Raw genomic sequence first — 56,288 nt, 5'->3', positions numbered from 1 at the left:
ACGAACCCACCACCGGCCTTGATCCACAGTCGCGCAACACCCTCTGGGACCGGCTGCTGGACCTCAAGCGCCAGGGCATGACGATCCTGCTCACCACCCACGCCATGGAAGAGGCCGAGCGGTTTTGCGACCGGCTGTGCATCATCGATCACGGCCGGGTGGTCACCGAAGGCGACCCGACCGGGCTGGTGGCCGCCCATGCCGGACGCCACGCCCTGGAAGTGGAATCCCCGGAACCGGCCATGGCCGACCATCTCGCCGCCGCCGGGGCGCGCTTTGACCGCTCGGGCCGCCGGCTCATTGTCTACGGCGACGACAAGGCGGCGCTTTTGGCCCTTCGCGAGCGCTTTTGCGCCGAGTCGGGCTTTCTGCGGCCGGCCACCCTGGAAGACGTTTTCCTGCGCGCAACCGGCCGGGAGCTTCGCGAATGAACGCCGATCCCCGCTTTACCTGGCTTTTTTGGACCGTGTGGCGGCGCAACCTGCTGGTCTACCGCCGCATCTGGACGGTCAACTTCCTGCCGCCCATGCTGGAGCCGGTCTTTTACCTGCTGGCCTTCGGCCTGGGGTTTTCCGGGCTGGTGCGAGAGGTCCACTGGAACGGACAGACCCTGTCCTACACCGAGTTCTTCGCCCCCTCCATGCTGGCGGCCACCGTCATGTGGCAGGCCTTTCTGGAGACCTCCTACGCCTCGTTCGTGCGCATGTTCTACCAGAAAACCTACGACGCCCTGCTGGCCACGCCGCTGACCGTCGAAGAAATCATCATCGCCGAGATCGTCTGGGGCGCGACCCGGGCAGTCATCGCCGCCGTGCTCATGCTCGTGGTCATCGCGCTTCTCGGCTACGTCCCAAGCCTGCACGCCCTGGCCATCCTGCCCATCGCCTTCCTCGGCGGGCTGGCCTTCGGAGCCATGGGCATGGCCACCACCAGCGTCACCTCGTCCATCGACATGTTCAACCTGCCGATCTTCCTGGTCATCACGCCCATGTTCCTGTTTTCCGGCACGTTTTTCCCCTTGACCGGCCTGCCGGCCTGGGCTTCGGGCCTGGCCCAGGGCCTGCCGCTCTACTATCTGGCCGAACTCACCCGTTCGGCCTGCCTGGGGCTGCTCGACGCCTCTTCCCTCTGGCACCTGCTGGCCCTGGCCGCCTGCGCCGCCATCTTCATTCCCCTGTCCCTGGCCGGCATGCGGCGGCGGCTGGTAAAGTAGGCTACTGGAGGCTGGAAGATGCCTTGCCGCCTGGAAACCGCGCAAACAGTGCCCTTCCCCATGCTCCGACCACCGACGGCTCGCGGTCGTCCCGAAACCGTCTTGCCCGTGAGGCAGAAACCCGTTGACAATGTCACTTGTCGGTGACTATCAAGCAGCCATGAACGCTCCAGCCCGCAAAACCTCCGCCGCCACGGCCAAGGACCGGGAAGCCACCAAGCGCCGGCTCATCGAAGCCGTGGGCCGGGTGCTGGCCCGGCAGGGCTTCCAGGCCGTGGGCGTCAACACCGTGGCCCGGGAGGCCGGGGTGGATAAGGTGCTCATCTACCGCTACTTCGACGGGTTGCCCGGGTTGGTGGCGGCCTTTGCCCGGGAGGGCGGCTTCTGGCCCGACCTCGACGAGCTGTGCGGCGGCGACCGCCAGGCCTTTTTGGCCCTGCCCTTTGCCCAGCGAATGTCCCTGGCCGTGCGCAACTACCTGCGGGCCGTGCGCTCCCGGCCGCTGACCCGGGAAATCCTGGCCTGGCGGTTTCTGGAGAGAAACGAGCTCACCGACGCCCTGGACACGGCCCGGGCCGAAGCCGGCGCGGCCATCCTGGCCCTGGCCGGCGAGGGCGTGCAGCGGCCGGACATCGATCTGCCAGCCTTGCACGTGCTGATCGGCGCGGCCATCAACCACTTGGCCGTGCGCCAAGACCGCGAACCGATCTTCGCCGGTCTGCCCCTGGACGACCCCGCCACCTGGGAACGCGTTGAAGCCATGCTCGACCGCATGGTGCTCGCCGTGCTGGGATGAAGGGGAGGCCTCCGGCGGCCGGGGGCCTGAGGCCCCCGGACCCCCCATATGGGAAATGTGTTCAAGGGGACGACGCGAGTGAGTCTTTTGGTCGGTCGGTTGGGAAGATAGCGCGCCGCTGTTCTTGACGGAAACGACGGTTGTTTAGGCCACCTACGGCAATGCGGCCGGCGCAGCCGGCCAAAGCCGCCGCAGCGGCCAGCGGGCGCAGCCTGCGCCCTTTTTGGGGGAATTAATGTCACCGCAAGGTGACAAAATCCGCGCCAGACCCGGCCAGCCCGGATCCGGCCGGCAAGGAGAAGGGCCATGACGGACGAACTGACGCGGGAAAACGTGACGCCGACCGGGCAGCGCGGGCAGGTATTTGGGCCGTGGTTGTTGGGGCTGGGGCTGCTCTTGGCCGCCTTGCTGCTGGCCGTTCTGGGCGAGGCCAGGGCCGCCGACGAAGCCGGCACGGGGCTTGCGCGCGATCTGGAAGACATGAACGCGGCCAAAAACGAGCAAGGGAAGATTCGCATCGAGGCCGGCGGCGGCTGGACCGCGCCGCAAACCGTGTCCAAGGCGCGGTTTTCCATGGCCCGGGAAGAGGCGCGAGCCTATTACGAAACCGACCTTCTGGCCCTGGATATGGGTTTCGAGACCGGCCAGTACGACTTCACCCGGACCGGGCGGTTGCCCTTTGGCGGGCGCGCCCCGTTTAAAAACCTCTCCCGCTTCGAGGGCGGGCTGGCCGTCCAGGGCGGCCTGTGGTCCGACGTGTCGGGATTTCTGGGGTTGCGGGGCGATCTCGGCTACGAAGACTCCCCCGACCTACGAGGGCTTGGCGGCACGGCCATGGCCGGTCTGGTCGTGCCCATGGGGCGAAGCTGGCTGCTGACCCTGGGCGGCGGCGCGTCGCTCACGCCGGTGGATGTCCAGCCCGTGCCCATAGTTGCCCTGCGCTACGAAGCCCCTGCCGACACCGGCATCATCGTGAACCTGGGCCTGCCGCGCACCGAGGCGAGCTGGCGGGGCGGCTCCTGGTGGACCCTGCGCCTGACCGGGGAACTCGACGGCGCCCACTACCACCTGGCCGACGACAATCCGGCCGCGCCCCAGGGCACGGCGGCGTTTTTCGCTCCCCGGGCCGGGCTTTTCGTGGACCTCACGCCCATGGCGGGCCTGAAGGCCAGCCTGGGCGCGCATTACGCCCTGCCCGGGACCATGACGTTTTACCGGGAGAGCGGTTCCCAGCTCAAGCGCTACGACACGGGCGGCGCGCCCGGCGCGTCCCTGCGCCTGGGCTGGTCGTTCTAGCGAACGCCTCCACGTCGAAAACCCTTTGACTTTTCTTCATTCGGGAGGTCTGGGGGCCTCAGGCCCCCAGCCGCCGGAGGCCTCCCCCTCCCCCATTCCTTCCCCACCTGCCCCCCTCACGCGGCATTGACTTCCCGGCGGCAAAACGGGAACAAGGGCACGGACGCGAGCGTTTTGCCGCGCCGTGTAGATGTTGCCAGGGAGATCGATTTTTTATGGATGCCGTGAGTTTCGCCGTCCTGCGCCGGGCCGTGGATTGTCTGGCCCTTGCCGAGGACACAGGCCGCAGCCTGGACGCCGTGCTGGCCGGGTTGTTGGCTGTTTTGGCCGAGACGCCGGCCTTGACCCATGCCGCCGTGGTGCTGCTCGACGCCGACGAACGGCCGGCCATACGGGCCAGCCTGGGGTCGCCGGACATGGGACTTATCCTGTCGGCGACGCTGGAGCGCGGCCAGGACGCGGCCCGGGCGCGGGTGCTGCGGCGCGGCGCGGCGGCGGTTGCGGCTGACAAGAGCGGCGAGGTGGCGGTGGCCCGTGACGAGGCGGCCATGCTGGCCGCGCCGGTGGTGGTGGGCGGCGTGGGCGCGGGCGTTTTTTTTGCCGACGCGCTCCTTGGCGGCCAGGCCTCCCTGGCCGACGAACTGCGCGCGGCGGAGCTTATCGCCGGGCTTATCAGCCGGCTGGCGGACATGGCCGGAGTGGCCGTGTCGCGCGGAACGGCCCTCACCCGGGAACTGACGTTTTTGCGCTCCAAGGTGTCGCTGCGCTACCGCCATGTGTTTTCCGACGGCCAAAGCCCGGTGATGCGGCAGTTGCGCGCCGAGGCCGACCGGGCGGCCCTGTCCGACGCGCCGCTGGCCCTGGTCGGCGAGGACGGCTCGGGCCGGGCGGTGCTGGCCCGGCTCATCCATGAGCTTTCGCCCCGGGCGGTGCACCCGTTTACGGTGTTCGCGGCCGGGGAGGAATCCGACCCGGCCAAAGCCGGCCGCCGGCTTTTCGGCGGCGCGCGGGGCTATGCCGGGGGCAGCGGCCCGGGGCTTCTGGAAGAGGCCGAGGGCGGCATGGTGCTCATCGAGGACGCCCACCGTCTGCCTCCCGAGCTGGCCCAGCGTCTGGCGGCCTACCTGGCCGCCGGGACATACACCCGCCTGGGCGGCGGCCGGGAGCGCCGAGGCACGGCGCGGCTGGCCTTCCAGGCCCCAAGCGAACAGGCGCTGTCCCCGGCACTGACTGCCGTGGCCACCCTGGCCGCCATCCGCGTGCCGAGCCTGCGGGAGCGGCCCGAGGACATTCCCGCGCTGCTGGACCATCTCTTTTCGGTGGAAGCCGCGCGCGGCGGCCGGCGCATGACGCTCACGTCCAAGGCGCTGCGGGCACTGGAGACCTACGACTGGCCGGGCAACATCCGCGAGATGGAGCTGATGGCCTCGCGGCTGGCCGTGACCGCCCCGGAAGAGCGCATCGACATCGCCGACATCCCGCCCGAGGTGCTGGCCGAGGGCGAACGCCCGCCGGTTCTGCCCGAAGACGCGGCCGAACTGCGCGACATGGAGCGCCAGCAGGTCTTAAACGCCCTGGAGCGCCACGGCTGGGTGCAGTCGCGGGCCGCCCGGGAGCTGGGGCTGACCCTGCGCCAGATCGGCTATCGCATCCGCAAATACGGCCTGGCCCGCGAGGGCGAGGAAGACGTCTGATCGGAGACCGGCCATGCCCCAGGGACTCAGAGACTTTATCGACATCGCCTTCAAACTGGCCGTGCTGGCCGCCTTGGCCTGCTTCCTGTTCTTCTACGGCGAGGGGCGAAACGTCGGGCGTTTCCAATATATCGCCAACGGTGAGCAGGAATACGTCATGGATACGGCCACGGGCGTGATCTACCAAAACGGCTTTTCCATGAACCACGTCACGGGCAAGGAAACCCTGCCGCCGGGCGGGGGCAAGGGGCGCTAGCCATTTGTGCTAAAAATAATACAAGTTATTTTTAGCAGTTAGCATTGCCCGACCCAACGGCCCATGGTAAAAGGCCCTCCAATCGGCGAGCGCGGCGGCTCGCCCCAAGGAGCAGCCATGACCACCCGCGAGGACGTGTTCACTTTCTACCTGGGCTTTGACGACACCGACACCAAGACGTCGCCCAAGGGCACCGGCCGCACCATCCGCGATTTCTGCGACACCCTGCCCGAAACCTACCGGCTGCGCGCCGTGCTGCGCCACCAACTGCCCAAACGGCCGGAAATCCCCTTCACCAGCAACAACAGCTCGGCCTGCGCCGTCATCGAAACCGACGATGCGTCCCTGGGCCGGATTCTTTTCGACCGCGCCGCCGCCTATCTGACCGAATGCGCCCCGGAGGGCAGCGATCCGGGTGTGTGCCTGGCCGAACGCCGGGCCGTATCCGACGCCCTGGTCGGCTTCGCCCTGGCCTGCAACGGCGGCGTCATGCGCCAGGACCAGGCCATGGCCGCCGCCTCGGGGGTGTTCCTGGCCGGCCTTGGCGGCACCAATGACGGCATCATCGGCGCGGCCGCCGCCATCGGCCTCACTCGCCACGGCTGGTGCGGCCGGTTCATCGAACTGGGCGACATGCGCTCCCTGCCAAACACCGTGACCGTGGGCGACCTGCTGGCGCGCGGCATCCAGGTGGCCAGCGTGGACCGCGACCCCCTCACGCCGCTGCCCGGCCATACCGTGGCCACCGGCGGCTGGCTGCGGCCCTCGCTCATGGCCGGCCAGGCCGTGCTGCAAGTGCGCGCCGACGGCGACGGCCGCTGGGTCGCCGCCCTGGCCAAACGCCGGGACAAGGCGGCTTAAGGGAAGGAAAACAGCACGACCAGAGCGGGCTCTGCCCGCGCCCGCCGGGGGGCTGAGCCCCCGGACCCCTCGGCGGGAAGAGGCCTTACCGTTTTTTGTAGCGCTCCACGAAAGCCAGCAGGCTGGCGGCGTGGCGCTCCATGTAGCCCACCCAGGCGTCCAAAACCTCCCGCCCCTCGTCCGTGATCGCGTACACCCGCTTGGCCGGACCAGACCCGGACGCGTCCCACTGGGACGCCACCAACCCCTCGTCCTCCATCTGGCGCAAGTGCCGGTAAATCATCCCCGGCGGCGCGTCGCCCTTCAAAAATCCATACTCGCCAATCTGTTGCAACAGCTCATAGCCGTGCGACCGGCCGTCCAGCAACGCCATCAGGATCGACGGCTGCATGTAGCGGTCCTGTTTACCCGGCCCCGCTTTTTCCGACATGGCTTCACACCCCTTGACATATATACGTCAAGCACATAGGTTAATCTTAACATCAACCGAGGGCGCGTGCCCCCAGGAGGACGCCATGGCCAAGATCTTTGCCCGCGAACGCCGCAAAATCGAAAAAGGCGAGAAAAAGCCCCGCTTCCGCGTAGTCGCCGCCCAGGGCGACATCAAGTTTTTCGCCGAACATATCCGCAAGCGTGAACTCGAAGCCATTGCCAAGGAAATCGGCGCAGAAGTGGTCTACCTGCCCACCGACCCCGCCGGCGTCGGCGGCGAGAAGGTGGAAGAGTAGAGAAAGAATAGAAGACAAGAGAAGAGAAGAGGAAGATGCCTCCGGCGGCCGGGGGGATAATCCCCCCCGGACCCCCTTGATTTGGGGGGCGTTTTGGCGGCGAGGGAAGCCCTCGCCGCCAAAACGCCCCCCAAGCCAATGGGAGCCAGGAGAGAGCCTTTCATCGGCAAGCCATCCTGTCGCTCTTTCTCTATCCATTCGGCCCCGTCTTCGGGGCCGAGAGCCCGGGTGGGGTCGGGATTTTGGCTGGGAATAACGGCGCTTTTGCGCCGAGATTCCCAGCCAAAATCCCGACCCCATCTTCGCGCGCAGCGCCACGGCGCAGCCTGCCCGCCGCCGTCCGCCCTTCCACCCGCCTGCCGCCCAGGCCAGGGGTCCGGGGGGCTGAGCCCCCCGGCGGGTGCGGGCAGAGCCCGCTCTTCGTCTTCTCTTCTCTACTCGTCTTTATAAACGATGGTACCGACGTGTTCGCCGTTGAGGGCCGCGAGGATGTGCTCAGGATGGCGCAGGGCGTCGATGACCTGGAATTGTTTGATGACCTTGCTGTGTTTGAGGAAGCGCAGCACGGGCCGTTCCACGATGAGGTCGTCGAGGTTGAGCGCGGTCAGTTCGCTGACGGAGATGCGGCCGTAGAATTCGAGTTTTTCGCGGTCTTTGGCCTTTTTGGGATCGTCGCTGTAGAGGCCCTTTTCGTCTTTGAGGTAAATGAGCGATTTCGCGCCGATATTTTCGGCCAGAAGGAACGCGCCGGAGTCGGTGCGGTGCGGCGGGATCATGCCTTCCTCGGCCGGGTGTTCGAAGAAGCCGTAGGGCGGGATGCCCGGGGTGATGGGCAGGTAGCCGAGCTGGCAGAACATGGTGAGCTGTTCGAGGTGGTCGCCGTGGCCGATGCGCACGCCGCCGTGCTTGGCCAGGAGCACGGAGAGGATTTCGGCGTTCTGGGAGGCCACCTTGTCGCCGAGCTTGGACAGCACGCCCGTGGGCATGCCGAGTTCCAGGCCGATGTTGTAGATGTGGCGCGCCCGGGTGCCGCCGCCGGTCATGAGGATGATCTTGTGCTGTTCCTTGGCCTTGAGCAGTTCGTCGAGGATTGGCAGCAGGGCCTTGGCTCCCCGGTCCATGATGGACTGGCCGCCGATTTTGAGCACGTTCACGTCGGGGTGCATACGGAAGACTTCGCGCTGGCCCTGGGTGGCCAAAAGCGCCCGGCTGACCAGGGATTCGCCCATGAGCGGCGAGTCGATATGCAGGCGGCCGCCTTCGGCCTGTTCACGGATGAGTTTGCTCATTGCGCCCTCTCTCTTCGATTTGTTTGAATATAGGACAATTGTCGGTATATCCTTGGAGAGCATAGCGCGCAAGAGGCAACGTCGGCAGGAGCAAACCGTGACACCCGCCGCCGCGCTCGATAAGGGGGAAGACGCCTTGGCATTTAACTTTGCCCACCGGCTTGGCAAACGTCACTGACACGTATATTATAAAACCGGTGTGAGTTAAATTCAGGAGGCTCCCGTGTACTTCCCGACCGCCGGAATCGAGACCGCGCTCTGGCTTCCTCCCGTCGTCGCCTTTGCCATCTCCTTTTTCACCTCCATGGGAGGCGTATCCGGGGCCTTTCTCCTGCTGCCCTTTCAAATGTCGTTTTTGGGTTATACCCACCCGTCCGTCAGCGCCACCAACCAACTTTTCAATATCGTGGCCATCCCCAGCGGCGTTTACCGCTATGTGAAAGAGGGGCGCATGGTCTGGCCGCTAACCTGGATGGTTATCGTCGGCACGCTGCCTGGGGTGCTTATCGGCGCGGTGGTGCGCGTGACCTGGTTGCCCGACCCGCGCGACTTCAAGCTGTTTGTGGGTCTGGTCATGCTCTATATCGGCACGCGGATGGTCAAAAGCTTGTTTTTCTCCAGCGCCGACAAGGGCGCGGCGGCGGCCAACGAAAAGAAGTTCCAGGCCCAGGCCGTGGCCCGACGCCAAGGACGCCAGGACGCCGACGGCCCCGCCTCCTCTGTCCGCGTGTTGTCTTTCACCGCAAAGCAGCTATCTTACTCGTTTTACGAAGAAACTTATACAGTCTCGACCATGGGCGTCTTCAGCCTCTGCTTCATCGTGGGCATCGTGGGAGGAATTTACGGCATTGGCGGCGGCTCCATCGTGGCCCCTTTCTTCATCTCCTTCTGGAAGTTGCCCGTTTATACCGTAGCCGGAGCAGCCCTTATGGGCACGTTTGTCACCTCTGTCGCCGGCGTCGCTTTCTATCAAATACTGGCGTTCTCTTATCCGACAATGTCGGTTGCCCCGGACTGGATGCTGGGCTTGCTTTTCGGCCTTGGCGGCATGGGCGGGATGTATCTGGGCGCTCGCTGCCAAAAGTTCGTTCCCTCGAAATACATCAAGCTCTTTCTCGTGGCCGTGCTCTTGTACACGGGCATCAAGTACACGGTCGACTTTCTGCGCTAACCGGCATTTCACCCGGGCAAACGGCCGGGATTTCAGGCCATGCCCGAGCGGAATAGACAGGAGGCCAGCGGAGGACCAACAAATCCGCCTTGTGGATGCGACGGCCCCCACGGTGTGCCTGAAGCGTCAGCCGCCCAGGGCCATGGCGTAGAGCCGGGCCAGCATGTTCGGCGGCAGAGCGTTTTGCCACAGGCCCAAGGCGTTGGCCGCGATATAGACCAGGGCGAAGACGCCGGCCGAGCCGGCGGCCGTCAGCCACCAGGGCGCGGGCAGGCCGGCGAAGGCAAAGCGCACGGCCGAGGTCCGGCGCGGGCAGGCAACCACGCAGGAGCCGCAGCCCGAGCAGGTCATGGGGCGCGGACCGGCCGTTATGGGCAGATCCACCGGACAGGCGGCGCGGCAGCGGCCGCAGCCGGTGCAGCCATCGGCGTCGCGAGTGAGCGTCGTGGGGCCAAGACGGGCGAGCAGCCCGAGCAGCGCGCCGTAGGGGCACAGCCAACGGCAAAACGAGCCGCGATAGACGAGCCCGAGCAGGGCCAGGACGGTCAGGACCACGACGGCGGTGAGGCTGGGGTGGGCGAAAAACAGCAGCATCCGGGCATCGGCCGTGATGTTGTAGGGCGAGCGCAGGAAGGCTTCGATGCCGGCCAAGTCCATGCCGAAGAACGTGGTGAAGAGGAAAAAGGCCAGCAGCAGGTATTTGGGCAGGCCCAGGACGGCGTCCAGGCGCGGGGACAGGCTTCGGGCCAGGCCCAGGCGCTGGCCCAGACGGCCCAGGCGCGCGGCCAGGAAGCCGACGGGGCAGACATGGCCGCAAAAGCCTTTGCGAAAGACCAGCCCCATGGCCAGGGCGGCCAGAAGAATCCACAACCCGGCCGGATGCACCGGATCAAAAGAGCCGGTGGCCAGCAGCCGGCGCAGCCCAAGCAGGGCGCTTATGGGCAAAAAGCCTTCCACGCCGGCCGGGCGGGCCACCGTGCCGGCCTGGCCGGCGGTCACGGACAGACAGAAGCGGGCGAACTCCACCCCGATATAGACCGTTGCCAAGAAGAAAAACCACTGCGGCAGGCGCAGCAGCGCCTTGGGCGAAATACGGTACGACATGGGTGAGACCTTGGTTGGCTGACGGTGCGGCAGGAAAGAATAGGTTTGGCGGCGGGCGGTCCTGGGTTTTCAAAAAATACGACGGTATTTTTGAGAAGAGCTCCCGGCTTTCACCTGTTGGCAGGAAACGGCATGGATTTCTCGCCAGGGGCGACACGAGCCTGCGCCGGGGCAAGCTCGGGCGGGGCGTCAAGCCGACGCGGCCCCCGGCAGGATGCCGCGCAGGGTGGTCCAGAGGTCCTCGGCGGTGAAGGGCTTGGTGAGGTAGGCGCTGACACTGGCGGCGTCGGCCTCGGCCACGTTCTGGGCCATGGCCTCGGCCGTGACCATGACAAAGGGCAGGTGGGCCAGGGCGGCGTCCTGCCGGACCTGGCGCAACAGATCGATGCCCTTCATGCGCGGCATGTTCCAGTCGGAGATGACGCAGTCCACCGGCTCGACGGCCAGCACTTCCAGGGCGTGCTTGCCGTCGTGGGCTTCCAGCACTTCGGTTCCGTCACAACCGAGCATCTTGCGCAGCACCCCGCGCATGACCTTGGAGTCGTCAACGACGAGAATACGAAGCGTCTTATTCATGCTTTCGCCCCAACCGGTACAGGATCAGCAACAAAACAGCACCGACCAATGTTGGTTGTTTTGCCCGAAAAGGCAAGCCAAACCCACACTGCAACAGCAAAAAACCGCCCTGTCGCGTCGATGCGCGCGACCGATCCTATCCGTGCCGGACGCGGGCCGGGGCAGCCTTATCCGGCCGCCGCCACGGAAACCTTGCATTTTTTGAGATACATGCAGGGGTTGTAGGAGAGTTTGGCCTTGCGCAATCCCTCGTCGCCCAGATCCTGCTCCCGGTTGACCAGGGCGTAGGGCGTTCCGGCATCGGCCAGAAACATTTGATTGATGGCCTGATACACGCCCTTGAAGCCCGGCCGGCCTTTTTCGAAGTGGATCACCAGCATTTCCGGGGTCAGCGCTTCGGCCACGGTATAAGCGATCATCTCGCCGTCCACCCGGATGGCCCCGCCCATAAGGCCCGGGAAACGGTCCCAGCTCTGGAGCACCCGCACGATTGCTTGATTTTCAGCCAAAAGCGCCCCGGAATCCTCGGGATCACGCCAGGCGAACCACTGACGCTGCAGTTCCAGGGTCTCTTCCACGCAATCCGGGGTCAGCGGCTTGTATTCGTAGTCGTAGGTCCGCTGAAACTGGCTGAGCAGATTTTTCTTCTTGTGGAACTTGTTGCCGCGAAGCTCCACCAGTTCGGGCACGCTGTAGACGTAGTCGTCGTGGTCCCGGGCCTCCTGGGTGGTCACCCGGTCGGGCATGGCGTCGGAGAGGATGCCGCACAACATCTCGGGCACCCGGATGAAGTCCAGCCCCTGGGCCAGACACGGGCAGGCGCTCCAATCGACGTTGGTCCACGGCCCCACCGGCGCCCAAAAGACTTCATAGGGCTTAGTCTGCAAGATCCAGACATGGCTTTCGCCAAACCGCCAGGACAGGCCGTATTCCTCGGCCCAGCCCCAGAGGTTGCCGAAGCTGTAGTCCGAAACCTTCTCGGGGCACTTTGCCAGGCGCTCCAGGTATTCGTCGCGCCGCTCCAGGGAAATGGCCTCAAAACCTTCTCGCATCGTTACTTCCTCGTCTTGCCGCCGCCCATGCCGAAACGCGTCCAATCCGCGTAGCGGTACACCCCCAGGCAGGCCAGCGACTGCACGGCCTGGGACACGAACATGGAAATCCACACCCCCTCGGCCCGGCCAAGGAGGCTATGCCCCAATAAAAACGCCAAGGGCAACCGCACAAGCCAGACGGAACCGCCGGTGACGAACATGGTTAAAAGCGTCGCCCCGGCCCCGGTCATGGCCCCGATGAGAATAAGACCGGCCACGGTAAAGGGAATGGCCGCGACGTTGTATCGCAAATACGAAACCGCCTGGGCCGCCGCCTCGGGGTCCGGGGAGACAAACGCGGCCGCCGCCGGCAGAAACGGCCACAGGCAAAGCCCCATGAGGCTGATGGCGGCCACGCCCGCCCAGGCGATGCGGTAGCCCACCCGCCGGGCCTCGTCGGGCCGGCCGGCTCCGATCAAATTGCCGACCAGGATGGAGGCCGTGAAATTAAAGGCCATGGGCGGCAAAAAGAGTATCGATTCCAGCCGCATCCCGGCCGACATGCCGGCCAGGGCGGCCACGCTGCCCGTGGGCAGCGAGCCGACCACGGAAAAAAGGAGCAAATAGCCGGTGTGCCACACGATCTGCATGAGCCCCGACGGCCAGGCGACCCGCAGCAGATAGCGGCTGGCGCAGCGCGCCCAGCGCCAGCAGGGGAACTGGTCGCGCCGCAGCATGCCGACGTGGATGAGCGCGGCCAGGTTGAAGGCCATGCCGGCCGTGACCGAAATAAACGTGCTCCAGGCCACGCCGGCATAGCCGAAGTCCGGCAGGCCGAAGCGTCCCAGGCCAAAGCCGAAATCACCCAGGGTATTGAGCACGGCGGCCAGGCCCCAGGCAAAAAGCGGCGTCATGACCAGCCGACGCGCCCGGAACAGGGCGTTGGCGATGATGAAAAACGACTGGATGGGCAGCAGCAGCAACAACACGGTCAGGAAATAGCGGGCCGTGTCCCAGATGGGGGCCGGCATCTGGAGCAAGCCGAGAAAGGCGTCACGAAAGACCAGCCCCAGGGCCATGACGGCCACCGAGGCGGCCACCCCGGCCAGCAGGCACAGCCAGACATAGCGCCCGGCCCTGGCCAGACGCCCCGCGCCCTCGGACTGGCTGACGGCGGCCACGGCTCCGTTGGCCACGGCGGCGGCAACAACCTGGAAAAAAAACATGGCCTGGGCCAAAACGCCCACCGCCGCCTGGGTTTCCCGGTCGATGCGCCCGCCCACGTAGACGTCGACGAAACCGATGCAAAACGTCAAAAACATCATGAGGATCTGCGGCCAGGCCAGGGACCAGATGGTCCCAAAGCCGACACCGGCGGCCAGCAGTCCGCTTTTTTTCTCCATGCAACCTCCGCCGTCGCGCACAAGGCGTCTGGCGATACGGGAGCCGGCCTTCGCGGTCAACTCCCCCTTGGCAACAGCGGCCGGCTAAGGATAAGACAGCTTTGACATAACGCCAGAGCGGACTCGTGAGGAAAGCGGATGCACACGATCAAGGCCGTGCAGCGGCTGCATTTATGGCTCGAAACCGGAGACGGCATGCTGCTTGGGCTGGGCCGGATTCAACTTCTCGAACTTGTGGAGGAACTGGGGTCGCTCAACAAGGCGGCCTCGGCCATGGGCATGTCCTACCGCGCCGCCTGGGGCCGCATGAAGCAGACGGAAACCGTCATCGGCGAACCGCTGGTGGAGCGTTCGGGCCCCAAAAAAGGCTTTCGCTTGACCCCCCTTGGCCATGACTTGGTGCAGCTTTTTCGCGTCTGGCACAAGGATGTGGAAGCCTTTGCCGTGGCCCGGGCCAAGGAGCTTTTCCCCTGGCCAACCGAACCGTACAACGAAGAACACCCCAAAGCCCCCTCTTCTTCCTGAGGCCTGCCGGTGCTTTTTAGCCTGCGTATCGCGCTGAAGTCCCTGGCGACCCACAAGATGCGCACGGTCCTGGCCATGCTCGGGGTCTTTCTCGGTGCGTTCGCGCTCACGGGCGTGCTGCACGTGACCCTGGCCATGGAGCGTAAGGCCGTCATCGAGACGGAAAAGCTCGGGCCCAACCTGCTGATGGCCATGACCGGCAACATCCGTTTCCGCCGGGGCGACATCCGGCCCGACGCCGGCAACACCAACTTGAAGCTCCCCGACGCCGTGGCCCTGCTGCGCGGGCTGCCCTCGGCCGTGGACGGCGTGCCGTTTCTCAGCTTCCCCATGCCCATCCGGGCCGGCGACAAAAAGGTCATGTGCCAGCTCGTGGCCACCTGGCCGGCCTATCCGTCCATACGCGGCGCCACGCCCCAGTACGGCCGCTTTTTCGACCAAGCCGAGGAAGACGACAAGGAGCTGGTCTGCGCCCTGGGGCCGGCCATCGCCCGGCGGCTTTTCGGCACGGCCGAGGCGGCCGTGGGCCAGTCGGTCTTCATCTTCCGGGCCCGGCTCACCGTTGTCGGTGTCATGGAGGAAAAAGGCTCGGACGTGTCCGGGGCCAACCAGGACGAACAGATTTTCGTGCCGCTTTCCACCTTCATGCGGCGCATGTCCAACAAGACCTACATCCACGGGGTGTACGTGCGCCTGGCCGACGGGGCGGATTTCGACGCTGCCCGGGAAGCCGCCGTGCACATCCTGCGCAAGCGCCACGACATCAAGACCGACAAGGGGCAGCCCGACGATTTCAAGGTGTTGACCGCCAAGGACACCATGGAGGTCAAGCAGCAGGCGCTCGACTTGGTGCAGACCCTGGGGTTCATCAGCTCGTCGCTGTCCTTTGGCATCGGCGGCCTGGGCATCCTCTCCATCATGATCCTGCTCGTGCGGGCCAGGCGTCTGGAGATCGGCATCCGGCGGGCGGTGGGAGCGCGTAAAAAAGACATCGTGCGCCAGTTTCTCATCGAATCCGGCATGATGGCCTCGGCCGGCGGCGCGGCAGGGACGGTGGTGGCCCTTGGCGTGCTGGCCGTGGTCTACCGGGTGGGGGATTTCCCGAGCGTCTACCATCCGGCGCTGATCGGCGGCACGCTTATCGGCTCGGCGGCCCTGGGCATCCTGGCCGGGGCCTATCCGGCCTGGCAGGCCTCCAACGTCGAGGTGCTGGCGGTGCTGCGGGACGAATGATGGCTGGGAGGGACAAATCTTCTGGACAAAACAAAGGACATGAATAATTTTATAAGTACGATTTCATTACTTTTAAGCTGGACAAAATCATGCCCACGACAGCCCAGGAAATCCACAAGGTCCTGACGTTCAAGTCCGGCAATTTCGTCTTCTCCCGCCGCTTCGATCAAGACAACATCGCTACCGAACTCAAGGTCTTCCACGCCTGCTACGACATCATCGCCTCATTGCCGACACCGCCGCATCTGGCGGCGTTTCTCGACGCCGACCTGATCCGCAAGTCCATCTTCAGCACGGCGGCGCTGGAAGGCAATCCCCTGGACGAAAAGGCTGTGGGCGCTTTGCTGGAAAAAGAAGGTTCGACAACGGCCGCCAACGATTTCGAGCGGGAAATCCTCAATCTCAAGGCTACCCACGACAAGTTCATCCTCGCTACCAATAAAGCCAAGAATGCCAAACCCTTTCTGCTCAGCGAGGGTATTATCAAGGCAGTCCACGCCGCCATCACTATCGGCGTCAACGACGCGTCCATCTCACCGGGACTGTATCGCAACACGCCCGTGCAAGTCGGCAACCCGGAACATGGCGGCACCTATGTGCCCCCGAAAATTCTGGAAGACATCAAGACGCTCATGGCGGCGTTCGTGGATTGGATAAACGGCGAGGCGCTCTTGCTGACCGATCCGGTCATTCGGGCGGCCCTGGCGCATTACCATCTGGCGAAAATCCATCCCTTCCGGGACGGCAATGGGCGCACGGCCCGCATGATCGAGGCCATGATCCTGGCGGCGGCCGGCTATCGGCATATACCGAGCATACTTTGGAACGCCTATTACCGCGACATCCACGACTATTACATCGCGTTCTCGAAATCGGAACACAGCACGGACGACAGCGTGCAGCCGTTCCTGGATTTCTATTGCCGTTCCCTGCGCGCCGGCCTGGAAGAACTCCGGGAGCGCCTCGTGGCGGGGGTCAAACCGCTGCTCTATCGCGACTATGTCGCGTATCTCAAGAACCAGACCCGAGAGATTTCCCCGCGCCAGCATCAGCTCATCGAACTGCTCCTGGCCGCCGGCGACACGGCGTTTGACAGCCACGATCTCAGGCAGACAAGTCCGTTTACGCTGCTCTATCGACAGGTCAGCGACAAAACGATCCGGCGCGACATCAAGAATCTGGAACGCCTCGGGCTGATCTGTAAAACGGGCACCCGCTACCGGCTCATCGACGACGCCCGTTAGTGTCGCATCCGCGAAAAGCGCTTAGGGCTTTTCCCAGGCAAAGAATTTAACACACCAATTTTCTTAAAAAATCACGCATCCCTGAAACGCGAGTCGTGACCGGTCGCCAATCGCCCTACCGCTGCGTCACAAACCCCATTTCGCGCTCGGCGATGGCCGCCCAGTCGAAGACGGCGGCGCGGGCCCGGGCCTGCGCCACGGCGGCCTCGCGGCGGGCCGGGTCAGCCAGCAGGGACAACACCTCGGCGGCAAACGACGCCTCGTCCTCCAGGGCCGTCTTGATCATGCCGGTGGGGAAAATCTCTCGATAAATCGGCAGATCGTAGGCCACCACCGGCAGACCGCTGGCCATGGCCTCCACGGCCACCTGGCCGAAGCTCTCGTAGTGGCTGGGCATGAGGAACACGCCGGCGGCCTTTAACAGCCGCACCTTGTCCTCACCCTGACGAAACCCGAGCAAATCGACCTGGCCGGTCAGCCCGGCCGCCGCGATCTCCTGCTTGAGCTTGCCAAACCACCAATCGCTGCCGCCGCCGATGACCCCAAGGCGGCTGCCGGGACGCTTCTCGCACACCCGCTTCCAGATGCGCACCAGATCGAAAAGCCCCTTTTGGGGATGCAGCCGGCCCAGGAAAATGCCGTCATAGCGCGGCGTGTCGGCCGCCGCGTCCACGCCGTCGAAAAAGCCGGCGTCCACGCCCATGGTCACCACATGCACCGTGGCCGGGTCCGCGCCCATGGCGATCAGCGAATCCTTGTCCAGGGAATTGAGCACGAGCATGGTCGCGCCATTTTTTCGTGCCAACCAGACGCTCAACCACTGGGCGCAGTAATAGAGCACCCCGCGCACCGACGGCAGCTTCCACTTGCCGCCAAAGACGTTCTCGTAGCCCTTAAAGGGGTTGGGGGCGATGAGAAACACGCACACGACGAGCCTGGCCGCCGGATTGCGCCAACGGCACAAGAGCGCCGGCAGCAAGTCGAACAAGAAGTCCGACGGCGCGTAAACCGCGTCCACGCCTTTGGGATACCGCGCCAGCGGACAGGTCAGCATCCGCCACAAATACACGGCCAGCACGTTCCACAGCCGGTCGGATTCGCTGGTAAAAGGCTCCCAATGCACGCGCCAGGAAGCGCGCACGCCCTGGGACTCCAGCACGCCGATCTCCCGGCGCGGCAACAACAGCTCCAGCTTCACGCCGGCCGCCAGCCACCGCTTGGCGATCTCGGCGAACCTGACCTCGCTGCCGTCCCGATTCTTCGTGTTCACCCGCCCCATCGCCGGCACGAATATACGCATATGCTTGTCCTTATGAGGAAAGAATGAAGAGGAATCGGGGGAGGAAACCCCTTTTTGAAAAAAGGGGTTTCCTCCCCCGAGCCCCCTCCTTCCCCAAAAACTTCTCTATGGGGGATGCCCAGGTTCCGGGCATCCCTATCCTGTCAGCAAAAATGCTATCCCTACGGCCCCGCTTTGGGGGCCGTGGCGTGGTAGGGGCCGGAATCGGGTCCGGCGAGCCTGCCGCGCCAGCGGCGGCATCGCCGGGCGCGATTCCGGCCCCTTCTTCGGCGTCCGCCGACACCTCCCGGCCCCCCTGTCGGCTCGCCCGCCCGCCGCAGACAATCAGGGGGTCCGGGGGGATTATCCCCCCGGCGGGTCCAGGGCAGCGCCCTGGCAGGTGCAGGACAGCGTCCTGCCGGGTCCAGGGCAGCGCCCTGGCAGGGTCTGGGACAGCGTCCCAGCGGGTGCAGGACAGCGCCCTGCCGGGTCCAGGGCAGCGCCCTGGACCCGGTTATTCGCCGAGCGTCTTTTCGTAGACGGCTTCGAGGCGCGCGGCCACGGCGGGCCAGTTGAGTTCTTCGGCGATGAGGCGTCTGGCGTTTTCACGTTTGCGCTGCCGGCCGGCCTCGTCGGTGAGGGCGGTGACGATGGCCCGGCCGAAGGCGGCGGCGTTGCCCACGGGCGCGGTGTAACCGCAGTCGCGGGACTCCATGATGCGTTTGATTTCGCCCACGGCGTTGGAGACCACGGGCACGCCCGAGGCGAGATAGTCGCCGAAGCGGATGGGGAAGCGGGCCTTTTCGATGGGGTCGTCGTCCATGGGCAGAAGCAGCGCGTCGGCGGCGGCCAGATAGCGCGGCACGTCGGTGGGCGGCTTTTCGCCGATCTTGACGATGTCCGGGGCGAAGCGCTCCTCATAGGGCTTCATGCGGGCCTTGAAGTCGTCGGAGATGTGCATCTTGCCGAGGAACAGAAGCTTGAGGCCCGGCAGGGTCTCGCGGGCGGCGGTGTAGGCGTCGAGCAGCGCAAAAAGCGATTCGGTGTAGGTGTGGCCCATGGAGAGCAGCACTTTGTCGTCCGGGGCCAGCCCCAGGGCGGCCCGAGCCTCGTGCTTGGGCGGCATGTCCAGGCGGATGGTTGGGCAGTTGGGGATATAGTGGATCTTGTCGGCTGGCAGGCCGGCGTCGCGGAATTTGCCGATGAGGATGTCGCTGGCGGCGGTGGCCTGGTCGGCGATGCGCGGCAACTGGTCCTCGGTGAAGTTGTAGAGCAGCCGCACCGGGCCGGGGTGCTGGTCAATAAAGCCGCCTTTCCACATGTCGTCGTGGTCCAGCACGATCTTGACCTGGGGCTTGAGGATGCTGGTCACCAGCGTGGGGAAGCTGATGGGATGCAGCGGAAAGGCGAAGCTGTGCAGAATGTCCATGGGCGTGCGCAGACATTCGTGGGTGTTGAGCAACATCCGCAGGGTATGGCCGGTGTGGTAGGTGGCCAGGTTGACGCGCGGCAGGAAGCGGATGCGCAAGCCGCCTTCCTTGCGTTCGGTGGTGCGCAGGGTGGCCTCGCGGGAGGCGCACACCAAGGTCACGTTGTGGCCGCGATCAGCCAGATGCCGCCCCAGGTGGTAGCAGCGGAAGTAGGTGCCGTAGCGCTCGGGATTGTGATTGAGGAAGAGTATGTTCATTAGAGATTCGTTTTGACGAAGAGTTTTTCGGGGAGCGCGCGCACCAGGGCCATGATGGGCCGCCAGAACCACGGGGTATAGAGGACGTCGCCCTTGCCGTGAAGGGCTTTGCGGATGTCGCCGGCCACGCGTTCGGGCGAGGCGGTAAGGCGCGCGGGGGTGGGCGCGGCGGCGGTCATGCGGGTCTTGGTCCAGCCGGGGATGACGGTGACGACGCGCACGCCTGTGCCGGCCAGGCGGTGGCGCAGGCCGGAAAGCAGCGTGGTCAGCCCGGCCTTGGCCGCGCCGTAGAGGTAGTTGCTCTTGCGGCCGCGCTCGCCGGCCGGGGAGGTCAGGCCGACGATGGTGCCGTGGCCGCGCTTGGCGAAGCGGTCGGCGGCGATTTCGAGGACGGAGGCGGCGGCGGTGAAGTTGGTGTCGATGACCGCGCGGGCGGCGGCGAAATCGCGCTGGCCGGACTGCTGGTCGCCGAGCAGCCCGAAGGCCAGGACCAGGACGTCGGGCATGGGGTCCAGGGAATCGAAAAAGGCGGCGTGGCCGGCGAAATCCAGGGCGTCGAAATGGCGCACGCTGACGTCCGTGTCGCAATCCTTGGCCAGATCCACGGCGGCGACATTGAGCCGATCCTGGTCGCGGGAGGCCAGCACCAGGGAGGCGTGGTCCTGCGCGGCCAGCTGGCGGGCCAGGGCCAGGGCGATGTCGGAATTGGCGCCGAGAATGGCAACGTGGGGCGGCGTGCCGTCCGGGGTCAAAGCGCGCGGGCGCTTGGGCGGCATGAGGGTGTTTTTGAGCAGCCGCAGGCCGAAGCGGGCGTAGTTGGCGATGATTTTGGGGTTGCCGCCGGCCTGGACGAGCTTGCGGGTGATGTAGGACGGGCGCAGGTGGAAATCGAGGAGCGTTTTTTTGCGGAAGGCCTCGATTTCTTCCATGGAGAGCGTGCTCGTGCCGACGGTTGGGGCGTTGAAATAGTCCTTGCCCAGGACCGAGCCGGGCAAAAGCCCCTCTTCGCGGGCGATTTCATTGAGCCGGGTGCCGTAATAGGGAATGGCGATGTGGAGTTCCAGGAAATCGTTGTCCAGCTCGAAGATGTGCTGACGCGTGGCTTCGAGGTGTTCCCTGGTTTCCCAGGGCAGGCCGATGAGGAAGAAGCCGAAGGTGAGCAGCCCCGCTTCCTTGGCCCATTTGGTGGCCTGAAGGTTGTCGTTGGTTGTTGTGTTCTTGTGGATGCGCGACAGCGTTTCCGGGCTGCCCGACTCGTAGCCAAAGGCCACCAGCCAGCAACCGGCCTTTTTCATGAGGACCAGCGTGTCCTTGTCCAGGGGCTTGACCTTGGAGTTGGCCACCCAGCGGATCTTGCCGGCCAGGGGGGAAGCAAGGATGGCCTGGCACACGGCCTGGGTCCAGGTCGGGTCAAAGGTGAAGGTGTCGGACTTGAAGAAGAAGTCGCGGATGCCGTGGTTGGCGTAGCAGTCGGTGAGTTCGGCCAGAATGTTTTCCGGCGAGCGCAGGCGCAGCTTTTTGCCGGAAATCTTCGGGGTCATGCAGAAGATGCAGGCTGAGGGGCAGCCGCGCGAGGTGGCGATGGTGGCCTGGGGTTCGCCGGTGTCGGGGCGCACGTAGAGGGCGTTTTTGATCAGGCTACGGTCGGGAAACGGCAGGCTGTCGAGGTCGGTCTCCCAGGAGGCGAAGTCGGTCTTGGTCCAGACGCCGTCCTTTTTAAAGAGGATGCCGCGAATGGCCGGCACGCCGGCCGGAGCGTCGAAATGGGCCTTGGCGAGCTTGCCGACGATGAAGTCGGATTCCAGGCCGATCAGGTAGGTGACGTCGGCCAGATCGAGCTGGGCCAGGAGCGCCTCGTCGGGGTCAAAGAAGATCGCACCCTTGAGCATGACCAGAAGGTCGGGCTTTTTGGCCTTCAGCTGCCGCACCAGGGTCAGATCGTTGAAAATGGTAGAGTTGGTGATGCTGACGAAGATGCCGTCCGGGGCCTCGCGGTCGAAATCGGCCAGCAGATCGGCCGGGGCGCAGCGCTCGGTCTGGTAGTCGCGCAGGAAAACGGCAAACCCTTCCTGCTTGAGGGTGGCGGCGGCGTAGCCCAGGTCGTTGGGCGCGCGCATGGACGTGGCCGTGGACTGCTCCACGTTGCCCTGGGAACGGTCCTCGCCGCGCTGGTAAAACCGCCCCGGCGGATAGAACAGCATGATTTTCTTCATGGATTCCGGACACGCTCCACATAGAGGATAAGGTAAAAGCTGACGATCCACAGCCCCAGGGAGGCCTGGATGAAGCCGTCGCGCAACAGCACCAGGGTCGGTGAACCGCTTTTGCACTCGACCAGGGTAATCTGCAAGTAGCGCAGGACGCCGAGGATGACGAAAATGGCGGTCAGGTACAGCTTGTCCGAGCCATGCTTGGCGATGACCTCGGGGGAAAGCGTGTAGAGGATGTAGCTCACGATGACAACCGCCGCCATGATGATCATGGAGGCCGAGACGAACTCCAGGTTGTAGCCGTCGAGCGACCGCCGCGTTTTCTCGCAGCCGGCGGCCGACAGCAGCAGGTCGTCGCGGCGCTTGGCAAAGCCGAGAAACAGCGCCAGCAGGAACGTCATGAGCACGATCCAATGGCTGGGGGTCACGGCCGTGACCACGCCGCCGGCGAACACCCGCAGCACAAAGCCCACGGCAATGCAGGCCAGATCAATGAGCGCCTTGTGCTTGAGGGCAAAGCTGTAGAGGGCGTTAATGACGAGATAGCCGGCCAGGATGGCGGCAAAGCCGCCCGACCCCAGAACGAGGGTCAGACCGGCCGCGCCGGCCAGAAGCACGCCGGCGAACCGCAGGCCCTGCCCCGGGGTCAGCGCGCCCGAGGCCAGGGGGCGGTTGCGCTTGGTGGGATGGGCCCGGTCTTCCTCGACGTCTTTTAAGTCATTGACGACATAGACGGCGCTGGCGGCCAGACAGAACGCGGCAAAGGCCAGGCAGGCGCTCCACAGCGCCGCCGGGTCGGTGAGCTTCCAGCCAAAAAACAGCGGCAGGAAGACAAAGGCGTTTTTGACGTACTGGTGCGGCCGGGCCAGCTTCAGGTAGGCGGCGGTCCGCGACGTGGTTTTCGGCATAGCGCTCCAACCGGCCTCGCCGGGAGGCCGGACCATAGCCGGGATCGCCCCGGGCTTCAATCGGCCCGGGGGTGCTTTCGCCGGCCGGGCAGCAGGTCCGGCACGAAAAGAGCCAGGGTCATTAGCGTCAGCACGATCCAGCCGGCGTTCATGACGGGCACGAGCCTGGCCATGATGGCCTCGTCACGATAAAGCAGCTCGGCCGGGCCGGACGCGCCGGACGGCAGATTGTAGACATTGATAAATCCCAGACCTTTAAGCGGGGTCAACGACTTGCCTCCGATCGCCAGCCCCCAGCCGGGGTGAAAAGCTTCGGAGAAAACCAGAAAGCCGCCGCCAGCCGGCAAGGTCAGGTCGTAGCGGCCAGCGTTTTGGCGCTTGTAGGCAATGTCCGCGCCGGCAACCGGGCCGCCTGTCTCGCCCAGGGTCAGCTCCACGGCGTCGCAGGCCACGGTGGCCGGCCCGTCAAGGGCCAAACGGACCAAGCCGTCGGCTCCGGGCCGCGCCGTCCCGGTCGGGACGTCATTGCGGCCGTCCTTGGTCAGGACCACCGAACGGCCGTCCGGCAGTTTGACCGTGTCCCCGGCCTTGCCCACCAGCCGCAAGGTGGCGGCGTAGTCCCCGGCCACGGGCACGGCCACGGCCAGGGTGGCCGGCAGCCGGGCCGCCGCGCCAAAGGACAGCACGGCCCGGCCGGGAACGGGGGTGTCGGCCACCAGCCGCATGGGCTGGTTGGGGGAATTGACCTGGGAAGACAGCTGGGCCTGGCGCATGGCGAAGCGGATGGTGACGGTGGTGGCCGGCCCCTTGATCTCGGAAACCATGCGGCGCTTGTAGACGTCCTCCCAGCGGTCGTCACGGCTCCCCTCCACCCGGTACAGGAGCTTGGACGGGCCGCCGTCCACGGAGGCCGAGGCCGCCACGTAGGACGTCTGGACCTTGTCGCCGAAAAGGCGCGGATAGCTTTCCAGCGTCAGCCCCGCAACCGGCTCGGGGAAGCGCACGGTATAGACCACCTCGCCCGGAGCGTCGCCTTCCACGGCCACCACCCCGGCCCCGCGCGGGTCGGCGAGATCGAGACGGGCGTTTTCGCTGGTCACGGTCACGTCCGCGCCCTGGGCCAAAAGCGGCACGAAAAGCTTGGGGGCCATGGGCGAGACCGGCGCTTCGGTTGCTTCCTCGGCCTCGGCCACCACCCGGACCTTGCCGCCGGCCAGGGCGGCCAGTTGGCCCCGGGCGTCAGCGTAAGCTTCCTCGGGCACGGCAAGGAGCCCCGAGACGATGACGCCCCGGCCGGGAATTTCCACGGCCAGCTCATGGGGCGGTCCCGGCTCGAAAGTGGCCGTGCCGCAGTCGATCCAGTCGATGCCGCGCCCCAGGGGGCCGGCGGCCAGCTCGGCCACGGGCGCGCCGTCGAGGCTCACCTTGGCCGTGCCGGCAAAGCTCTCGGCCCCGGCCCGCAGGAACAGGTGTAGGGTCCCGTGGCCGATCAGCGCAAACCGGGCCACGCCCGGACCTTCGCTTATGCGGGCGGCCTTTTCCAGCACCGAGCCGCCATGACGAGGATCGTCAAGCTGGCGGGGGGCCAACGGCCCGAACGCGCCTTCCAGGGTGGCTGACGCCGCTCCCTGGTAGGCGTCGGCCGGCAGGAACGGCAGCAGCAGTTCGGGCGTGGCCCCGCCGGCCACGGTCAGGCCGCCAAAACCCGGTCCCAGCGTTTTGAGTTCGGCCTCGGTGACGTCGGCCCCGAAGAACAGCGCCTCGTCGGCCCACTGGGGCCGGCTGGCGTTGGCCAGGGACAACAGCAGCGGAAAACCGCCGGCGGCCAGACGCGCCCCCTGGGTCAGGCGCAGGCGCGGCAGGAAGTCGGTGTTGCGAAGCACGGCTTCAGGCGGCGCGGCCAGGTCGGGATCGACCACCAGATCGCGCTGGGCGGCGATGAAGGGGCCAATCAAATCGCCGGGATCGAACAGCGTTTCCGGCCCGCGCTTGGTGGTCGGCATCCAGCCAAACGAGCCATAGGACAGATAGGGGTTGGTCTGGTTGTAGACGACCCGTTTGACGGCGGCCAGCCCCAGCAGCCGGCCAAAGGCGTCGGTGACCGGCCAGGGCCGGTGCAAAAGCCCAAGCAGGTACATGCTGTAGGGTTCACCGATGTAGGTGGGGCCGATGATGCCGTCCTTGCCGAGCAGGGCGAAATTGCGGGTCAGCCCGTTGTTCGGCGGTTCGGGCACGTCGCCGGTGGGACCGGCGATGGTGGGCCAGACCGTCACCCGGTAGTCGTCGGGGTCATTGGTGAAATATTTCGAGAGGGTGCCCTCGGCCGGGGACAGCGGCTGGGGCATCATGGCCATGGTCTGGGAGGTGGCGTTCTGAGGCCGGGTCAACTGGCCGGTCCAGTAGGGGTGCAGGTAGACGACCAGGACGGCGGCCCCAAAGGCCAGGGTCGTGGCCCGGTTGAGGCGGCTGCCCTTGCTCCATTCCAAAAGCCGGGCCAACCCCAGGCCGGCCAGCAGGGCCAAGCCGAAATAATAGACCGGCAGCCAGCGGGCCGGCCGGGCCATCTGGAAAAACAGGATCGGCACGCGGTTTAAAAACTTCTCGTAAAACACCGCGCCGGCGAGCGTCTTGTTGCCGGCCAGACAGATAAAGCCCATGAGCAGGCACAAGGCGGCGAAATATTTGATGCCTCTGTTCGGCACGCGGCCAAAGCCGCCGAGAATCGCCAGCCCGAGCAAGGCCAGGGCCGCGGCCACCCACTCGGGGTTGTCTTTGAGCGTTACCGGATAGGCGTATTCCGTGCCCATGCCATAATTGTCGGTGTGGCCGAGCATGGCTTGGCGAAGCGGCGCGGAATAGCGGCGATAAATGCCCTGGTAATGGTCGTTGATCTCTTCCTTGGTCTGGTGATGCTTGAAATCGGCGGCGTGGATGATGGAGCTGGCCGCCGGAACCAGCCAGTGCAGATGGAGAAAGAGCGCCACGCCGCCGGCCAGGGCAAAGGCCAGGGCCGGACGCCAGCTTCGCCGGGCGACGGTCTGGCCGAGGGTGAAAAGTGCGGTGAACGAGCCATAAAACACGATGCCAAAGGGTGAGGCCGAGCAGGCCAAGGCCCCAAGCAGACCGGCTGTCAGCGTACAGGCGAGAAACCGGCGCGCGGACGGATCGGCCGCCGCCCGAAAGAGCAAGGCCAGCACCCAAGGGACGATGGCCAGGGCAAAACCGCTCTCTTCCACATGGCCGGCCACGGCCATGGAAAACTGGCGCGGATTGAAGGCAAAGACCATGGCGGCCAAGACCGTGGGCCACAGCCCCAGGCCCAAGAGGCGACACAGCACGGCCACGCCGCCGGCCCCGGCCACGGCATAGACCGGGCCTTCCCAGCGCACGATAAAGGGGCCGCCCAGGTATGACCCGGCGTCGCGGGTGACGAGGTCGAACCAGCGGGTGATGCCGGAAAACGCGCCCGGCGCGCCCATGTCGTACTTGGAGGCCCAGGCGTGCTTGGAGATGTCGGCGACTTGGCGCATCTCCTCGGCGTAGGGCGTCGGCACCCGGTCCCAGTTCTGGTAGACATGCCCCGGCGTCCAAAGGATGCCGCGCCAGGAGAGCAGCGCGAAGGCCGCGACGATGGCGAGGGGGATGAGATAGAGGAAGACCAGGGCTCTGCCCTGGACCCGCCGGGGGGGATCATCCCCCCCGGACCCCCTGGATGGGGGGAGGGGCTGGTTCGTATTACATTTTGTCATGCGAATCGTTGTTCAGATCGAAATCTTTTTCTCCACCCTGCCGCCGCCCCCCTTAAACTTTTCCCCATATGGGGGGTCTGGGGGCCTCAGGCCCCCAGCCGCCGGAGGCATCTTCCCTCTTCTCTCTTCCCATCTTCCCCTCACTCCCTCACGCGCCCCTAAAATCCTTCCTCCAGCATCGGGTTCACCAGGCAGGGCGACACCGTAGCCAGATCGGCGGGCGGCAGGGAGGATGGGGCCAGGCGCGTCTTGCGGCCGGCGATGGCCAGTCGGCCGGCGGCCAGCCAGGCCACGGCCTGGGGGTAGATGCGGTGTTCAAGGGTCAGGATGCGCGCGGCGAGGCTTTCGCCGTCATCGTCTGGGCCGGCCGGCACGGCGGCCTGGATGACGATGGGGCCGCTGTCCATTTCCTCGTCCACGAAATGCACGGTGGCTCCGGCGATGGTGACGCCGTAGGAGGCGGCGGCGGCCTGGACGCGCAGGCCGGGGAAGCTTGGCAGCAGCGCCGGGTGGATGTTGAGGATGCGGTTTCGGAAAGCAGCGATAAAGGGCGCGGCGAGCAGGCGCAGGTAGCCGGCCAGGATCACGGCCTGGGCCCCGGAGTCCTGGACGGCGGCCAGCAGCGCCGCGTCGTAGGCGGCCCGGTCCGGGTAGTCGTCCTGGGGCAGGGCGATGGCCGGGATGCCGTGGGCGCGGGCGCGCGAAAGCGCCCGCGCCTGGGGTTTGTTGGACACGACGGCGACGATGCGTGCCGCGATCTTGCCTTCCTCGATACGGTCGATGATGGCTTGCAGGTTGGACCCGCCGCCGGACGCGAGGACGGCAAGGGGGAGCGTCACGCGCCGCGCCTCGCGTCGTCGATGACAGCCTGGGCCAGGGCCGGCACGGTGTAGGCGGCGGCGTTGACGTCCGGCGTGAACCCGTATTCGGCCAAGGTGGCGGCCGTGATGGGGCCGATGCAGGCGGTCTTGACGGCCGAGGCCTTGAGCACCTCGGGCGGAATCTGGGCGAAGAAGTTCTTCACCGTCGAGGACGAGGTGAAGGTGACGTAGTGGATCTCGCCGTTTTTCACGGCCTGGATGATCTCGGCCGGGTCCTGGTCCACGGGCCGGGTGTCGTAGACCGGCAGCACGGTGACCGTGCAGCCGGCTTCGGCCAGCTTTTCGGGCAGCACGTCCCGGGCTTCGCGGGCGCGGGGGATGAGCACCTTCTTGCCGGCCACGTCCTGGGCGAGCAGTCCCTCGACCACGGATTCGGCCACGAAGCGCTCGGGGATGAAATCGGCCCGAAGCCCCCGTTCGGCGAGCTTTTTGGCCGTGGCCGGCCCGATGGCGGCGATGCGGATGCCGGCGAAGGCCCGGGCGTCCAGGCCCTTGGCGTCAATGCGCTCGAAAAAGCAGTCCACGCCGTTGGCCGAGGTGAAGACGACCCAGTCGTTGTCGTAGAGGCTGTCGATGGCCGCGTCGACCGGAGCGACGTCGGTCAGCGGCGCGATCTCGATGGCCGGGAACTCGTAGCAGCAAGCCCCTTCGGCCCCCAGCAGGCGGGTCAAATCACTGGCCTGCTCGCGGCTGCGGGTGACGACCACGCCCTTGCCGAGAAGGGCGCGCTTTTCGTACCAGGCCAGCTTGTCGTGGAGCGTGGCCACGCCGCCGACGACAAACAGCGACGGCGGGGCGAAGCCGTGTTTCTGGGCTTCCTCGGGCATGGTGGCCACGGTGGCCACCAGGCTGCGATGACGGCAGGTGGTGCCCCAGCGCACCAGGGCGGCCGGGGTGTCGCCGGGCATCCCGGCCTTCATGAGATTTTCGGTGATATGGGGCAGGTTTTTCACGCCCATGAAAAAGACCAGGGTGGAGCCGGACTTGGCGAAAGCTTCCCAATTGAGCGAGCTTTCGGTCTTGGTCGGGTCCTCGTGGCCGGTAATAAACGACACCGACGAGGTAAACGAGCGGTGGGTGATGGGGATGCCGGCATAAGCCGGCGCGGCCACGGCCGAGGTGACGCCGGGCACGACCTCGAAGTCGCAACCGGCGGCGATGAGCTCCTCGGCTTCCTCGCCGCCCCGGCCAAAGACAAAGGGATCGCCGCCTTTGAGGCGGGCCACCACCTTGCCGGACTTGGCCATGTCCACCAGCAGGTCGTTGATCTTGTCCTGGGGCAGGGTGTGGTCGCCGCCCTTCTTGCCGACGTAATAGATTTCCGCGTCCTTGCGGCAGAAATCCAGGAAGGCCTTGTTGGCCAGATAGTCGTAGACCACGACATCGGCCGTTTCGAGGAGTTCCTTGGCGCGAAGGGTCAAAAGGCCCGGATCGCCCGGACCGGCTCCGATGAGATAGACTTTGGACATGCACCCGCCTTTGGTGGTTGGCAGTATCATTTCAGCCCTGGGGCCTGCCGGGAAGCGGCCGGCCTTACAAGCGACGCCGCGCCCCGGACTCCCTGGCCTTGCATTTTGACGAACCGCGTCCGCCCATCAGGCGGACGGCGCGCTCCAGGCCGCTTGTCTCCCATGAAACGGATCGGGCATGTGCCGCCTTGGCAAGGCACCACGCCGTTTCGCTGGCAACAAGCGAAAACCATTCTATTTTTTAAAAAATACTCTCGTATTTTTTAAAGGTCGCGCGACTACGGTTTGGCGTGCCAGATCGGCGCACCGCCGCCCAGGCACTGGTCGATCTCCAGATCGACCACGCAGGGATCGGCCAGCCGGTTTTCCGGCGACACGAGCATGGCGGCCCGGCCCTGGTCCGGCACCATGCCGTTGTTGAACAGGTAATTGACGGTCACGACCTTCATGCCGTCGGGCAGGGGCGCAACCGAGGCCACCTTGACCTCGTACAGCCCCAAATTGCTGGTCTTGGCCCAGGCGGTATTGAACAGGTGCAGATATTTGGCTTCGCCGCCGCCGGTATCGCGGTTGCAGCCGACCAGGGCGACGGCCAGCGCCGCCAGGGCCAGAGCGGCCCGGAGTGTCCTTGGCATGTGCGTTTCCTTGCTGAAAAGTTCTCGGCGCTTTTTTTCACGGATCGGCCAAAACGGCAACCCCGGCCGCCTTTGACTTCGGGCCGGTCTCGTAGCACAAGGAAGCCCGATTCCAAAGGAGGTTGGCCGTGGCGAGGACCGTTTGGGCGCGCCTGTTTGTTTTTGCCTGCTGTTTCGCTTTATTAGCCACGTCGGCGGCCGCCCAGGAAGACTTTCGGGCCGTGCTCGGCAACGAAGCCGGGATATTCCCGGGGGCGGAATTCAAGCGCGTGATCCGCTTTCCCAAGGCAGCCACGGTCATCTTCGAAACCGGGGCCAGCCCGGCCGAGGTCAGCGCCTTTTACGCCAAGGATGTGGCCTCGCGCGGCTGGAAGGTCGAAGTCAACGACGTCACCGACGGCGCGTCGTTTCTGCTGGCCGTGAAAAACGGCCGCCGCCTGACCGTGGAAGCCCAGCGCGGCCTGCCCGGCCGCACGGGCTTAAACGTCACGCTGTAGGACTCCCGCTTCCCGCCCTATGGACAACCCCGTCGCCCCGCCGGCCAAGCGCCGCCTGCTCAAACTGGCCGCCGCCCTGGCCGGAGCCTTGCTCATCCTGGCCCTGGCCCTGCCGCCCCTGGCCAAGCACATCATCGGCCCCGAGCGGCTACGGGAAATGGCCCAAAAGGCCCTCACCGACGCCCTGGGCCGGGACACCGTGCTGTCCGGCGACGTCTCCATCACCATGACTCCCTGGCTCGGCCTGTCCATGGGGCCGGTGGCCGTGGCCCAGGCCCCAGGCTTTGGCGACGGCCCCATGTTCGCCGCCCGCCAGGTGGAGATGACCATCCGCATGGCCCCGCTGTTGGCCAAGGTCATCTCGCCGGGCTCGGTGCGGGCCAGGGACGTGACCGTGCATCTGGCCCGGGCCGCCGACGGCCGGACCAACTGGGACGACCTGGCCGCGCCCCAGGACGCCCAGGCCGGCTCGGGCTGGACCGTCGTGCCCCAGCCCCGGGCCGTGCACCTGAACAACGTCGCCGTGCGCTACGACGACGCGGCCACGGGCAAGGTCCTGTCCGTCACCGGCGCGCGGCTGCGCACGGGCCTGGGCCAACCCTTCGATTTCGCGGCCAGCTTCGAGGCCATGGGCCTTGTGCCGGGCGGCGAGCTCCAGTGCCACCTCCAGGGCCGGGCTTCCTTCGATCCCGGCTCCGGCCGGCTGGGGCTGCACGGCGTGCGGGTGGAGACCGGGCTTGTCATCGACGCCCCCCTGGTCCCGGGGGGGGCCGTGCCGACCCGGGTGGTCTCGCGACTGACGCTCGACTACGACGCGGCCGCCGCCGCGCTCACCCTGTCCGACATCGACGCCCGGGCCGACGGGGCACGGCTCACCGGCATGGCCGGGGTCTCCGACCTGCCCGGTGCGCCGCGTCTGGCCGGCAAGCTGAAGCTGGACGCCGACCTGCTCGGCGGCTGGCGGGCCATTTTAGGGTTGGCCAAGCCCGGAAGCCCGGAAAGCCTGGTGGCCGCTCCGCAAGAGCCCCAAGCCCCGGCCACGTCTCCGGCCGCCCCATCCGCTCCGGCCGATGCCGCGCTGACCGCCCCCCTGCCCAATCGCCTCACGGCCGACCTGGCCCTGGCCGGGGACAAGGACGGCCTGCACCTGACCGATCTCACGGCCCGCCTGCCCCGGGGCACGGCGCACGGCTCGGCCCGGCTCATTCCCGGCGACCGGCCGGCCCTGTCCGGGCAGATCAAAGCCGAGGACGTCGATTTCGACGCCCTGGGCCTTGGCGGCGGGGGCGGCTGGCCCGTGCCCGGGCCGTGGATCTTCGGCCTTGATCTCGACGCGCAAGTCGCCTGCTCCCGCTGCGTCGTCGGCGGTCTGTCCTTGGCCGAAGCCGCAGCCACCCTGCGCGGCGCGCCCGGGCTCGTGCGCCTGGGGCCGGCCACGGCCGTGCTGCCCGGGGGGCAGGTGGCCAGCCTCGACGCCCGGCTTTCGCCCACCGGCGGCCCGGACGGCGGCCCGGGTTACGACATCCAGGCCGCCCTGGAACCCCTGGGCCTTGTCAGTCGCTTTTCCGGCCGCCTGGACGCCACGGGCGCGGCCGGTTCCTGGACCCTTTCCAGCCCCGACGCGGCCGCAGCAGCCAAGGCCCTGGGCCTGGGCAGCCTGCCGGCCGGGCCGGTTGCGGCCCGGGGCCAGCTCACGCTTTTGGCCGAGCCTTCGGGCAAATGGCAGCTTTCGGGCCTGGAGGCCAAGGCCGGGGGACTGGTTCTTCGCGGCCAGATCGGCCCGGCTCCGGGCGGCGGACCGGGCCTGGGCTTTGATCTCGCCGTGGACCACCTGGACCTCGACCGTCTGGCCGGCCTGGTCGGCCCAGCCGGGCAGCCGAACCAGTCGGGCCAGTCGGGACCAGCCGCCACCCTGCCCCGGGCCAAGGGCAAACTGCGCCTGGAGCAGGTTAGCGGGCGGGGCCTGGACCTCAAAAACGCCGTCCTCGACCTTTCCCTGGGCGAAAAAGGGATCACCGCCGCCGTGGAAACCGCCGAGGCCTGGGGCGGGCGGCTCTCCGGCTCCCTTGAGCGCCAGACCACCGGCCGCCTGACCGGGGCCTTGCAGCTGGCCGGAGCAGAAGCCGGCAAGCTGTTCCCCAAATCGGGCCTGACCGGACCCATCGCCGCCAAGCTCGGCCTGGAGGCAGCCGGCGGCCCCAAGGGCCGGCTTGGCGCGGTCAGCGCCGCTGTCGAGGCCGAAGCGCCCCGGCTGGCCCTGGGCCGGGCCGGCTCCCGCCAGACCCTGGCCGCGCCCAAAATCAGCCTGACCTTCAAAGGCGTGGATGGGGCCGAGGGCATCGAAGGCGAGGCCAACGCCACCCTGGCCGCCGCGTCCTTTGACGGTGGACCGGACGGCCCGAATCTGCGCGACCCGCGGGCGGCCCTGGCCGGCCCCCTGGCCCTGGACCGCGAGGGCCGGCTGCGCGAGGTGTTCCAGGGCAAGTTCGAGGCCTCGGCCCTGGCCCGGCTGTCCGGCGGCGGCGAGTTGCGGCTCACCCTTTCCGGACCGGTGGCGGCCGAGTCCGGCGGCGGCTTTTCCCTGGGCGAACTGTCCCTGGGCTTTGCCGGGGCCTCGGCCACGGCCAGGGTCTGGCGCAAGGGCGGCGAGGCCGCGCCGGTGCAGTGCAGCCTGGAGACGGGCACGTTTTCACCGCGCCAGGTGCTGCCGGCCCTGGGCTTTTCCCTGCCGGCCGAAGCGCCGGCCACGCTTTTGACCAAGGCTTCCTTGGCCGTGGCCGCAGCCGTGGACGACAAGGGCGTGGTCGTCTCGAAACTGGCCGCCAGCCTCGACGAAACCCATCTGACCGGCCACGGCAACTTCGAGCGGTTCGATCCGGCCCGGGGCAAGTGGGAGCTCACGGTGGACCGCCTCGATCTTGACGCCTACTCCCCGCACAAGCCGGCCGCCGGGCCGCCGCCCCTGGCCGAACGACGCCAGAAGATCGACTTCAAGGGCCTGCGCGAAGCCGCCTTGGACCTCAAGCTGCATTTCGGCTGGCTCAAAAAGGGCAACGTGACCTTCGACGCCGGCACGGCCTCGTTTAACGCCAAAAACGGACTTTTCACCTTTCGCCAGGAATCGCCGCGCTTCTATGCCGGCCGGCTGTTCGTGGAGGTGCGCGGCGACGCCCGGGACACGGCCCTTAAGACCGCCATCGAACTCAAACTCGAAGGCATCGAGATCGCCCGGTTCCTGCGCGACTGGGCCGAGGGCGACACCCTGGCCTCCGGGGCCTGCACCTTTGTGGTGGCCGCCCGCACCAGCGGGGCCACCGAAGAAGAGCTGCGCGGCAATCTGACCGGCACCGGCCATTTGCAGATCACGCGCGGCGAGATCAAGGTCCGCGACCCGGACAAGCTCGTGGACGGCAAGCCCCAGGAAGAACGCCTGCCCTTCGAGATGTTCTCCTCCAGCTGGAACGCCAAGGGCGGCGTGGCCCACAGCGACGATTTCCGCATCGAAAGCCCGCGCATGGTGGTGGCCGGCCGGGGCGAGTGCGATCTGCGCCACGAGACCATCGACCTCAACCTGATCGCCACCCTGCCCAGCGGCAGCCATGTGCCGGCCACCATCATCGGCCCCCTGGACGGTCCCAAAGTCACCATCGACCGCAGCCGCATCATCGGCGACGTGGTCTACCGGGTGCTCCAGGGCTTTTTCAGCATCCCCGGCCGAGCCGTCACCCGCATCCTCAACCTGCCCGGACGCTGACCCCATGCCGCCCGCGCCGCCAAAGTCCCCGGCCTACGTGGCCACCGCCCTTTCCGCCCCGGACGGCACGGTGGTCGACGTGCGCCTGGAGGCCGACGGCAAGGTCCGCCATCTGGCCGGCCGGGGCGGCGGCGCGGCCGAGGCCGCCCGGGCGCGGGCCGCCCTGACCGCGCCCGACGACCGGCCGCCGGTGGCCGTCCTTTTGGGCGCGGGCCTGGGACACGGCATCGCGGCCGCCCTGGAGGCCGGTTGCCCGGCCGTCTTTGTCCTCGACCGGCAGGCCGCCATCCAGGAAGCCGCCGGCGTGAGGGAGCGGTTCGCCGCCGAGACGAAGGTCGTTTTCCGGGACGACGCCGATCCCCTGGCCGCCGCCGGGGCGGCCGCCGACGCCGCCCGAGCGGCCGGGTTCGCCCGGCTGTGCCTCGTCGTCCACCCGGCCTATCCCCGCCTGGACCCGGACTGGCAGGCCGGCGTGGCGGCCGGCTGCGCCCGCTACGAAGCCCTGCGCCGGGAGATCGGCTACCAAAAGCTTGCCTCGCCCAAGCCGCGCGTGCTGCTCTTGTGGCGGCCCTATTTCCTCTACCGCGAGATCGAAACGGCGTTCGACCGCCTGGACATGCCCCACGAGCGCCTGGACATGGGCCGGGGCGAGCGCGGCGAGACCGCCGTGGTCGAGGGGCTGCTCGCCGCCGTGGCCCGGTTTCGGCCGGACTTCGCGCTCACCGTCAACCATCTGGGCCTGGACCGGGAAGGCCGGCTCACCGCCCTGCTGGCCGAGATCGGGCTGCCCCTGGCCTCCTGGTTCGTGGACAGCCCGCGCCTGGTGCTCCACGATTTCGCCGGGCTGGCCGGCCCCGGAGTCATGCTCTTTTCCTACGACGCCGACATGGCCCAGGCCATGGCCGGCCAGGGATTTGCCCACACCGCCTGGCTGCCCCTGGCCACGGACCCGGCCCGGTTTGCCCCGCGCGCCCCGGTGGCCGGCCATCCCTGGCGGGCGGCGGCGTCTTTTGTCGGGGCGTCCATGAACGGTCAAGCAGCCGAAACCCTGGCCCGGCTGTCCCCGGCCCTGGCCCGAGGCGTTAGGGCGGCGGCCGACGCCTTCGCCGCCTCGCCCGAGCGCGACGCCGGCCGTTTCCTGGCCGGGCATCCGGCCACGGCCGACCTTTATGCCGCCCTGGACGGCAGCGAGAAACGCCTGGAGGCCGAACTGGCCCTGACCTGGGAGGCCACCCGGCGCTACCGTCAGGACTGCGTGTCGCGCCTGCTGCCGCTTAGGCCGCTCATTGCCGGGGACCACGGCTGGGAAACGGTCTATCCGGGCTGCGGCACGGCCTGGAAGCGCTTGGCCCCCCTGGATTATTACGACGACCTGCCGCTTTTTTACTCCCAAAGCGACGTCAGCCTCAACGCCACCAGCCTGCAGATGAAGGGCGCGGTCAACCAGCGGGTGTTCGACGTGCCGGCGGCCGGCGGCTTTGTCCTCACCGACGCCCGTGAGCAGCTGGCGGCGCTGTTCACGCCCGGCCAGGAGGCGGCCGTCTACGCCGAACCCGGCGAGATCGAAGCCCTGGCCCGGCATTACTTGGTCCATCCGGCCGAGCGTGAGCGCCTAAGCCGGGCGGCCCGGGAACGCATCGCGGCCGAGCACACCTACGAGCACCGTCTGAAGGCGCTGGCCTTGGCCATGAAAAAGGCCTTCGGCGGCTAGCCGAAGGCCTTGATTTCACGAGATAAGTCGAAAGAACTCAGGGCGCCGGGATGGTCAGGGCCTTGCCCACGGCGATCTTGGTCGGATCGGCGATGCCGTTGGCCTCGGCCAGCCGCTTTTCGCTCAGGCCATGGCGCTTGGCGATGGAATACAAGGTGTCCCCGGGCTGGATAATGTAGGAACCCGGTCCGGCCGGCACGACCTTGGCCTTGCCCGAGGCCGGCGCGGCGGTCGGCGTCGCGGCCGGAGCCGGAGCCGCAGGGACCACGGCGGCCGAAGCCGGCGTCGGGGCGGGTTTGGCCGCGCCACCGGCCAGGGGACGGGCAGGCGTCGTGTCGGTCAGTTCGCGGCCGGCCGGCTCCATCTCCGGGGTCGGGGCCGGCGAAGCCTGGGCCGGCGGCACGGACACGCCCGGCGGCGGCGGCGGCAGGGTGTCGGTCGGGGTGCGCAACCGGCTGGAAAACCCGCCGGGCGCGTTGGTGCGGTCCAGCAGTTCGTTGTAGACCACCGCATAGCGGCCGTAGGCGTCCTGGTAGGCGACAAAGGCGGCGTCGGCCGGCTCGTGGCTCTGGCCGGCCTTTTGCCAGGCGGCGTGGGCGGCCGTGACCTGCTGCCAGGCAAGCGCCGCGTCCTTGCGCACCAGGTCGTCGGACACGTACTGCATATTGCGTTCAAGCCCGTCGTATTTGCCGCACCCGGCCGTCAGGCCAAGGGCCGCGCCCATAACGACGAGCAGCAGGAAAACAGTGGATGTTCCTCGAAGCATCTCGGGTCCTCATGCCCTGGCGGGTCCGTTTCCGGGCCAGGCCTTTTCATGTCGGGAAGCGAGCGTTACATGCCCTGTAACGCGCCTTTCGTCAAACCGCCAAACCTTGCCAGCACCGGACGCCATGATACACCGCCTCGCGCCCCATCCGCCCGCCGCCAGCCTGCGGCCCCATCTGCCGCTGTGGGCTTACGGCCTGGAAGGCGACTGGCTCCTGCGCCATCAGGCCGCCGGGTTGGCCGTCCTGGCCGCCGGCGCGCCCAAATTCTCGATCCTGTCCGCCAAGCTTGCCGCCTGGGGCTTTGAACGCGCCCCCCTGGACCCGGCCCTGGCCGCCGCCGCCCGCGAGGCCGGCCGGCCCCTGGACGACGCCCCGGCCCGCCGGGCGCTCACCCGGGAACTGGCCCGGCGGCTGGTCCGTCCGGCCAACGCCCAGGCCCTGACCCCCCTGGCCCAGGCCCCGGACCCCGGCCCGGCCCTGGCCTTTCTGGCTCCCGCCATGGACGATCCCCGGCATGGCCTCTACTGGCGCGGCAAAGCCTTTGCCCTGGCCCTGGTCCGTGGGCTGCCGGAGCTGGCCCGGCAGGCCGTGGCCCCGCTTCTGGCCGATCCCGCCTTGACGCCCCTTGGCGCGCGTCTGGCCCTGGAAGCCGCCCTGGCCTGGGACGGCCCGGCCGCCTGGCAGGCGACCCTTTCCCGCCTGGACCGGGATTGCTTCCCGCGCTACGCCGCCCTGGCCCAGGCCCATCTGCTGGCCGAGACCGGCCAGCGCGAGGCGGCGGCCGAGGCCCTGGCGACGCTGTGGCGCGAGGACAACTGGCATCCCGATCTCACGGCCCGGCTGGCCGCGCTCCTGGCCCCGCCGCCGGCCGCCGATCTCAACACCCTGCCCGGGACCCTCCACGTCTTCGTCTACACCTGGAACCGGGCCGCCCTGCTGCGCCCGACCCTGGAACGGCTGGCGGCAAGCCGGCTCGGGCCGGCCCGGGTCACGGTGCTGGACAACGGCGGAACCGATGACACGGCGGCCGTGTGCCGGGCCATGGCCGAGGGCTTCGCCCCGGGACGGTTTGCCTGCTTGACCCTGCCCATAAACGTCGGCGCGCCGGCCGCACGCAACTGGCTGGCCCGCACGGCCGGCCTGGGTCCCGACGATCTGGCCGCCTACCTCGACGACGACGCCCTGGTCGCGCCGGACTGGCTGGAGCAGCTCGCCGGGGCCTTGGCCGCCGATGCCGAGGCCGACGTGGCCGGCGCCCGGGTGGTGGCCGACGCGCCGGGCGCGGCCCGGGTCGCCCAGGCCGCCGACGTGAGGCTGCTCCCCCCGGACGAGGCCCATGCCGTGCGCCCGCTGGTCAATGCCGGCCCCGGGCCGGACCTCGGCCTCTTGGCCGTCGTGCGTCCCTGCGCCTCGGTTTCCGGCTGCTGCCATCTGCTGCGCGCCCGCGCCCTGGCCGGGCCGGCCGCCCCTTTCGACATCCGCTTCTCACCCAGTCAGTTCGACGATCTGGCCCGGGATCTGGCCGGCTTTACCGCTGGCCGCCGGGCCGTCTACGTCGGCACCGCCGCCGTGGCCCACCGCCAGCACGCCGGGCCGGGCCAGGCCAAAAGCGCCGCCGCCGTGGGCCAGCTCCTGGGCGCGCGCACCAAGCTCGACGGGCTTTTTTCCCGGCAGGCCATGGAGCAAGCCGCCGAACGCGACCTGGACCTGGCCTGGGCCTGCCTGGCCGAGGCCTTTGCCGCGGTGCACCAACGGCTTGCCGATTAATCGAGGAGATACTGCCGGGGATTGACCGGCGTGCCGCCGGCCCGGACTTCGTAGTGCAGGTGCGCGCCGGTGCTGCGGCCGGAGTTGCCGGACTGGGCGATCAACTGGCCGCGCTTGACCTCCTGGCCGACCTTGACGTCGAACTTCTTGAGGTGGGCGTAGACCGTCTCCAGCCCGTAATCATGGGCAATGATGACGATGAACCCGTAGCCGGCCATGGTCCCGGCCTCGACCACGCGCCCGGCCCCGGCGGCGTAGACCGGGCTGCCGGTGGGCACCTTGATGTCCACGCCGTTGTGGAAATCGCCGCCCCGGCCAAAAGGCGAACGCCTCGGGCCAAACCCGGAGGTGACATAACCCCGGGCCGGCCACAGGGTGGGTTTGGCCAAAAATTCCAGTTTGCGCTCGACCAGGCTACGGGCCAGCATCTGCTGGGCCGCCTCCTCCCGGGCCATGCGCCCGCTTAAGGCGTCCAGAAAATCGAACAGCCGCCGTCCCAGGGACTCGCCCATGGCCGCGTCCGGCATCCGGGGGGTCCGGGCCTCGCCCATGGTGCCGGGGTCGGCCGCCGGCTGGTCGAGCATGATCCCGAGCTTGGCGTTAAACGAGGCAATGCGCCCGGCCTCCTCCCCCAAAAGGCGCATCCGCTCGCGCAGGCGCATGGCCGCCGCCTTCTGGGCCACCAGCCGCCCCAAGGCGGCCTGACGCCGGGCGGCCAGGGTCTCGTAGCCGGCCTCGAACCGCCACAGCCAGGCCCCGGCCGAGGCCAGGGCCAAAAGAACCAGGGCCGGCGCGAGAAACATCCAGCGTCGATAGATGAACAACCGCCGGATGCCGCCCGGGCCGTGGAGGAATATTTCGAGTTCGCGTTCGAGCATGGGGCGGAGTCGGAAAACAACGAAAAGAGAAGATGCCTCCGGCGGCCGGGGGGCTAAGCCCCCCGGACCCCCTGAAAGGGGATGCAGAGGGACGGCAAGGACGGGGCGCGGCTAGCCAAAGAGCCAGGCGAACAGGTCGCTCCAGTCAAAAGAACCGGAATAGGCCTGACCGTTGACCGTGGCCGACCCGGACAGGCTGGTGGTGGGCTTGTCCAGGGAAAAGCTCCAGTCGAGCAAGGTGGAGGACAAGGACAAGCTGCCGGCGCTGTTGACGGTCACGGCATTGGGATCCAGGGAACCCGAGGTCGAACCGTAGGGAGTGGAAAAGCTCCACGAGGCGGCCATGACCGGGGCCGGAAGCAGGGACAAGGCCAGGATAAGGGCGCAAAGACGCATGACGACTCCTCCTTGCCGCCGGGCATTGCCGCGCCCGGGGCCGCTCCGGCGCACGCCGGCTCTTACTTTGGCTATAAGATGCCCTCAGCCGCTGTCAACCAAGGGCGGTTCGGGCGGATTTGATTTACAGGCTGCCGGGTCTCGTCTATTGTTCAAAGATCGCCGCCAACCTTTTGCCCCTTGCCGGGAGCCGCCATGGCCCAGTCCGATATTTTGCTCGAAGCCGGAACCAACGAACTCGAAATCATCGAATTTTTCATTGACGAAGGCCCCGAGCGCGGCGTCACCAACTACGGCGTCAACGTGGCCAAGGTGCTGGAAGTCATCGAATCGCCGGGCCTGGAACCGCTTCCCGGCGCGCCGCATCCCTGCTTCATGGGGGCCATTCCGCTGCGCGACATCGTGCTGCCGGTGCTGGATCTGGCCGTGTGGCTGGGGCTGCCCCGGGCGCGCCGTCCCCACGAGATCATTCTGGTCACCCGCTTCAACAGCCGCACCACCGGCTTTCTGGCCACCGGCGTCACCAACATCCACCGCTTCCACTGGCGCGACGTGGAACCGCCCCATCAGGCCATTTCCTCCCTGGGCGCCAACGCCGTCACGGGTCTGGTGCGCCACGAAGGCCGCTTCATCCTGCTTTTGGACCTTGAAAAGATCATCTTCGAGCTCGACGCCGGCCTGCCCCAGGATGACGACGCCCCGCCGCCCTCGGCAAAACGCCTGCGGGCCCTGGTGGCCGAGGATTCAGGCGTCATGCGCCACATGATCCGGGAACGCCTGGAAGCCGCCAATTTCGAGATCGTGCTGGCCGGCGACGGCCAACAGGCCCTGGGCCTGCTCCTGAACCCTGAGGGCGTGCGCCCGGACATCGTCATCTCGGACATCGAAATGCCGCGCCTGGACGGCTATACCCTGACCCGGCGCATCCGCGAGACCCCGGCCCTGGCCCGGCTGCCGGTCATCCTGTTCTCCTCGCTTATTACCGACGAGCTGCGCCACAAGGGGCTGTCGGTGGGGGCCGACGAACAGATCTCCAAGCCCCAGTTCGGCGACCTGGCCCGACTGGCCATGGATTTGATCGAAAAGCGCCGCACCCTGGCCGACTAGATTGCCTTCGCCGGCAAACCGGGGCACAGTCCTGCAAATATCCGAGCCAAGGCGGACCGTCGCATGAAGCTGCGCCCCGACATTCCAGACGCCCTGTACAAACGGTCGCTGTTCTCCTGGGTCTGGACCAGCAATTTAAAGCTCCAGGGCATCCTGCTCATCATCATCGTGGTCACCGTGGCCGTACGGGTGCTGCCCCTGGAGATGCAAAAAAAGATCATCAACCAGGCCATTTCGCTCAAGCGCCTGGACTTGCTCCTCATGTACTGCGGCTATTATCTGGCCTGCGTGGTGGCCGCCTCGGGGCTTAAGCTCGCCATAAACGCCCTGCAAAACTACATCGGCCAGCAGTCGCTCACCGACCTGCGCAAGCAGCTCTACGCCCACATCCTAAAGCTCCCCATGTCGTTTTTTCGCAAGGCCTCGCCCGGCATGGTGGTCTCATCGCTCATTGCCGAGGTGGCCAACACCGGCGAATTCGTGGGCCAGGCCATTGCCGTGCCCGTCACCAACGTGCTCACCCTCTTCGCTTTCGCCGGCTACCTCTTCTATTTGAATCCGCTTATGGCCGTCATCAGCATGGCGCTTTATCCCATCGCCATCCTGGTCATCCCGGCCCTGCAAAAGCGCGCCAACGCCGCCAACAAGCAACGCGTGGACACCGGCCGCCAGCTCTCGACGCTCATCAGCGAAACTGTTTCCGGCATCCACGAAGTCCACGCCAACGCCAGCTTCCGCCTGGAAAACAAACGCTTCGGGGCTATGGCCGACAAGCTCTTCAAGGTGCGCGTGGTCTGGAACCTGTATAAGTTCGCCATCAAGGTCTCCAACAACTTCTTCCAGAACCTCGGCCCCTTCGTGCTCTTTCTCGTGGGCGGCTATCTGGCCATCAACGGCCGCTTCGACCTGGGCGCGCTGGTGGCTTTTCTCTCGGCCAACGAGAAGCTCTACGATCCCTGGAAGGAGCTGATGGATTTCTACCAGACCTACCAGGACGCCTCGGTCAGCTACGACCGCATCATGGAATATTTCCAGGGGGACCCGGAGTTCATCGAGGAACCGGCCGATCCGCGCCCGCCCCTGGCCCTGGCCGGGGCGTTTTCGGCCAACAACCTGGTGATGGAAGTGCCGGGCGGCATCCAACTCTTAAAGGGCGTGTCCCTGGACATCGCGCCGGGCGAACTCACGGCCCTGGTCGGTTTTTCCGGCTCGGGCAAGTCCACCCTGGCCCTTTGCCTGTGCCAGAACCTCAAATACACCGGCGGCTCGGCCACCTTTGACGGCAACGACATCGACGCCCTGCCCAAGTCCGACATCGCCGACAACATGGGCGTGGTGTCCCAGCATCCCTTCATCTTTGAAGGCACCATCCGGGCCAACCTGCTCTATTCCATCAACGCCCGGCGCGAGGCCCACGGCGTCACGGGCGAGGACGGCCTGCCCACGGTGGACGAGATCATCGCCGTGGTGCAGCAGGTCGGGCTTTTCGCCGACATCCTGCGTTTTGGCCTCAATTCGGTCTTCAAGGAAGGCAAAAAGGAAAATCTCGTCAAGAAGGTGGTGCGGGTGCGCGAGGCCTACCATGCCGGCCACGCCGAGAGCCTGGCCGACTGGGTCGAGTTTTTCGATCCCACCCAATACCTCTACTACAGCAGCGTGGCCGAGAACATCGTCTTCGGCACGCCCAACCGGGACGATCTGGCCCCGGAGAATCTGCCGGCCAATCCGTTTTTCATCGGCTTCCTCCACGACGCGGGCCTGAAGATGCTGCTGGTCCAGACCGGGGCCGAGCTGGCCGCCCGCACCGTGGACATCTTGAAGGACGTGCCCTCCCCGGACGCCACCTTTTTCGAGCAATCGCCCATCACCGTGGACGAGTTCGAGACCTACCGCGATCTGGCCGGGCGGCTGGGCCGGGTGCGGCTGCACAAACTCTCTCCCGAGGACGAGCGGCTGCTCCTGACGCTTGCCCTGCGTTTCACCCCGGGCAAGCACACCATCGTCGGGCTGTCCCACATCCTGGAAGGCCTGCTGCTCCAGGGCCGGGCCATGTTCGCCGAGCGCGTGGCCTCGGACCTGCCGGGCGCGGTGACGTTCCTGCGCCGTGAGGACTATCTCTATTCCATGACCGTCATGGACAACATCCTGTTTGGCCGCCTCAAGACCACCAGCGCCAAGGTGGTGGACCAGATCCAGAAGACCATCGTCAGCCTGCTCATCGAAGAGGACATGCTGGAGCGGGTGCTGGAGATCGGCCTCGACTTCCAGGTCGGGTCCATGGGCGACCGCCTGTCCGGCGGCCAGCGCCAAAAGGTGGCCCTGGCCCGGGCGTTTCTCAAGGAACCGCCGGTGCTCATCCTCGACGAGGCCACGGCGGCCCTGGACAACGCCTCCCAGGCCCGCATCCAGAACCTGCTGGAAAACAAGTGGCGGGGGCGCTCCACGGTCATCGCCGTGGTGCACCGGCTGGACACCATCAAGAACTACGACAAGGTGGCGGTCATGAAGGCCGGCCGCATCGTCGAGGTCGGTTCCTACGCCGACCTCATGGACAAAAAGGGGATGCTCTATGAGCTCGTCTACGGAGCGGCCGCAAGGGCCTAACCTGTCGGCCTGCGGGTTCAACGACCATCTGGACCTGCTGCGGGAGTTGCCGATTTTTAACGGCGTGCCCTTGGACGTGGTGAAGGTGCTGGCCTACCTGTCCACGGCCGAAAGCTTTTCGGCCGGCGAATCGCTGTGCGACCAGGGCGAGGCGCTCGACCGATCATTTTACGTGCTGTGCGGCGAGGTGCACGTGCTGCGCCACGTCGAGGGCTGCGACGCGCCCATGCTGACGCGCGGCCCGGGCTTTTTCTTCGGGGGCCTGGGGCTTCTGGCCTCGGCCAAGGCCCTGTACACGGTGCGGGCGGCCGCGCCGACCCAGTGCCTGACCCTGTCCAAGGAGAAGTTCCTCAAGACCGCCGAGCGTTTCCCGGACATCCTGCCCAAAATCCTGCACAACGTGGTGGCCCACGTGTTCCGCTGGGAAGAGGCGTTTCTGACCGCCCACGCCGAGGAATGCGCCGGCCGGGGCAACGAGATGGGGCTGAGTCTGTTCTAGGCTTCGGTTAATCGCTGCATCATTTGAAGCGATTAGAGCGCGTAATCGCTTCAAAGGCCGGTCTGGCAGCGGATAAACGCCGCATGTCAGGCCGGTTTTTGCGTCAGGAACACCACGGAATTGTAGCGCAGAAAGCCGCCCTTTTCGCCGGCTTTCCAGGCTGCTTCGTAGAGGGCGTGGAGGTCGCCGTCGATGATGCCCGGCATCTCGGAGGGCTTGTAGAAGGCCACATGGCTGGCCACGATGGTGGGCTGGCCGCGCTCGGTCAGCAATTGCGGCAGGTCGTCGCCGAAATCCGTCACCACCAGCGACCCGCCCTGGCGCACCGGATCGCCGTGGTGCACCGGCGGCAGCACGTCCACCCGGCCTGACGCGCCAAAGCGCACCCGGGCGGTGGTGGGATGGCCCTCGTTTAAGGGCACGGTAAAGACATGGCGGCCGCCCGGGGCCAGCACCCGCCAGACTTCGGCGAAAGCCCGCCAGGGATCGGCCACGTGCTCGAACACGTCCTGGGTGACGACCAGATCGAAGGACGCGTCGGGAAAGCTCAGGCGCTCCAGGTCCTCGCAGCGCAGCCCCGACTGGTCGCAGGCCCCGGGCTGGGCCAGCTCGGGCACATATTCTGAACAGACGTAGCCCGGCAGGCAGCGCAAGCGGTCATGGAGCGGGCCGGCCGCCTGGGCCTCGAACACCCGCCAGTCCATCATGGCCGGCAGGGCCTCGGGCAGACGTCGGGCCGGCTCGCCGGCGGCCAACTGGGCCACCACCCGGGCCAGATCGCGGGTCCGGCGGCTGGCCCGGCAGGACGAGCAGCGCGTCTCGCGCAGGCTGAAACCGGGCTTGATCGGCGAAAAAACCGCCTTCTGACCGCAGACCGAGCACAGCCCGTCGGTCTCGAAGACGTTCCATTCCCGGCATTTCGCTTCCGCGTCCATGGCGTTTCTCCCTCGCGCCGGTTCAGCCGACGCGCTCCTTCACCTGCCGTCCTCGCTCAATCCTTTCCCCCGCTTGTGGCTCCCCCGCCCGCCACAGACAGCCAGGGGGTCCGGGGGGAAATCCCCCCGGCGGGTCCAGGGCAGCGCCCTGGCAGGGTCTGGGACAGCGTCCCAGCGGGTGCAGGGCAGCGCCCTGCCGGGTGCAGGGCGCTGCCCTGCTAGATGGCCGGGTCGAGAAGCAGGTTGTCGCGGTGCACGGCTTCTTCGTAGGCGGCTTCGCCGAGCACCTGGGCGATGCGCGTGCTCTTGAGGCCCATGATCTTGCGCAGATCACCGGAAGCGTAGTTGCACAGCCCCAGGGCCACGACTTCGCCGGACACCGCCGCCACCCGCACCATGGAGCCCACCGGGAACTCCCCGGCCACGTCCACGATGCCGGCCGGCAGCAGGCTTTTGCCCTTGTCCTTAAGCGCCCGCACCGCGCCGTCATCCACGGTGAGCGTGCCTTGGGGCTCGTGGTGGTAGGCCAGCCAGAACTTGCGCCGGGTGATGGGCTTGCAGCCCGAGACGATAAACGTGCCCACGCCCTCGTCGCCAAAGGCCTGGGCCAGCGCCCCGTCCTCGCGGCCGGCCAGGATCAGGGTCGGCACGCCGAGCTGGGCCACGCGCCGGGCCGAGAGCAGCTTGGAATACATGCCGCCGGTGCCCAGCGTGGTCTTGGCCCCGCACATGGCGTCGAGGTCGAGATCGGCGATGTTGTCGATGCATTCCATGGGCTTGGCGGCCGGATTCTCGTCCGGGTTCTCGGCGAACACGCCCCGGGCCGAGGTCAGGTTGACGAACAGGTCGGCCCCCACCGTGCCCACGAGCAGGCCGGCCAGGCAGTCGTTGTCGCCGTAGACCAGCTCGGAGATGGCCACCGAATCGTTTTCGTTGATGACCGGCACCGCGCCGAGATCAAAAAGCGTGGACAGGGTGTTGCGCAGATTGAGGTAGCGCTCGCGGTTGTCCAGGTCGTCGCGGGTTAAAAGCACCTGGGCGGCGATGCGGCCGTGGCGGGAAAATTCCTGGTCATAGGCGTGCATGATGCGGCTTTGGCCGATGGCCGAGGCGGCCTGCCGGTGGGGCAGAAACGACGGATCGTAGCGCTCGCCCAGCACGGCCCGGCCGGCGGCCACCGCGCCGCTGGAAACCAGCAGCACTTCGCGCCCCGAGGCCACCAGTTCGGCGATCTGCCGGGCCAGGGAGGCGATGACCAGGGAATCCACGCCGTCCGGGCCGGCCAGGACGGCGCTGCCGACCTTGATGACCACCCGGCGGGCCTGGGACATGACTTGCCGGCGCTTCTCGCGCCAGTCGCTCTGGGCCATGGGCCCTCCTTCTCGCTTGGCTGGCGGGGCTGCCCGCCGGGGAACGGCGACGCGACGCGTCGCCTTGTTGGTTACGACGTTTAGGCCTTTTCATCGGCAATGACGCCGCGGGCCAATTCGGCCTGGGCTTCGGTCCGCGCCCGGACAACTCCCTCAGGGCCGCTGGCCGGCCCGTGGCGGGCGGCAAAAGCGGCGTCGGCCGCGCCGGCGTCGGCGGCGGTCTCCTTGATCACCCGGTCAAGCCAGGGCTTGTACTCGGGGATCACGGGCAAAAGGGGCGGCAACGGCTTGGGCGTGTCGGCCATGGGGCGGCTCCCTGCCTTGGGGCGTTGCTCTCTTCTACAACCTCGCCCGCCCCCCGGCAAGGCGGGTCCGGGCCGCTTTTCAAACCGGGCCGGCGCTGCTAGAGCTTGGGCCGGGAGGATTTGTCGTGCGCATACGGATGTTGGAGCTTTTGACCGGCGCGGCCGAGGCTTCGGGCCTGGCCGTGGTCATCGACGTGTTTCGGGCCTGCACCGTGGCCTGCCACGCCCTGGGCGGCGGCGCGGCGCGCATTCTTCCCGTGGACAGCATCGAGGAAGCCCTGGCGCTAAAGGCTGCCCTTCCCGAGGCCATCCTGGCCGGGGAGCGGCAATGCATAAAGCCCGCCGGCTTTGACTGCGGCAACTCGCCCAGCGAACTGGACGCCTTGGACTTGACCGGGCGCACGGTCATCCACGCCACCAGCGCCGGCACGCGGGGCATTGTCGCGGCCATGGGCAGCGCGGACCGGGTCATCACCTGTTCGTTCGCCAACATGGGGGCCACGGCCCGGGCCATCGCGGCGGCAAACCCCGAGGTCGTCTCCATCGTGGCCATGGGCAAGGCCGGCCTGGCCCCGGCCCCGGAAGACAAGCTGTGCGGCATGTACCTGGCCAACCTGCTCCAGGACGTGCCCAACGCCTTTGCCGCCATCCCCAAATTTTTGCGCGGCACGGCCAGCGCCGAAATATTTTTTGGCGACACGGCCATCGTGCCCGAAGCCGACTTCGACCTGTGCCTGACCCTTGACGCCTTCGACTTTTTCATCGAAGCCGTGCGCGACGACGACGGCCGCCTCACGCTCACCCGTCGCGACGCGCCGCCCATACCGGACCAGCCCGACATGCCGGCCCAAGCCTAAGCCGCGGCGGTCGAAAAAGCAGTACGGTCGCCGTCACGGACCAGACCGGCACACAGGAGCACCCACGGCATGTTGCGCAAGGCGTCGATGCAGGAAGAGCAGTTTTTCGCGGTCTCGCCCATGATGATCTTCCCCCAGACCCTGGGGCGATTTCGGGTCTTCATCCGCCAGGCCGGCCGGTTCGTGCTCTACGCCGCCGAAAACGAACAATTCACCCCGCGCCACCGCCAAAAGCTCCACGACGCCGGCGTCACCGAAGTCTTCATCCGGGGCGAACAGCGCCCGGATTTCAACCACTATATTGAAAAGCACCTGCCGCAGATCCTCACCGACGAGAAAATCCCCGTGCCCGAGCGGGCCAAGGTACTCTACGGCACGGCCGAGTCCGTGGTGCGCGACGTGTTCGAAACCCGCCTGCCCAAGGGCCTGGGCAAGCGCGAATACTCCCGGGTCGTCAGCCTGGTGGAACGCGCCCTGGAATTTCTGGCCTCCAACGAATCCTTGCGGGCCATCGCCGCCCTGACCTCCCACGATTATTCGGTGCATACCCACAACGTGCAGGTCTTCGTCTATACCGCCGCCATGCTGCAAACCATGAAGGTTGACGAGTACACCATGGTCCAGGCCGGCATCGGCGCGCTGCTCCACGACATCGGCAAGACCCGGGTGCCCCATGAAATCCTGTCCAAACCCGGGCCGCTGACCCCGGACGAACGGCTGGTCATCAACACCCACCCCGTCAAGGGCGTGGCTCTGTGCCAGGAAGCCGGGCTGACCCCCACGGCCATGCAGGGCATCCTCCTGCACCACGAACGCGTGGACGGCTCGGGTTACCCGGGCGGCCTCACCGACACGCTTATCCCCGACCACGTCAAGGTGCTGACCGTGGCCGATGTCTACGACGCGCTCACCAGCAAACGGCCCTACGCCGAGGCCCTGCCGCCCTTCCAGGCGCTGCGCCTCATGCGCGAAGAGATGTCCAACCACTTCGACATGGACGCCTTCAAGCGTCTGGTGCTCATTTTAAGCGACGCCAAGATGGTGTAATGCCGACTACATTTCTCAAGACAACGCACAGTGTAAACCACACATTGAGCTATTTTTATATTTATACAACATAACTGGCGTTGTGTTGTATAACAGGCACAAGGAGACGGCATGGCCTTTTTTTCGCGCATCAAATTCGAGGCCGCCCCGGTCAAGGGCGTCGCCTGCCCGGACTGCGGCGGCGTCCTGGTCTTCGAACGCTCCTGCCTGGCCGTCATGCTGGCCTGCCGGGGCTGCGGCAAACGCCACGATCCGGCCCGCTTCGCCGCCCAGCTCGGCGACGACATGGACGAAGTGTACGCCAATGTGCCGATGGATAGAATGTAGTGATGTAGTTGAGATGGAAGACAAAGAGGGAAGAATGCCTCCGGCGGCCAAAGGGGCTGAGCCCCTTTGGAAACCCCGTATGGGGTGTTGGCGGCCGGTTGGTTTCAGGCGGGCGGAGAGCCCGGGAAGGAGCAAAAATGGCGACTGGCGTGTGGGACGGCCTCGACAAGGACCGGGTGGCCAAGGCCATGGTCACGGCCTTTTTGAGCGACGAATATTTGGAAGCCCTGGCGGCGGTCAACAACGCCGAGAATCCGGCCGAGCTAGCGGCGGCACGAACCCAGATCAAGGACCTCATGGTCCTGTGGCGCGAGGAAGCTCCGGAATACGCCTTCGTCATCGACGCGCTGTATATCTTCTCCGAGAAAATACAGCTGCAGCTGACCGGAGAGGCGGGCTAGCAAGCTCTTGACGCCCCCCGCCCCAGCCCCTATGGTGACCCTCCCAAAGGGGAGTAGCTGTTTCGGGCAGGGTCAACATCACTGCGGCACGTCAGCCGCCTGGCCCTGCCGTCGGTCCCTCGGAACCGATCGGCGAGACCTTTGGCATGCCTACGCGTGCCAAGGTCTTTTTTTTGGCCGCGTCAACACCGAGGAGATTCCATGAAAAAACTGCTTCCTCTCTACATTGCCGTGGCCGCCACCCTGCCAGGGCTGTTCTGCTTCCTCTTTTCCGTCCACCCCTCGCCGCCGGCCACCGCCGCCATCGCCGGCGCGGCCATCTTGGGCGCGTCGTTTCTGCTCCTATGGGCCTGCGACGTGGCCCAAAACGACATTCCCCAAGCCCTGGCCCTGGCCGTGGTCGCGCTCATCGCCGTTTTGCCCGAATACGCCGTGGACATGTACTTCACCTGGATGGCCGGCAAACACCCGGAATCCGACTATGCCCACTTCGCCATCGCCAACATGACCGGGGCCAACCGGCTCCTGATCGGCGTGGCCTGGACCCTGGTCGCCTTCCTGGTCTGGTGGCGCACCAAAAAACCCATCATCCTGGAGGGTGAGCGTCGCACCGAAGTCCTGTTCCTCGGTCTGGCCACGGCCTACGCCATCTCCATACCCCTGTCCGGGTCGCTGACCTGGGTGGACGGCGCGGTGCTTATTGGCCTCTACGTCGTCTACATCGCCATCGCCGCCCGGCGCGAATGCGAGGAACCCGAGCTTGAAGGCGTGGCCTGCGTCATCGGCGCGCTGCCCAAGGGCCTTCGCCGCCTTTCGACGCTCGGCCTGTTTCTTTTCGCCGCCGGCGTCATCGTGGCCAATGCCGAGGCCTTCAGCGAGGGCCTCGTCGCCACCGGCCGCATCTTCGGGGTCAACGAATTTTTGCTCGTCCAGTGGCTGGCCCCCATCGCCTCGGAAGCCCCGGAAGTCATCGTCTCGGTCATGTTCGCCCTGCGCGGCATGGGCGGGCTGGCCCTGGGGAGCCTTATTTCCTCCAAGCTCAACCAATGGACGCTCTTGGTCGGCATGATCCCCGGCGTCTACGGCGTGTCTTCGGGCAGCTTTGCCGTGCCCATTCCCCTGGACGGCGTGCAGATGCACGAGATCATGCTGACCGCCGCCCAGTCGCTTCTGGCCGTGGGCCTGCTCGCCGGCCTGCGCCTGGACATCCGGGGCGCGCTGCTGCTGTTTGGCCTGTTCCTCGGCCAGTTCCTGGCCCCGGCCGTGCCGGAGGCTTTCTGGAACCTCTTCCCGGGCCACCTCGACGGCAACGAGGTACACTTCCTCTTCACCTTCCTGTATATCGGGGTCTTCGCCCTCATGCTGCCACGCACCGGCCGCCACCTGCTGGCCCTTGTCCGCCCCGCGCGCCACAGCGCCTCTTGACGCCGGGCCGGCCCGGCCCTATGGAACCCGCCCGCCCCGGAGCAGCCCTCCGGGGCGGGAACCGCCGCCAGGAGGTCCGCCGCCATGGACCAGACGTTTGCCCTGCCCATCTACCTCGACCTGTTCGCCGTGTTCCTCATGGCCGCCACCGGGGCCATCGAGGCCATCCGCCGCGAGTTCGACCTCGTCGGCCTGCTCGGCCTGTCCTTTGCCACAGGCGTGGGCGGGGCGCTTATACGCGACGGCATCTTCCTCCAGGCCGGCGTGCCGGCCGTGGTGCGCAACCAGGACTATCTCTACGCCGTGGCCGGCGCTGCCCTGGCCTGCCTCATCTTCGGCCGCCGGGCCGTGTTGTCCGAGCGTTTCGTGGCCCTGGTGGATGCCGCCGCCCTGGGAGCCTACGCCGTGGTCGGCATGGAGAAATCCCTGGCCTTTGGCCTGGATTTCGCCCCGGCCGTGCTGGTCGGCACGGTCAACGCCTGCGGCGGCGGCATCCTGCGCGACGTGCTCATGCGCGAGGAGCCCATGGTGTTTCGCCCGGGCCAGTTCTACGGCCTGGCCGCCCTGCTGGGCTGTCTGACCTACCCCTTCCTGCGCCAGACCTTCGGCCTGCCGCCGCTGACCTCGGCCTTTGTCACCATCGCCTTTACCTTTCTTCTTCGTGTGCTGGCCATCACCCGCAACTGGCGCACCGTCCCCGTGCGCGACCATGGCCTGTTTCGCCGCCGCAATCCGCCTGTGGCTTGACGCCGCCTCCCCGGCCGCGTCTATAAAGGATGAGGGTCCGCAACCGGCGGCCCCATCCGCAAGCCAGGGGGAATGTCCGTGAAGCGACCCATCACCACGCTTTTGTGCGACGTCGGCGGCGTCATGCTCACCAACGGCTGGGACCGGCAGGCCCGGGCCGAGGCAGCCAAGCGCTTCGGCCTGGACGCCGCCGAAACCGACGAACGCCACCATCTCACCTTCGACGCCTACGAAGAGGGCAAGCTCTCCCTGGACGAGTATCTCGACCGCACGGTGTTTTACGCGCCGCGTTCCTTTGACAAGGCGACCTTCCGGGATTTCATGCTGTCGCGCAGCGCGCCCCTGTCCGACATGCTGGCCTATGTGCGCGGACTCAAGGCCCGGCACGGCATCCGCATCGTGGTCGTCAACAACGAGGGCCGCGAACTCAACGAGTACCGCATCCGGGCCTTCGGCCTGGGCTGTTTTGTCGACGCCTTCGTGTCCTCGTGCTTCGTGGGCATGCGCAAGCCCGACGCCGGCATTTTCCGCCTGGCCCTGGACGTGGCCCAATGCGACCCGGCTGACGCGGTCTACATCGACGACCGGGCGCTTTTCGTGGAAGTGGCCGCGACCCTGGGGGTTCGCGGCGTGGTCCACCGCGACGCCGCGTCCACGGCCCGAGAGCTGGAGGCTCTGGGCGGTTTCGCCGCCGTATGCCTCGGCAGCGATGGCTGAGGCGCGGCGGCTATTTTTCGGCATGGCCGCCGGCCGTTTGGTCGCTGACGCCCTCGGCGCGAGGTCACGCGTTATCGCCCCGGCCTGACCCGAAGACGGTCCATCAAGCCCATGCCGGTCCAGGCCGGCTCATCGCCCGGCCCGGCCGGGGCTTCCCAGGCCGTCCCAATTCCGGTACGAGGCGGGGGTAAATTGTCCGGCCACGCGCCGGCAGTCTCAAGGAGTCACGAACATGACCAAGATCGCCATTCCCTCCCGCGACGGGCAGGTGGACGAGCATTTCGGCCACTGCGGCTATTTCACGGTGCTGACCATCGGCCCGGACAAGAGCGTCGTCGCCGAGGAGACCTTTTCCCCGCCGGCCGAGTGCGGCTGCAAGTCCAATCTGGTCAACGACCTGCTCGCCATGGGCGTCACGGTGCTCATTGCCGGCAACATGGGCCAGGGCGCGGTCAACAAGCTGCGCCAGTCCGGCATGACCGTGGTGCGCGGCGCGTCCGGCCCGGTCCACGAAGCGGCGGCGGCGTTTCTCGCCGGCATGCTCAAGGACCGCGACGAACTGTGCACGGCCCACGGGCATACCTGTTTGCATTAGGCGGCTGGCCGAGAGGCTAGGCTGACACGCGACAAAGCCCGGGACCACGGCATGGTCCCGGGCTTTGCCGTTGTCCCGAGGCGGAACAACTGCGGCTGTAATTTTTTCCGCCTCCCCACGTCCGCCCGCCCATTCATAAAAGACAATAAAATAAACGCCATAGCGACCTCGCGCCGCCCGCCCAAACCGCCGCATCCGGTGCATAATCACCCCAACCCGCCAACATCGCGCCGTTTTTTGCCTCGATTGACTCTTTGGCCGCATCCTCGCATATATGCTGCGACGTTGGCGTTGGTCCGCCCCGCCCCAGGCGGCGGCGGGCAGCCGTAAGAGGGAATCCGGTGCAAGTCCGGAACTGCCCCGCAGCGGTAAGCGAAAACGAACCCCGCAACCAAGCACTGGGCAAGAGCCCGGGAAGCCGCGGGAACTAGGAAACCGGCCCACACCGGGCCGACGCGTTCGCAAGTCCGAACACCTGCCGACGCCCGCCGGACGCATCCGTCCGGCGCATGAACCAGGGAGCCTCGCGGGAGGGCTGCCCGGCCTGCCGTTTCGCGCCATGCGTTTTTCGGCCGCCGTCGCCCCTCCCCTGCCCGACGACAGTCCGCCCAGGGAGAAACGCATGTCCGAGCCGATGGAACACGGCAATTTGGCCCTTACCCCCACCTCCGACCGCCACGACGCCGTCGACGCCGCCGTCGACCAGCCCGTGGTGGCCGCCATCCCCTCGCGCATCCGCAAGCGCGACGGCCAGATCGTCACCTTTGACGCCGACAAGATCCTGTCCGCCATCCGTCGCGCCGGCGCCGCCACCGGCGAATTCGGCGAGGACGAGGCCTGGCTGCTGACCGCCCAGGTGGTCAAGGTCCTCTCCCACCGCTTCATCGGCCAGATCCCGGACATCGAACGCATCCAGGACATCGTCGAGCAGGCTTTCGTCTCGGCCAACCATTTCCGCACCCTTCGCGCCTACTCCGTCTACCGCGAACAGCGCGCCCGCCTTCGCGAAGACAAGAAGACCGTGGTGGACGTGGCCGCTTCCATCAACGAATATCTCGACCGCCAGGACTGGCGCGTGGCCGCCAACGCCAACCAGGGCTATTCCCTGGGCGGGCTTATCCTGAACGTCTCGGGCAAGGTCGTGGCCAACTACTGGCTCTCCCACGTCTACCCGCCCGAAGCCGGAGCGGCCCACCGCGACGGCGATCTCCATATCCACGATCTCGACATGCTGTCCGGCTACTGCGCCGGCTGGTCCCTGCGGATGCTTTTAAGCGAAGGCCTTAACGGCGTGCCCGGCAAGGTGGAAGCCAAGCCGCCCAAGCACCTCTCCAGCGCCGTGGGCCAGATCGTCAATTTCCTCGGCACGCTGCAAAACGAATGGGCCGGCGCCCAGGCCTTTTCCTCGTTCGACACCTACATGGCCCCGTTTATCCGCAAGGACAACCTGGGCTACGAAGAAGTGCGCCAGTGCATCCAGGAGTTGATCTATAACCTCAATGTCCCGTCGCGCTGGGGCACCCAGACGCCGTTTACCAACCTCACCTTCGACTGGACCTGCCCCGAGGATCTGGCCGGCGACCATCCGGTCATCGGCGGCGAGGAGATGGCCTTTACCTACGGCGAGCTCCAAACCGAAATGGACATGATCAACCGGGCCTACATCGAGGTCATGACCGCCGGCGACGCCAAGGGCCGCGTGTTCACCTTCCCCATCCCGACCTACAACATCACCAAGGATTTCCCCTGGGAATCGCCCAATGTGGACATCCTGTTCGAGATGACGGCCAAGTACGGGCTGCCCTACTTCCAAAACTTCCTCAATTCCGACCTCACCCCGGGCATGGTGCGCTCCATGTGCTGCCGGCTCCAGCTCGACCTGCGCGAGCTGCTCAAGCGCGGCAACGGCCTTTTCGGCAGCGCCGAGCAGACCGGGTCCGTCGGCGTGGTCACCATCAACTGCGCCCGCCTGGGCCACACCCATCGCGGCGACGAAGCCGGCCTTCTCGCCCGCCTCGACGCGCTGCTGGAAATTGCCCGCACCACCCTTGAGATCAAGCGCAAGGAGATCACCCGCCGCATGGACGCCGGGCTGTTCCCCTACACCAAGCGTTACCTGGGCTCGCTGCGCAACCACTTCTCCACCATTGGCGTCAACGGCATCAATGAAATGATCCGCAATTTCACGAACGATGCCGAGAATATCGCCACCGAGGCCGGCCACGCCATGGCCGTGCGCCTGCTCGACCACGTGCGCGCCCGCATGACCGAGTTCCAGGAGCAGACCGGCCACCTCTACAACCTCGAAGCCACCCCGGCCGAAGGCACCACCTACCGCTTCGCTCGCGAGGACAAGAAGCGCTACCCGCGCATCCTCCAGGCCGGCCCGGCGCAAAAGCCCTACTACACCAACTCCTCCCAGCTGCCCGTGGGCTTCACCGACGATCCCTTCGAAGCCCTTTCGCGCCAGGAAGAGCTCCAGCGCAAATACACCGGCGGCACGGTGCTCCACCTCTACCTCGGCGAACGCGTCACCAGCGCCGAGGCCTGCAAAAAGCTCGTCAAGCGGTCGCTGTCCGGCTTCGCCCTGCCCTACGTCACCGTGACGCCGACGTTTTCCATCTGCGACGTCCACGGCTACCTGACCGGCGAACACGAGACCTGCCCGACCTGCGCCGCCGAAGGCCGCACCCAGGCCTGCGAAATCTGGACCCGCGTCATGGGCTACTACCGGCCCAAGTCGGCGTTCAACGTCGGCAAGCAGGGCGAGTACGACGAGCGGGTGTGTTTTAAGGAACCGATGGATAACTAAAGAGAATATGCCTCCGGCGGCCGGGAGGGGGTCACCCCCTCCCGGACCCTCCCGATACGGGGGATCACAGGACGGCGCGGTCGTGGCGATGGGCCACGGCCGCGCCGTTGGCGTTGGGCGGCCTTGCGCGCCGCCGCCGAGAGGGCTAAGGGACGCGACATGAACGGTCTTATCATCGGCGGTGTCACGCCGCTCTCCACCCTCGACTTTCCCGACGCCCTGGCCGCGGTCATCTACTGCCAGGGCTGCCCCTGGGGCTGCCCCTACTGCCACAACGAACCGCTGCGCGAAATCACCGACGCCGTGGAGCACGACAGCGCCTCGGTGCTGGCCTGGCTCGAAGGCCGCAAGGGCCTGCTCGACGCCGTCGTCTTCTCCGGCGGCGAACCCACGCTCCAGGACGGGCTGCCCGAAATGCTGGCCGCCGTGCGCGCCATGGGCTTCCACACCGGCCTGCACACCACCGGCATGTTCCCCAAGGCGCTTTCCGCCGTGCTGCCCCTGTGCGACTGGGTGGGCCTGGACATCAAAGCCCCCCGCGCCGCCTACGACCGCATCGCCGGAGTAGCCGGCGGCGGCGAGGCCGCCTTTGCAAGCCTGGCCCTTATCCTCAAAAGCCGCGTGCCCTTCGAGACCCGCACCACCTGGCATCCCGGGCTATTGGCCGAAGACGAGTTGACCGCCCTGGCCGGAGAGCTGGCCGCCGCCGACGCCGGCCGCTGGGTCATCCAGGCCTTCCGCCCCGACGGCTGCGCCGACGCCGATCTGGCCGCCGCCGGACCGGCCGTGTTCCCCCCCGACCTCGTCGCCCGCCTCCAGGCCGCCGCGCCGCGTTTGATTATAACGACGAGAGTTTAGGAGAGGGGGATGCCTCCGGCGGCTGGGGGCCTGAGGCCCCCAGCCCCCCCACATAGGGAGGCGGATGATCGTATGGACAGTTTGTTTATTAGTTCCAGGGTGAGCATCCCCCTGGCGGAGATTGATTTTATCGCCGCCCGCAGCGGCGGTCCCGGCGGCCAGCACGTCAACACCACCAGCTCCAAGGTGACGCTGCTCTTTGACCTCGACGCTTCGCCAAGCCTCACCGACGCCGACAAGGCGCGTATCCGCGAGGCGCTTACCGGCCGCATCGCCAAGGACGGCGTGTTGCGCGTGGTCTCCCAGACCAGCCGCAGCCAGTTCGCCAACAAGGAAATCGCCCTGGAACGCTTCGCCGCGCTGCTGCGCGAGGCGCTGACCCCCCGGCCGCCGCGCCGCAAGACCCGGGCTACCCTGGCCTCGAAACTGCGCCGCCTGGACGACAAGAAACGCCAGGGCGAACGCAAACGCCAGCGCCGGGACTTTGGCGACTGATCTCTCCGCCGCAAAAACGGCCGGAAAACTTGCGCCGGCCGGCCTTGGCGACGCCGTAGGCTCGGCCCATGCTCCAGGCCGCCTCCGGCAGCGCGCCAGGACGCTTGTCCAGAACCGCAGCCGCGCCTTGACGCCCGGCCGCGCCCTGGGCTAGGGGAAGCCAGACTTCCGCCATG

The 56,288-nt window shown here is 66.9% G+C and carries 50 protein-coding genes and 1 riboswitch (1 of these 51 running past the window's edge); of the genes, 30 read left to right on the top strand and 20 right to left on the bottom strand.

The annotated features are described in order from the left end of the window. From C3Y92_RS01240 to C3Y92_RS01210, 7 genes are all read left to right on the top strand, one after another. Positions 1 to 431, top strand: partial view of an ABC transporter ATP-binding protein gene (locus C3Y92_RS01240; RefSeq protein ID WP_129348729.1) — the 3' end only. 493 nt of this gene lie to the left of the window's left edge; 431 of the gene's 924 nt are visible here — the last part of the coding sequence; the start codon falls outside the window, past its left edge; the stop codon is at positions 429 to 431. Continuing rightward, the gene (locus C3Y92_RS01235; RefSeq protein WP_129348727.1) at positions 428 to 1,213 is read left to right on the top strand and encodes an ABC transporter permease; all 786 of its coding nucleotides are present in this window, start codon (positions 428 to 430) and stop codon (positions 1,211 to 1,213) included. The genes C3Y92_RS01240 and C3Y92_RS01235 overlap by 4 nt, the downstream gene beginning before the upstream one ends. 160 nt (positions 1,214 to 1,373) lie before the next feature. After that, complete coding sequence (locus C3Y92_RS01230) at positions 1,374 to 2,009, top strand: TetR/AcrR family transcriptional regulator (RefSeq protein WP_129348725.1); 636 nt, start codon at positions 1,374 to 1,376, stop codon at positions 2,007 to 2,009. 306 nt (positions 2,010 to 2,315) lie between these two features. Further along, positions 2,316 to 3,305 (top strand): hypothetical protein, encoded by a 990-nt coding sequence (locus tag C3Y92_RS01225; RefSeq protein ID WP_129348723.1) that lies wholly within the window; start codon positions 2,316 to 2,318, stop codon positions 3,303 to 3,305. A gap of 215 nt (positions 3,306 to 3,520) precedes the next feature. Beyond that, complete coding sequence (locus C3Y92_RS01220) at positions 3,521 to 4,999, top strand: AAA-type ATPase lid domain-containing protein (RefSeq protein WP_129348721.1); 1,479 nt, start codon at positions 3,521 to 3,523, stop codon at positions 4,997 to 4,999. A 13-nt stretch (positions 5,000 to 5,012) separates the two neighbouring features. Further along, on the top strand, positions 5,013 to 5,255 hold the full coding sequence (locus tag C3Y92_RS01215) for a hypothetical protein (protein ID WP_129348719.1): 243 nt from the start codon (positions 5,013 to 5,015) through the stop codon (positions 5,253 to 5,255). Between the two features lie 117 nt (positions 5,256 to 5,372). Further along, positions 5,373 to 6,116, top strand: coding sequence for a hypothetical protein (locus tag C3Y92_RS01210; RefSeq protein WP_129348717.1), 744 nt, complete (start codon positions 5,373 to 5,375; stop codon positions 6,114 to 6,116). An 85-nt stretch (positions 6,117 to 6,201) separates the two neighbouring features. On the opposite strand, the gene C3Y92_RS01205 is transcribed toward C3Y92_RS01210, so the two are convergent. After that, positions 6,202 to 6,546 carry a helix-turn-helix transcriptional regulator gene (locus C3Y92_RS01205; protein WP_015862999.1) on the bottom strand — a complete coding sequence of 115 codons (345 nt, stop codon included), beginning with the start codon at positions 6,544 to 6,546 and terminating at the stop codon, positions 6,202 to 6,204. A gap of 85 nt (positions 6,547 to 6,631) precedes the next feature. Here C3Y92_RS01205 and C3Y92_RS01200 point away from each other — a divergent pair, with 85 nt between their 5' ends. Further along, positions 6,632 to 6,844, top strand: coding sequence for a hypothetical protein (locus tag C3Y92_RS01200; protein ID WP_129348715.1), 213 nt, complete (start codon positions 6,632 to 6,634; stop codon positions 6,842 to 6,844). A 434-nt stretch (positions 6,845 to 7,278) separates the two neighbouring features. Here the strand turns inward: C3Y92_RS01200 and C3Y92_RS01195 are convergent, their stop codons facing one another. Then, positions 7,279 to 8,133, bottom strand: a complete 855-nt coding sequence (locus C3Y92_RS01195) for an amino acid kinase family protein (protein WP_043601289.1) — start codon at positions 8,131 to 8,133, stop codon at positions 7,279 to 7,281. A 223-nt stretch (positions 8,134 to 8,356) separates the two neighbouring features. Between C3Y92_RS01195 and C3Y92_RS01190 the strand changes: the two genes are divergently transcribed. Beyond that, entirely contained in the window at positions 8,357 to 9,304 is a 948-nt protein-coding gene (locus tag C3Y92_RS01190; RefSeq protein WP_129348713.1) for a sulfite exporter TauE/SafE family protein, read from the top strand. Positions 9,305 to 9,430: 126 nt separating this feature from the next. Here C3Y92_RS01190 and C3Y92_RS21650 read toward each other — a convergent pair whose 3' ends face one another. The 4 genes from C3Y92_RS21650 to C3Y92_RS01170 form a co-directional block, all read right to left on the bottom strand. Continuing rightward, positions 9,431 to 10,408: a 4Fe-4S binding protein gene (locus C3Y92_RS21650; protein WP_129348711.1), complete on the bottom strand. Its 978-nt coding sequence runs from the start codon at positions 10,406 to 10,408 to the stop codon at positions 9,431 to 9,433. Between the two features lie 189 nt (positions 10,409 to 10,597). Continuing rightward, positions 10,598 to 10,984 (bottom strand): response regulator, encoded by a 387-nt coding sequence (locus C3Y92_RS01180; RefSeq protein ID WP_015863004.1) that lies wholly within the window; start codon positions 10,982 to 10,984, stop codon positions 10,598 to 10,600. Between the two features lie 167 nt (positions 10,985 to 11,151). Further along, a complete protein-coding gene (locus C3Y92_RS01175) occupies positions 11,152 to 12,036 on the bottom strand; it encodes a DUF2156 domain-containing protein (protein WP_129348709.1) in 885 nt (294 codons plus the stop codon). Between the two features lie 2 nt (positions 12,037 to 12,038). After that, positions 12,039 to 13,421 (bottom strand): MATE family efflux transporter, encoded by a 1,383-nt coding sequence (locus C3Y92_RS01170; RefSeq protein WP_129348707.1) that lies wholly within the window; start codon positions 13,419 to 13,421, stop codon positions 12,039 to 12,041. 138 nt (positions 13,422 to 13,559) lie between these two features. On the opposite strand from C3Y92_RS01170, the gene C3Y92_RS01165 reads away from it, so the two are divergent. The 3 genes from C3Y92_RS01165 (at position 13,560) to C3Y92_RS01155 (ending at position 16,423) form a co-directional block, all read left to right on the top strand. After that, complete coding sequence (locus tag C3Y92_RS01165) at positions 13,560 to 13,946, top strand: winged helix-turn-helix domain-containing protein (protein ID WP_129348705.1); 387 nt, start codon at positions 13,560 to 13,562, stop codon at positions 13,944 to 13,946. 9 nt (positions 13,947 to 13,955) lie between these two features. Further along, entirely contained in the window at positions 13,956 to 15,179 is a 1,224-nt protein-coding gene (locus tag C3Y92_RS01160; RefSeq protein WP_129348703.1) for an ABC transporter permease, read from the top strand. Between the two features lie 89 nt (positions 15,180 to 15,268). Beyond that, positions 15,269 to 16,423, top strand: a complete 1,155-nt coding sequence (locus C3Y92_RS01155; RefSeq protein ID WP_129355744.1) for a Fic family protein — start codon at positions 15,269 to 15,271, stop codon at positions 16,421 to 16,423. Between the two features lie 115 nt (positions 16,424 to 16,538). Here C3Y92_RS01155 and C3Y92_RS01150 read toward each other — a convergent pair whose 3' ends face one another. The 8 genes from C3Y92_RS01150 to C3Y92_RS01115 all read right to left on the bottom strand — a co-directional run bounded on the left by C3Y92_RS01150 (position 16,539) and on the right by C3Y92_RS01115 (position 29,241). Beyond that, positions 16,539 to 17,723 (bottom strand): glycosyltransferase family 4 protein, encoded by a 1,185-nt coding sequence (locus tag C3Y92_RS01150; RefSeq protein ID WP_129348701.1) that lies wholly within the window; start codon positions 17,721 to 17,723, stop codon positions 16,539 to 16,541. A gap of 493 nt (positions 17,724 to 18,216) precedes the next feature. Then, positions 18,217 to 19,389 carry a glycosyltransferase family 4 protein gene (locus C3Y92_RS01145; protein WP_129348699.1) on the bottom strand — a complete coding sequence of 391 codons (1,173 nt, stop codon included), beginning with the start codon at positions 19,387 to 19,389 and terminating at the stop codon, positions 18,217 to 18,219. Further along, on the bottom strand, positions 19,389 to 21,602 hold the full coding sequence (locus tag C3Y92_RS01140; protein WP_129348697.1) for an SDR family oxidoreductase: 2,214 nt from the start codon (positions 21,600 to 21,602) through the stop codon (positions 19,389 to 19,391). The genes C3Y92_RS01145 and C3Y92_RS01140 overlap by 1 nt, the downstream gene beginning before the upstream one ends. Beyond that, positions 21,599 to 22,507, bottom strand: a complete 909-nt coding sequence (locus C3Y92_RS01135) for a decaprenyl-phosphate phosphoribosyltransferase (protein ID WP_129348695.1) — start codon at positions 22,505 to 22,507, stop codon at positions 21,599 to 21,601. The genes C3Y92_RS01140 and C3Y92_RS01135 overlap by 4 nt, the downstream gene beginning before the upstream one ends. Before the next feature lie 56 nt (positions 22,508 to 22,563). Then, complete coding sequence (locus C3Y92_RS01130) at positions 22,564 to 26,256, bottom strand: hypothetical protein (RefSeq protein ID WP_129348693.1); 3,693 nt, start codon at positions 26,254 to 26,256, stop codon at positions 22,564 to 22,566. 158 nt (positions 26,257 to 26,414) lie between these two features. After that, a complete protein-coding gene (gene purN, locus C3Y92_RS01125) occupies positions 26,415 to 27,095 on the bottom strand; it encodes a phosphoribosylglycinamide formyltransferase (RefSeq protein ID WP_129348691.1) in 681 nt (226 codons plus the stop codon). Beyond that, positions 27,092 to 28,606 carry a uroporphyrinogen-III C-methyltransferase gene (gene cobA, locus C3Y92_RS01120; RefSeq protein WP_129348689.1) on the bottom strand — a complete coding sequence of 505 codons (1,515 nt, stop codon included), beginning with the start codon at positions 28,604 to 28,606 and terminating at the stop codon, positions 27,092 to 27,094. The genes purN and cobA overlap by 4 nt, the downstream gene beginning before the upstream one ends. A 278-nt stretch (positions 28,607 to 28,884) precedes the next feature. Further along, the gene (locus C3Y92_RS01115) at positions 28,885 to 29,241 is read right to left on the bottom strand and encodes a hypothetical protein (RefSeq protein WP_129348687.1); all 357 of its coding nucleotides are present in this window, start codon (positions 29,239 to 29,241) and stop codon (positions 28,885 to 28,887) included. Between the two features lie 128 nt (positions 29,242 to 29,369). On the opposite strand from C3Y92_RS01115, the gene C3Y92_RS01110 reads away from it, so the two are divergent. Genes C3Y92_RS01110 through C3Y92_RS01100 form a run of 3 tightly spaced genes read left to right on the top strand, consistent with a single transcriptional unit; the run spans position 29,370 to position 35,203 of the window. Continuing rightward, positions 29,370 to 29,738: a hypothetical protein gene (locus C3Y92_RS01110; protein WP_129348685.1), complete on the top strand. Its 369-nt coding sequence runs from the start codon at positions 29,370 to 29,372 to the stop codon at positions 29,736 to 29,738. 19 nt (positions 29,739 to 29,757) lie between these two features. Next, positions 29,758 to 33,492, top strand: coding sequence for an AsmA family protein (locus C3Y92_RS01105; protein ID WP_129348683.1), 3,735 nt, complete (start codon positions 29,758 to 29,760; stop codon positions 33,490 to 33,492). A gap of 4 nt (positions 33,493 to 33,496) precedes the next feature. Further along, on the top strand, positions 33,497 to 35,203 hold the full coding sequence (locus C3Y92_RS01100; protein WP_129348681.1) for a CgeB family protein: 1,707 nt from the start codon (positions 33,497 to 33,499) through the stop codon (positions 35,201 to 35,203). Between the two features lie 37 nt (positions 35,204 to 35,240). Here C3Y92_RS01100 and C3Y92_RS01095 read toward each other — a convergent pair whose 3' ends face one another. Next, positions 35,241 to 35,969: a LysM peptidoglycan-binding domain-containing protein gene (locus C3Y92_RS01095; RefSeq protein WP_129348679.1), complete on the bottom strand. Its 729-nt coding sequence runs from the start codon at positions 35,967 to 35,969 to the stop codon at positions 35,241 to 35,243. A gap of 124 nt (positions 35,970 to 36,093) precedes the next feature. On the opposite strand from C3Y92_RS01095, the gene C3Y92_RS01090 reads away from it, so the two are divergent. Next, a complete protein-coding gene (locus tag C3Y92_RS01090) occupies positions 36,094 to 37,737 on the top strand; it encodes a glycosyltransferase family A protein (RefSeq protein ID WP_129348677.1) in 1,644 nt (547 codons plus the stop codon). Here C3Y92_RS01090 and C3Y92_RS01085 read toward each other — a convergent pair. Beyond that, positions 37,734 to 38,615 carry a M23 family metallopeptidase gene (locus C3Y92_RS01085; protein WP_129348675.1) on the bottom strand — a complete coding sequence of 294 codons (882 nt, stop codon included), beginning with the start codon at positions 38,613 to 38,615 and terminating at the stop codon, positions 37,734 to 37,736. The two genes, C3Y92_RS01090 and C3Y92_RS01085, sit on opposite strands and share 4 nt — an antisense overlap. A gap of 111 nt (positions 38,616 to 38,726) precedes the next feature. After that, complete coding sequence (locus tag C3Y92_RS01080) at positions 38,727 to 39,011, bottom strand: hypothetical protein (RefSeq protein ID WP_129348673.1); 285 nt, start codon at positions 39,009 to 39,011, stop codon at positions 38,727 to 38,729. Positions 39,012 to 39,206: 195 nt separating this feature from the next. Between C3Y92_RS01080 and C3Y92_RS01075 the strand changes: the two genes are divergently transcribed. The 3 genes from C3Y92_RS01075 (at position 39,207) to C3Y92_RS01065 (ending at position 43,221) form a co-directional block, all read left to right on the top strand. Continuing rightward, positions 39,207 to 40,118, top strand: coding sequence for a chemotaxis protein (locus C3Y92_RS01075; protein ID WP_129348671.1), 912 nt, complete (start codon positions 39,207 to 39,209; stop codon positions 40,116 to 40,118). Between the two features lie 63 nt (positions 40,119 to 40,181). Beyond that, positions 40,182 to 42,722, top strand: a complete 2,541-nt coding sequence (locus C3Y92_RS01070; RefSeq protein ID WP_129348669.1) for an ABC transporter ATP-binding protein/permease — start codon at positions 40,182 to 40,184, stop codon at positions 42,720 to 42,722. Further along, positions 42,688 to 43,221 carry a cyclic nucleotide-binding domain-containing protein gene (locus C3Y92_RS01065; protein WP_129348667.1) on the top strand — a complete coding sequence of 178 codons (534 nt, stop codon included), beginning with the start codon at positions 42,688 to 42,690 and terminating at the stop codon, positions 43,219 to 43,221. Before C3Y92_RS01070 ends, C3Y92_RS01065 begins: the two co-directional genes overlap by 35 nt. 86 nt (positions 43,222 to 43,307) lie before the next feature. Here the strand turns inward: C3Y92_RS01065 and C3Y92_RS01060 are convergent, their stop codons facing one another. The 3 genes from C3Y92_RS01060 to C3Y92_RS01050 form a co-directional block, all read right to left on the bottom strand. Further along, on the bottom strand, positions 43,308 to 44,156 hold the full coding sequence (locus C3Y92_RS01060; protein WP_129348665.1) for a class I SAM-dependent methyltransferase: 849 nt from the start codon (positions 44,154 to 44,156) through the stop codon (positions 43,308 to 43,310). A 218-nt stretch (positions 44,157 to 44,374) separates the two neighbouring features. Beyond that, entirely contained in the window at positions 44,375 to 45,526 is a 1,152-nt protein-coding gene (gene proB / locus C3Y92_RS01055) for a glutamate 5-kinase (RefSeq protein ID WP_129348663.1), read from the bottom strand. A gap of 80 nt (positions 45,527 to 45,606) precedes the next feature. Beyond that, on the bottom strand, positions 45,607 to 45,831 hold the full coding sequence (locus C3Y92_RS01050) for a hypothetical protein (protein ID WP_129348661.1): 225 nt from the start codon (positions 45,829 to 45,831) through the stop codon (positions 45,607 to 45,609). A 125-nt stretch (positions 45,832 to 45,956) separates the two neighbouring features. On the opposite strand from C3Y92_RS01050, the gene C3Y92_RS01045 reads away from it, so the two are divergent. The 11 genes from C3Y92_RS01045 to arfB all read left to right on the top strand — a co-directional run bounded on the left by C3Y92_RS01045 (position 45,957) and on the right by arfB (position 56,112). Beyond that, positions 45,957 to 46,688 (top strand): 2-phosphosulfolactate phosphatase, encoded by a 732-nt coding sequence (locus C3Y92_RS01045; RefSeq protein WP_129348659.1) that lies wholly within the window; start codon positions 45,957 to 45,959, stop codon positions 46,686 to 46,688. Positions 46,689 to 46,757: 69 nt separating this feature from the next. Further along, complete coding sequence (locus tag C3Y92_RS01040; RefSeq protein WP_129348657.1) at positions 46,758 to 47,735, top strand: HD-GYP domain-containing protein; 978 nt, start codon at positions 46,758 to 46,760, stop codon at positions 47,733 to 47,735. 111 nt (positions 47,736 to 47,846) lie between these two features. Next, positions 47,847 to 48,062 (top strand): dual CXXC motif small (seleno)protein, encoded by a 216-nt coding sequence (locus C3Y92_RS01035; RefSeq protein WP_129348655.1) that lies wholly within the window; start codon positions 47,847 to 47,849, stop codon positions 48,060 to 48,062. Positions 48,063 to 48,199: 137 nt separating this feature from the next. After that, the gene (locus C3Y92_RS01030; RefSeq protein ID WP_129348653.1) at positions 48,200 to 48,463 is read left to right on the top strand and encodes a hypothetical protein; all 264 of its coding nucleotides are present in this window, start codon (positions 48,200 to 48,202) and stop codon (positions 48,461 to 48,463) included. Positions 48,464 to 48,664: 201 nt separating this feature from the next. Then, entirely contained in the window at positions 48,665 to 49,888 is a 1,224-nt protein-coding gene (locus tag C3Y92_RS01025; protein WP_129348651.1) for a sodium:calcium antiporter, read from the top strand. Between the two features lie 84 nt (positions 49,889 to 49,972). Then, positions 49,973 to 50,635, top strand: a complete 663-nt coding sequence (locus C3Y92_RS01020) for a trimeric intracellular cation channel family protein (RefSeq protein ID WP_129348649.1) — start codon at positions 49,973 to 49,975, stop codon at positions 50,633 to 50,635. A 72-nt stretch (positions 50,636 to 50,707) separates the two neighbouring features. Next, positions 50,708 to 51,352 carry an HAD family hydrolase gene (locus tag C3Y92_RS01015; protein ID WP_207214019.1) on the top strand — a complete coding sequence of 215 codons (645 nt, stop codon included), beginning with the start codon at positions 50,708 to 50,710 and terminating at the stop codon, positions 51,350 to 51,352. Between the two features lie 232 nt (positions 51,353 to 51,584). Beyond that, positions 51,585 to 51,947, top strand: coding sequence for a NifB/NifX family molybdenum-iron cluster-binding protein (locus C3Y92_RS01010; protein ID WP_129348645.1), 363 nt, complete (start codon positions 51,585 to 51,587; stop codon positions 51,945 to 51,947). Between the two features lie 275 nt (positions 51,948 to 52,222). Beyond that, positions 52,223 to 52,444, top strand: a riboswitch (cobalamin riboswitch). A 125-nt stretch (positions 52,445 to 52,569) separates the two neighbouring features. Further along, positions 52,570 to 54,759 carry a ribonucleoside triphosphate reductase gene (locus C3Y92_RS01005; protein ID WP_129348643.1) on the top strand — a complete coding sequence of 730 codons (2,190 nt, stop codon included), beginning with the start codon at positions 52,570 to 52,572 and terminating at the stop codon, positions 54,757 to 54,759. Positions 54,760 to 54,918: 159 nt separating this feature from the next. Beyond that, a complete protein-coding gene (locus C3Y92_RS01000) occupies positions 54,919 to 55,617 on the top strand; it encodes an anaerobic ribonucleoside-triphosphate reductase activating protein (protein ID WP_129348641.1) in 699 nt (232 codons plus the stop codon). A gap of 72 nt (positions 55,618 to 55,689) precedes the next feature. Beyond that, positions 55,690 to 56,112, top strand: a complete 423-nt coding sequence (gene arfB / locus C3Y92_RS00995; protein ID WP_129348639.1) for an alternative ribosome rescue aminoacyl-tRNA hydrolase ArfB — start codon at positions 55,690 to 55,692, stop codon at positions 56,110 to 56,112. Positions 56,113 to 56,288 lie beyond the last annotated feature (176 nt).

This window comes from Solidesulfovibrio carbinolicus, assembly GCF_004135975.1.
In the GTDB taxonomy this organism is placed as follows: domain Bacteria; phylum Desulfobacterota; class Desulfovibrionia; order Desulfovibrionales; family Desulfovibrionaceae; genus Solidesulfovibrio; species Solidesulfovibrio carbinolicus.
The sequence above is the reverse complement of the archived record's forward strand: the minus strand, read 5'-3'. Positions and strand labels throughout refer to the sequence as shown.

Coding starts and splice junctions, on each gene's coding strand:
- C3Y92_RS01235 (WP_129348727.1), top strand. CDS start 428: ATGAACGCCGATCCCCGCTTTACCTGGCTTTTTTGGACCGTGTGGCGG.
- C3Y92_RS01230 (WP_129348725.1), top strand. CDS start 1,374: ATGAACGCTCCAGCCCGCAAAACCTCCGCCGCCACGGCCAAGGACCGG.
- C3Y92_RS01225 (WP_129348723.1), top strand. CDS start 2,316: ATGACGGACGAACTGACGCGGGAAAACGTGACGCCGACCGGGCAGCGC.
- C3Y92_RS01220 (WP_129348721.1), top strand. CDS start 3,521: ATGGATGCCGTGAGTTTCGCCGTCCTGCGCCGGGCCGTGGATTGTCTG.
- C3Y92_RS01215 (WP_129348719.1), top strand. CDS start 5,013: ATGCCCCAGGGACTCAGAGACTTTATCGACATCGCCTTCAAACTGGCC.
- C3Y92_RS01210 (WP_129348717.1), top strand. CDS start 5,373: ATGACCACCCGCGAGGACGTGTTCACTTTCTACCTGGGCTTTGACGAC.
- C3Y92_RS01205 (WP_015862999.1), bottom strand. CDS start 6,546: ATGTCGGAAAAAGCGGGGCCGGGTAAACAGGACCGCTACATGCAGCCG.
- C3Y92_RS01200 (WP_129348715.1), top strand. CDS start 6,632: ATGGCCAAGATCTTTGCCCGCGAACGCCGCAAAATCGAAAAAGGCGAG.
- C3Y92_RS01195 (WP_043601289.1), bottom strand. CDS start 8,133: ATGAGCAAACTCATCCGTGAACAGGCCGAAGGCGGCCGCCTGCATATC.
- C3Y92_RS21650 (WP_129348711.1), bottom strand. CDS start 10,408: ATGTCGTACCGTATTTCGCCCAAGGCGCTGCTGCGCCTGCCGCAGTGG.
- C3Y92_RS01180 (WP_015863004.1), bottom strand. CDS start 10,984: ATGAATAAGACGCTTCGTATTCTCGTCGTTGACGACTCCAAGGTCATG.
- C3Y92_RS01175 (WP_129348709.1), bottom strand. CDS start 12,036: ATGCGAGAAGGTTTTGAGGCCATTTCCCTGGAGCGGCGCGACGAATAC.
- C3Y92_RS01170 (WP_129348707.1), bottom strand. CDS start 13,421: ATGGAGAAAAAAAGCGGACTGCTGGCCGCCGGTGTCGGCTTTGGGACC.
- C3Y92_RS01165 (WP_129348705.1), top strand. CDS start 13,560: ATGCACACGATCAAGGCCGTGCAGCGGCTGCATTTATGGCTCGAAACC.
- C3Y92_RS01155 (WP_129355744.1), top strand. CDS start 15,269: ATGCCCACGACAGCCCAGGAAATCCACAAGGTCCTGACGTTCAAGTCC.
- C3Y92_RS01150 (WP_129348701.1), bottom strand. CDS start 17,723: ATGCGTATATTCGTGCCGGCGATGGGGCGGGTGAACACGAAGAATCGG.
- C3Y92_RS01145 (WP_129348699.1), bottom strand. CDS start 19,389: ATGAACATACTCTTCCTCAATCACAATCCCGAGCGCTACGGCACCTAC.
- C3Y92_RS01140 (WP_129348697.1), bottom strand. CDS start 21,602: ATGAAGAAAATCATGCTGTTCTATCCGCCGGGGCGGTTTTACCAGCGC.
- C3Y92_RS01135 (WP_129348695.1), bottom strand. CDS start 22,507: ATGCCGAAAACCACGTCGCGGACCGCCGCCTACCTGAAGCTGGCCCGG.
- C3Y92_RS01130 (WP_129348693.1), bottom strand. CDS start 26,256: ATGACAAAATGTAATACGAACCAGCCCCTCCCCCCATCCAGGGGGTCC.
- cobA (WP_129348689.1), bottom strand. CDS start 28,606: ATGTCCAAAGTCTATCTCATCGGAGCCGGTCCGGGCGATCCGGGCCTT.
- C3Y92_RS01115 (WP_129348687.1), bottom strand. CDS start 29,241: ATGCCAAGGACACTCCGGGCCGCTCTGGCCCTGGCGGCGCTGGCCGTC.
- C3Y92_RS01105 (WP_129348683.1), top strand. CDS start 29,758: ATGGACAACCCCGTCGCCCCGCCGGCCAAGCGCCGCCTGCTCAAACTG.
- C3Y92_RS01100 (WP_129348681.1), top strand. CDS start 33,497: ATGCCGCCCGCGCCGCCAAAGTCCCCGGCCTACGTGGCCACCGCCCTT.
- C3Y92_RS01095 (WP_129348679.1), bottom strand. CDS start 35,969: ATGCTTCGAGGAACATCCACTGTTTTCCTGCTGCTCGTCGTTATGGGC.
- C3Y92_RS01090 (WP_129348677.1), top strand. CDS start 36,094: ATGATACACCGCCTCGCGCCCCATCCGCCCGCCGCCAGCCTGCGGCCC.
- C3Y92_RS01085 (WP_129348675.1), bottom strand. CDS start 38,615: ATGCTCGAACGCGAACTCGAAATATTCCTCCACGGCCCGGGCGGCATC.
- C3Y92_RS01080 (WP_129348673.1), bottom strand. CDS start 39,011: ATGCGTCTTTGCGCCCTTATCCTGGCCTTGTCCCTGCTTCCGGCCCCG.
- C3Y92_RS01075 (WP_129348671.1), top strand. CDS start 39,207: ATGGCCCAGTCCGATATTTTGCTCGAAGCCGGAACCAACGAACTCGAA.
- C3Y92_RS01070 (WP_129348669.1), top strand. CDS start 40,182: ATGAAGCTGCGCCCCGACATTCCAGACGCCCTGTACAAACGGTCGCTG.
- C3Y92_RS01065 (WP_129348667.1), top strand. CDS start 42,688: ATGAGCTCGTCTACGGAGCGGCCGCAAGGGCCTAACCTGTCGGCCTGC.
- C3Y92_RS01060 (WP_129348665.1), bottom strand. CDS start 44,156: ATGGACGCGGAAGCGAAATGCCGGGAATGGAACGTCTTCGAGACCGAC.
- proB (WP_129348663.1), bottom strand. CDS start 45,526: ATGGCCCAGAGCGACTGGCGCGAGAAGCGCCGGCAAGTCATGTCCCAG.
- C3Y92_RS01050 (WP_129348661.1), bottom strand. CDS start 45,831: ATGGCCGACACGCCCAAGCCGTTGCCGCCCCTTTTGCCCGTGATCCCC.
- C3Y92_RS01040 (WP_129348657.1), top strand. CDS start 46,758: ATGTTGCGCAAGGCGTCGATGCAGGAAGAGCAGTTTTTCGCGGTCTCG.
- C3Y92_RS01035 (WP_129348655.1), top strand. CDS start 47,847: ATGGCCTTTTTTTCGCGCATCAAATTCGAGGCCGCCCCGGTCAAGGGC.
- C3Y92_RS01030 (WP_129348653.1), top strand. CDS start 48,200: ATGGCGACTGGCGTGTGGGACGGCCTCGACAAGGACCGGGTGGCCAAG.
- C3Y92_RS01025 (WP_129348651.1), top strand. CDS start 48,665: ATGAAAAAACTGCTTCCTCTCTACATTGCCGTGGCCGCCACCCTGCCA.
- C3Y92_RS01020 (WP_129348649.1), top strand. CDS start 49,973: ATGGACCAGACGTTTGCCCTGCCCATCTACCTCGACCTGTTCGCCGTG.
- C3Y92_RS01015 (WP_207214019.1), top strand. CDS start 50,708: ATGTCCGTGAAGCGACCCATCACCACGCTTTTGTGCGACGTCGGCGGC.
- C3Y92_RS01010 (WP_129348645.1), top strand. CDS start 51,585: ATGACCAAGATCGCCATTCCCTCCCGCGACGGGCAGGTGGACGAGCAT.
- C3Y92_RS01005 (WP_129348643.1), top strand. CDS start 52,570: ATGTCCGAGCCGATGGAACACGGCAATTTGGCCCTTACCCCCACCTCC.
- C3Y92_RS01000 (WP_129348641.1), top strand. CDS start 54,919: ATGAACGGTCTTATCATCGGCGGTGTCACGCCGCTCTCCACCCTCGAC.
- arfB (WP_129348639.1), top strand. CDS start 55,690: ATGGACAGTTTGTTTATTAGTTCCAGGGTGAGCATCCCCCTGGCGGAG.